Source organism: Sphingosinicella soli (assembly GCF_014199685.1).
Lineage (GTDB): Bacteria > Pseudomonadota > Alphaproteobacteria > Sphingomonadales > Sphingomonadaceae > Sphingosinicella > Sphingosinicella soli.
The window spans coordinates 1-56324 of record NZ_JACHNZ010000010.1 but is presented as its reverse complement, the minus strand read 5'-3'; the positions used below and the strand labels follow the sequence as shown (position 1 = coordinate 56324).

Annotated in this window: 57 protein-coding genes (1 of these 57 running past the window's edge); 30 read left to right on the top strand and 27 right to left on the bottom strand. The window is 65.3% G+C overall.

The genetic code is table 11. The features are described 5' to 3' along the window. From GGQ98_RS18790 to GGQ98_RS05715, 5 genes are all read left to right on the top strand, one after another. Nucleotides 1-817 carry the end of a heparinase II/III domain-containing protein gene (locus GGQ98_RS18790; protein WP_184066431.1) on the top strand. 920 nt of this gene lie to the left of the window's left edge, so the window shows 817 of its 1737 coding nt (coding positions 921-1737); the start codon falls outside the window, past its left edge; its stop codon occupies nt 815-817. 26 nt (nt 818-843) lie between these two features. Next, nucleotides 844-2427 (top strand): bifunctional phosphoribosylaminoimidazolecarboxamide formyltransferase/IMP cyclohydrolase, encoded by a 1584-nt coding sequence (gene purH / locus GGQ98_RS05730; RefSeq protein ID WP_424141350.1) that lies wholly within the window; start codon nt 844-846, stop codon nt 2425-2427. A 226-nt stretch (nt 2428-2653) separates the two neighbouring features. Beyond that, complete coding sequence (locus GGQ98_RS05725) at nt 2654-3136, top strand: hypothetical protein (protein ID WP_184066420.1); 483 nt, start codon at nt 2654-2656, stop codon at nt 3134-3136. Nucleotides 3137-3298: 162 nt separating this feature from the next. Then, nucleotides 3299-3979, top strand: coding sequence for a tRNA (guanosine(46)-N7)-methyltransferase TrmB (gene trmB / locus GGQ98_RS05720; protein WP_184066553.1), 681 nt, complete (start codon nt 3299-3301; stop codon nt 3977-3979). A gap of 11 nt (nt 3980-3990) precedes the next feature. After that, nucleotides 3991-4788 carry an enoyl-CoA hydratase gene (locus GGQ98_RS05715; protein ID WP_184066417.1) on the top strand — a complete coding sequence of 266 codons (798 nt, stop codon included), beginning with the start codon at nt 3991-3993 and terminating at the stop codon, nt 4786-4788. Nucleotides 4789-4890: 102 nt separating this feature from the next. Here the strand turns inward: GGQ98_RS05715 and GGQ98_RS05710 are convergent, their stop codons facing one another. After that, a complete protein-coding gene (locus GGQ98_RS05710; protein ID WP_184066414.1) occupies nt 4891-6057 on the bottom strand; it encodes a PQQ-dependent sugar dehydrogenase in 1167 nt (388 codons plus the stop codon). 214 nt (nt 6058-6271) lie between these two features. Between GGQ98_RS05710 and rimP the strand changes: the two genes are divergently transcribed. From rimP to GGQ98_RS05660, 10 genes are all read left to right on the top strand, one after another. Next, complete coding sequence (rimP, locus tag GGQ98_RS05705; RefSeq protein ID WP_184066408.1) at nt 6272-6805, top strand: ribosome maturation protein RimP; 534 nt, start codon at nt 6272-6274, stop codon at nt 6803-6805. Next, entirely contained in the window at nt 6805-8361 is a 1557-nt protein-coding gene (gene nusA / locus GGQ98_RS05700; protein WP_184066405.1) for a transcription termination factor NusA, read from the top strand. The genes rimP and nusA overlap by 1 nt, the downstream gene beginning before the upstream one ends. Further along, nucleotides 8348-9001, top strand: a complete 654-nt coding sequence (locus GGQ98_RS05695) for a DUF448 domain-containing protein (protein ID WP_184066402.1) — start codon at nt 8348-8350, stop codon at nt 8999-9001. The genes nusA and GGQ98_RS05695 overlap by 14 nt, the downstream gene beginning before the upstream one ends. Before the next feature lie 9 nt (nt 9002-9010). After that, nucleotides 9011-11560: a translation initiation factor IF-2 gene (infB, locus tag GGQ98_RS05690; RefSeq protein WP_184066399.1), complete on the top strand. Its 2550-nt coding sequence runs from the start codon at nt 9011-9013 to the stop codon at nt 11558-11560. Nucleotides 11561-11580: 20 nt separating this feature from the next. Continuing rightward, entirely contained in the window at nt 11581-11970 is a 390-nt protein-coding gene (gene rbfA / locus GGQ98_RS05685; protein ID WP_184066396.1) for a 30S ribosome-binding factor RbfA, read from the top strand. Nucleotides 11971-12119: 149 nt separating this feature from the next. After that, nucleotides 12120-12515, top strand: a complete 396-nt coding sequence (locus GGQ98_RS05680) for a DUF6491 family protein (RefSeq protein WP_184066393.1) — start codon at nt 12120-12122, stop codon at nt 12513-12515. Between the two features lie 32 nt (nt 12516-12547). After that, a complete protein-coding gene (truB, locus tag GGQ98_RS05675) occupies nt 12548-13429 on the top strand; it encodes a tRNA pseudouridine(55) synthase TruB (protein WP_184066391.1) in 882 nt (293 codons plus the stop codon). Between the two features lie 15 nt (nt 13430-13444). Beyond that, nucleotides 13445-13714 carry a 30S ribosomal protein S15 gene (gene rpsO / locus GGQ98_RS05670; RefSeq protein ID WP_184066389.1) on the top strand — a complete coding sequence of 90 codons (270 nt, stop codon included), beginning with the start codon at nt 13445-13447 and terminating at the stop codon, nt 13712-13714. A gap of 177 nt (nt 13715-13891) precedes the next feature. Further along, nucleotides 13892-16228 carry a polyribonucleotide nucleotidyltransferase gene (pnp, locus tag GGQ98_RS05665; protein ID WP_184066388.1) on the top strand — a complete coding sequence of 779 codons (2337 nt, stop codon included), beginning with the start codon at nt 13892-13894 and terminating at the stop codon, nt 16226-16228. A 156-nt stretch (nt 16229-16384) separates the two neighbouring features. Beyond that, nucleotides 16385-17794 carry an NAD(P)H-dependent flavin oxidoreductase gene (locus tag GGQ98_RS05660; protein WP_424141349.1) on the top strand — a complete coding sequence of 470 codons (1410 nt, stop codon included), beginning with the start codon at nt 16385-16387 and terminating at the stop codon, nt 17792-17794. 16 nt (nt 17795-17810) lie between these two features. Here the strand turns inward: GGQ98_RS05660 and GGQ98_RS05655 are convergent, their stop codons facing one another. Both GGQ98_RS05655 and GGQ98_RS05650 read right to left on the bottom strand, forming a co-directional pair. After that, entirely contained in the window at nt 17811-18098 is a 288-nt protein-coding gene (locus GGQ98_RS05655) for a hypothetical protein (RefSeq protein ID WP_184066374.1), read from the bottom strand. A gap of 67 nt (nt 18099-18165) precedes the next feature. After that, nucleotides 18166-19158: a 2-hydroxyacid dehydrogenase gene (locus GGQ98_RS05650; protein ID WP_184066372.1), complete on the bottom strand. Its 993-nt coding sequence runs from the start codon at nt 19156-19158 to the stop codon at nt 18166-18168. A gap of 62 nt (nt 19159-19220) precedes the next feature. Here GGQ98_RS05650 and GGQ98_RS05645 point away from each other — a divergent pair, with 62 nt between their 5' ends. Beyond that, nucleotides 19221-19751, top strand: a complete 531-nt coding sequence (locus tag GGQ98_RS05645) for an SH3 domain-containing protein (RefSeq protein ID WP_184066371.1) — start codon at nt 19221-19223, stop codon at nt 19749-19751. 5 nt (nt 19752-19756) lie between these two features. Here the strand turns inward: GGQ98_RS05645 and GGQ98_RS05640 are convergent, their stop codons facing one another. The 6 genes from GGQ98_RS05640 to GGQ98_RS05615 are packed head-to-tail and all read right to left on the bottom strand — an operon-like array spanning nt 19757 to nt 24797. Then, on the bottom strand, nt 19757-20125 hold the full coding sequence (locus GGQ98_RS05640; RefSeq protein WP_184066370.1) for a DsrE family protein: 369 nt from the start codon (nt 20123-20125) through the stop codon (nt 19757-19759). Next, on the bottom strand, nt 20122-20877 hold the full coding sequence (locus tag GGQ98_RS05635; protein ID WP_184066369.1) for a molybdopterin-synthase adenylyltransferase MoeB: 756 nt from the start codon (nt 20875-20877) through the stop codon (nt 20122-20124). Before GGQ98_RS05635 ends, GGQ98_RS05640 begins: the two co-directional genes overlap by 4 nt. Beyond that, a complete protein-coding gene (dut, locus tag GGQ98_RS05630) occupies nt 20874-21320 on the bottom strand; it encodes a dUTP diphosphatase (RefSeq protein ID WP_184066368.1) in 447 nt (148 codons plus the stop codon). Before dut ends, GGQ98_RS05635 begins: the two co-directional genes overlap by 4 nt. Continuing rightward, nucleotides 21304-22530, bottom strand: coding sequence for a bifunctional phosphopantothenoylcysteine decarboxylase/phosphopantothenate--cysteine ligase CoaBC (gene coaBC, locus GGQ98_RS05625; RefSeq protein WP_184066367.1), 1227 nt, complete (start codon nt 22528-22530; stop codon nt 21304-21306). Before coaBC ends, dut begins: the two co-directional genes overlap by 17 nt. A 9-nt stretch (nt 22531-22539) precedes the next feature. Continuing rightward, nucleotides 22540-24069 (bottom strand): 2-polyprenylphenol 6-hydroxylase, encoded by a 1530-nt coding sequence (gene ubiB, locus GGQ98_RS05620; RefSeq protein WP_184066366.1) that lies wholly within the window; start codon nt 24067-24069, stop codon nt 22540-22542. Continuing rightward, complete coding sequence (locus tag GGQ98_RS05615) at nt 24066-24797, bottom strand: class I SAM-dependent methyltransferase (protein ID WP_184066365.1); 732 nt, start codon at nt 24795-24797, stop codon at nt 24066-24068. Before GGQ98_RS05615 ends, ubiB begins: the two co-directional genes overlap by 4 nt. A gap of 58 nt (nt 24798-24855) precedes the next feature. Between GGQ98_RS05615 and mutM the strand changes: the two genes are divergently transcribed. Both mutM and GGQ98_RS05605 read left to right on the top strand, forming a co-directional pair. Continuing rightward, nucleotides 24856-25659, top strand: coding sequence for a bifunctional DNA-formamidopyrimidine glycosylase/DNA-(apurinic or apyrimidinic site) lyase (gene mutM / locus GGQ98_RS05610; protein ID WP_184066362.1), 804 nt, complete (start codon nt 24856-24858; stop codon nt 25657-25659). 13 nt (nt 25660-25672) lie between these two features. Continuing rightward, nucleotides 25673-26452 carry an enoyl-CoA hydratase gene (locus tag GGQ98_RS05605; protein WP_184066361.1) on the top strand — a complete coding sequence of 260 codons (780 nt, stop codon included), beginning with the start codon at nt 25673-25675 and terminating at the stop codon, nt 26450-26452. A gap of 4 nt (nt 26453-26456) precedes the next feature. Here the strand turns inward: GGQ98_RS05605 and GGQ98_RS05600 are convergent, their stop codons facing one another. After that, the gene (locus GGQ98_RS05600) at nt 26457-27236 is read right to left on the bottom strand and encodes an acyl-CoA thioesterase domain-containing protein (RefSeq protein ID WP_184066360.1); all 780 of its coding nucleotides are present in this window, start codon (nt 27234-27236) and stop codon (nt 26457-26459) included. Nucleotides 27237-27438: 202 nt separating this feature from the next. Between GGQ98_RS05600 and rpsT the strand changes: the two genes are divergently transcribed. After that, nucleotides 27439-27702 (top strand): 30S ribosomal protein S20, encoded by a 264-nt coding sequence (gene rpsT / locus GGQ98_RS05595; RefSeq protein ID WP_184066359.1) that lies wholly within the window; start codon nt 27439-27441, stop codon nt 27700-27702. 450 nt (nt 27703-28152) lie between these two features. Continuing rightward, nucleotides 28153-29508, top strand: coding sequence for a chromosomal replication initiator protein DnaA (gene dnaA / locus GGQ98_RS05590; protein ID WP_184066550.1), 1356 nt, complete (start codon nt 28153-28155; stop codon nt 29506-29508). Nucleotides 29509-29615: 107 nt separating this feature from the next. On the opposite strand, the gene GGQ98_RS05585 is transcribed toward dnaA, so the two are convergent. Further along, nucleotides 29616-30335 (bottom strand): SIMPL domain-containing protein, encoded by a 720-nt coding sequence (locus GGQ98_RS05585; protein WP_184066358.1) that lies wholly within the window; start codon nt 30333-30335, stop codon nt 29616-29618. 80 nt (nt 30336-30415) lie between these two features. On the opposite strand from GGQ98_RS05585, the gene GGQ98_RS05580 reads away from it, so the two are divergent. The 5 genes from GGQ98_RS05580 to GGQ98_RS05560 all read left to right on the top strand — a co-directional run bounded on the left by GGQ98_RS05580 (nt 30416) and on the right by GGQ98_RS05560 (nt 34321). Beyond that, nucleotides 30416-30868, top strand: coding sequence for an acyl-CoA thioesterase (locus GGQ98_RS05580; protein ID WP_184066357.1), 453 nt, complete (start codon nt 30416-30418; stop codon nt 30866-30868). Next, the gene (locus tag GGQ98_RS05575; RefSeq protein WP_184066356.1) at nt 30865-31281 is read left to right on the top strand and encodes a VOC family protein; all 417 of its coding nucleotides are present in this window, start codon (nt 30865-30867) and stop codon (nt 31279-31281) included. Before GGQ98_RS05580 ends, GGQ98_RS05575 begins: the two co-directional genes overlap by 4 nt. Before the next feature lie 4 nt (nt 31282-31285). Continuing rightward, nucleotides 31286-32011, top strand: coding sequence for a hydroxyacylglutathione hydrolase (gloB, locus tag GGQ98_RS05570; RefSeq protein ID WP_184066355.1), 726 nt, complete (start codon nt 31286-31288; stop codon nt 32009-32011). 12 nt (nt 32012-32023) lie between these two features. Beyond that, entirely contained in the window at nt 32024-33835 is a 1812-nt protein-coding gene (locus GGQ98_RS05565) for a gamma-glutamyltransferase family protein (protein WP_184066353.1), read from the top strand. 99 nt (nt 33836-33934) lie between these two features. Beyond that, nucleotides 33935-34321, top strand: coding sequence for a DUF6491 family protein (locus GGQ98_RS05560; RefSeq protein WP_184066351.1), 387 nt, complete (start codon nt 33935-33937; stop codon nt 34319-34321). Here GGQ98_RS05560 and GGQ98_RS05555 read toward each other — a convergent pair whose 3' ends face one another. Both GGQ98_RS05555 and GGQ98_RS05550 read right to left on the bottom strand, forming a co-directional pair. Continuing rightward, nucleotides 34322-35080 (bottom strand): tetratricopeptide repeat protein, encoded by a 759-nt coding sequence (locus GGQ98_RS05555; protein WP_184066348.1) that lies wholly within the window; start codon nt 35078-35080, stop codon nt 34322-34324. Between the two features lies 1 nt (nt 35081). Next, on the bottom strand, nt 35082-35810 hold the full coding sequence (locus GGQ98_RS05550) for an alpha/beta hydrolase (RefSeq protein ID WP_184066345.1): 729 nt from the start codon (nt 35808-35810) through the stop codon (nt 35082-35084). Nucleotides 35811-35890: 80 nt separating this feature from the next. Between GGQ98_RS05550 and thrS the strand changes: the two genes are divergently transcribed. Together thrS and infC are read left to right on the top strand one after the other, a co-directional pair. After that, the gene (thrS, locus tag GGQ98_RS05545; RefSeq protein WP_184066343.1) at nt 35891-37882 is read left to right on the top strand and encodes a threonine--tRNA ligase; all 1992 of its coding nucleotides are present in this window, start codon (nt 35891-35893) and stop codon (nt 37880-37882) included. 140 nt (nt 37883-38022) lie between these two features. Continuing rightward, nucleotides 38023-38541 carry a translation initiation factor IF-3 gene (gene infC / locus GGQ98_RS05540; protein WP_184066340.1) on the top strand — a complete coding sequence of 173 codons (519 nt, stop codon included), beginning with the start codon at nt 38023-38025 and terminating at the stop codon, nt 38539-38541. 195 nt (nt 38542-38736) lie between these two features. On the opposite strand, the gene GGQ98_RS05535 is transcribed toward infC, so the two are convergent. Then, a complete protein-coding gene (locus GGQ98_RS05535) occupies nt 38737-39828 on the bottom strand; it encodes an alkene reductase (protein WP_184066338.1) in 1092 nt (363 codons plus the stop codon). An 87-nt stretch (nt 39829-39915) separates the two neighbouring features. On the opposite strand from GGQ98_RS05535, the gene GGQ98_RS05530 reads away from it, so the two are divergent. Beyond that, on the top strand, nt 39916-40809 hold the full coding sequence (locus GGQ98_RS05530) for a DMT family transporter (protein ID WP_184066335.1): 894 nt from the start codon (nt 39916-39918) through the stop codon (nt 40807-40809). Between the two features lie 6 nt (nt 40810-40815). On the opposite strand, the gene GGQ98_RS05525 is transcribed toward GGQ98_RS05530, so the two are convergent. Continuing rightward, a complete protein-coding gene (locus GGQ98_RS05525; RefSeq protein ID WP_184066331.1) occupies nt 40816-41289 on the bottom strand; it encodes a VOC family protein in 474 nt (157 codons plus the stop codon). A 132-nt stretch (nt 41290-41421) separates the two neighbouring features. Then, nucleotides 41422-42714, bottom strand: coding sequence for an isocitrate lyase (gene aceA / locus GGQ98_RS05520; RefSeq protein WP_184066330.1), 1293 nt, complete (start codon nt 42712-42714; stop codon nt 41422-41424). Nucleotides 42715-42932: 218 nt separating this feature from the next. On the opposite strand from aceA, the gene GGQ98_RS05515 reads away from it, so the two are divergent. Both GGQ98_RS05515 and GGQ98_RS05510 read left to right on the top strand, forming a co-directional pair. Continuing rightward, on the top strand, nt 42933-44357 hold the full coding sequence (locus tag GGQ98_RS05515; RefSeq protein ID WP_184066328.1) for a helix-turn-helix domain-containing protein: 1425 nt from the start codon (nt 42933-42935) through the stop codon (nt 44355-44357). A gap of 85 nt (nt 44358-44442) precedes the next feature. Next, nucleotides 44443-45756: a UDP-glucose dehydrogenase family protein gene (locus GGQ98_RS05510; protein ID WP_184066326.1), complete on the top strand. Its 1314-nt coding sequence runs from the start codon at nt 44443-44445 to the stop codon at nt 45754-45756. Here the strand turns inward: GGQ98_RS05510 and GGQ98_RS05505 are convergent. The 11 genes from GGQ98_RS05505 to GGQ98_RS05455 form a co-directional block, all read right to left on the bottom strand. Next, nucleotides 45753-46043, bottom strand: a complete 291-nt coding sequence (locus GGQ98_RS05505; RefSeq protein ID WP_184066547.1) for a transposase — start codon at nt 46041-46043, stop codon at nt 45753-45755. The genes GGQ98_RS05510 and GGQ98_RS05505 overlap by 4 nt on opposite strands. A 110-nt stretch (nt 46044-46153) precedes the next feature. Next, the gene (locus GGQ98_RS05500) at nt 46154-47194 is read right to left on the bottom strand and encodes a glycosyltransferase family 10 domain-containing protein (protein WP_184066324.1); all 1041 of its coding nucleotides are present in this window, start codon (nt 47192-47194) and stop codon (nt 46154-46156) included. Next, nucleotides 47191-48195, bottom strand: coding sequence for a glycosyltransferase family protein (locus tag GGQ98_RS18785; RefSeq protein ID WP_184066322.1), 1005 nt, complete (start codon nt 48193-48195; stop codon nt 47191-47193). The genes GGQ98_RS05500 and GGQ98_RS18785 overlap by 4 nt, the downstream gene beginning before the upstream one ends. A 28-nt stretch (nt 48196-48223) precedes the next feature. Beyond that, nucleotides 48224-49174, bottom strand: coding sequence for a glycosyltransferase family 2 protein (locus GGQ98_RS05490; protein ID WP_184066320.1), 951 nt, complete (start codon nt 49172-49174; stop codon nt 48224-48226). An 8-nt stretch (nt 49175-49182) separates the two neighbouring features. Continuing rightward, nucleotides 49183-50103 (bottom strand): transketolase family protein, encoded by a 921-nt coding sequence (locus GGQ98_RS05485; protein ID WP_184066317.1) that lies wholly within the window; start codon nt 50101-50103, stop codon nt 49183-49185. After that, nucleotides 50100-50927 carry a transketolase gene (locus tag GGQ98_RS05480; RefSeq protein ID WP_207791274.1) on the bottom strand — a complete coding sequence of 276 codons (828 nt, stop codon included), beginning with the start codon at nt 50925-50927 and terminating at the stop codon, nt 50100-50102. The genes GGQ98_RS05485 and GGQ98_RS05480 overlap by 4 nt, the downstream gene beginning before the upstream one ends. After that, complete coding sequence (locus GGQ98_RS05475; RefSeq protein ID WP_184066314.1) at nt 50900-51955, bottom strand: NAD-dependent epimerase/dehydratase family protein; 1056 nt, start codon at nt 51953-51955, stop codon at nt 50900-50902. The genes GGQ98_RS05480 and GGQ98_RS05475 overlap by 28 nt, the downstream gene beginning before the upstream one ends. An 8-nt stretch (nt 51956-51963) precedes the next feature. After that, entirely contained in the window at nt 51964-53280 is a 1317-nt protein-coding gene (rfbH, locus tag GGQ98_RS05470; protein ID WP_184066312.1) for a lipopolysaccharide biosynthesis protein RfbH, read from the bottom strand. 8 nt (nt 53281-53288) lie between these two features. Beyond that, on the bottom strand, nt 53289-54344 hold the full coding sequence (gene rfbG, locus GGQ98_RS05465) for a CDP-glucose 4,6-dehydratase (protein WP_184066310.1): 1056 nt from the start codon (nt 54342-54344) through the stop codon (nt 53289-53291). Beyond that, nucleotides 54344-55117, bottom strand: coding sequence for a glucose-1-phosphate cytidylyltransferase (gene rfbF, locus GGQ98_RS05460; protein ID WP_184066308.1), 774 nt, complete (start codon nt 55115-55117; stop codon nt 54344-54346). Before rfbF ends, rfbG begins: the two co-directional genes overlap by 1 nt. 25 nt (nt 55118-55142) lie before the next feature. Further along, the gene (locus GGQ98_RS05455; RefSeq protein ID WP_184066306.1) at nt 55143-56126 is read right to left on the bottom strand and encodes an FAD-binding oxidoreductase; all 984 of its coding nucleotides are present in this window, start codon (nt 56124-56126) and stop codon (nt 55143-55145) included. Nucleotides 56127-56324 lie beyond the last annotated feature (198 nt).

Genomic DNA, 56324 nt, shown 5'->3' with positions numbered 1-56324 from the left:
CATCTGCGCGCCCGAACGGCTCGCCAAGGCGCTTGCGCTTGTCGGCGGCAACGTGCGCCCGACGCGGAACGGCGCGTCTTCCGGGTTCCAGCGCATGGACGCGGGCAAGAGCGTGATCGTCGTCGATGCCGGTCCGCCGCCCGCGAAGGACGCCGGAAGCGGCGCGCACGCGGGCACGCTCGCGTTCGAAATGTCCGACGGGGACGCGCGCCTGATCGTCAACTGCGGCGGCGCTGAAGGGGCGGCGGCGGTGTTGCCCGAAGCGCTCGCGGGGCTGCTCCGCACGACGGCGGCGCATGCGACGCTGATCGTGAACGACACCAATTCGACGCGTCTGCTCGGCGGTGGCGGGCTCGGCAAGGGCGTCGGCGAAGTCGTCGTCACGCGCCACGAAAGCGAAGAGGGCTGCTGGCTCGACGCGACGCACGACGGCTATGCGAAACGCTTCGGCATGCTCCATCGCCGCCGCATCTTCCTCTCCGCCGACGGACGCGACATCCGCGGCGAGGACGCGCTCGAACCCGTGCGCGCCACGCGGCTGCTCGGCCGCCGCAAGGCGCTGCCGTTCGACGTGCGCTTCCACCTCGCGCCGGGTGTCGAGGCGACGCCGACGGCGGACGGCAAGGGCGCGCTGCTGAAACTGGCGGCGGGGCGCGTGTGGCAGATGAAGGTGCGCGGCGGGCGCCTGACGGTTGACGAGAGCATCTTCGTGGACGAAAGCGGCAAACACCGCAGCGTGGCGCAGATCGTCGTCAGCGGCGAAACGGAAAGCGGCGGCGCAACGGTCAACTGGTCGTTCAAGCGCGCAAGCAAATAACAGGCAGGACAGTGACGATGAGCGAGATGCCGGTGAAGATCACCCGGGCACTGATTTCGGTTTCGGACAAGACGGGCGTGGTGGACCTCGCCAGGGCGCTCGCGGCGCGCGGGGTGGAGCTGCTGTCGACCGGCGGCACCGCGAAGGCGCTGCGCGATGCGGGGCTCAATGTGAAGGACGTTTCCGAGCACACGGGCTTCCCCGAGATGATGGACGGGCGCGTGAAGACGCTGCACCCGAAGGTGCACGGCGGATTGCTGGCGCTGCGCGACCATCCCGAACACGCCGCCGCGATGCGCGACCACGATATCGCGCCGATCGACGTGGTGGTGGTGAACCTCTACCCGTTCGAGGCGACCGTGGCGAAGGGCGCAGGCCGCGACGAAATCATCGAGAACATCGACATCGGCGGGCCTTCGATGGTGCGATCGGCGGCGAAGAATCACGGCTTTGTCGCGATCCTGACCGACCCGGCCGACTACGGCGAATTCATCGCGGCGCTCGACGCCAGCGACGGCGCGACCGATCTGGCGCTTCGCAAGCGGCTTGCGGCGAAGGCATTCGCGGCGACGGCGGCGTATGACAGCGCGATTTCCTCGTGGTTCGCGTTCGCCGATCAGGGCGCGACCTTCCCCGATACGCTGACGCTTGCGATGACGCGCGGCGACGAACTGCGCTACGGCGAGAACCCGCACCAGAAGGCGGCGTTCTACGCGCCGCGCGGGCCGCATGCCAGCGGCATCGGGCAGGCCCGGCAGGTGCAGGGCAAGGAACTCAGCTACAACAATCTGAACGACGCCGACGGCGCGCTCGAACTCATCGCGGAGTTCGGGGACGCGGGGCCTTCGGTCGCGATCATCAAGCACGCGAACCCGTGCGGCGTGGCGACGGGCGCGAGCCTGGCCGAGGCCTACGGCGCGGCGCTCGCGTGTGATCCGGTCTCGGCGTTCGGCGGGATCATTGCGGTCAACCGGCCGCTCGATGCGGCGGCAGCGGAAGCGATCACCGGGATTTTCACCGAGGTCGTCGTAGCGCCCGGTGCCGATGACGCCGCGCTCGCGATCTTCGCGAAGAAGAAGAACCTGCGGCTGCTGCTGACGGCGCTGCCGGACCCGGCGCGCGGCGGCCTGGCGCTGAGGACCATCGCGGGCGGATACCTGCTGCAATCGCGCGACAACGGCAGCATTGCCGAAAGCGATCTGAAGATCGTCACCGCGCGGCAGCCGAGCCCGCAGGAACTCGCCGACATGCTGTTCGCGTGGCGCGTGGCGAAGCACGTGAAATCGAACGCGATCGTTTACGCGAAGGACGGCGCGACGGCCGGCATCGGCGCGGGGCAGATGAGCCGCCTCGATTCGGCGCGCATCGCGGCGTGGAAAGCGCGCGACGCCGCGGAAACGGCGGGCTGGGCGCAGCCGAAGACGGTGGGTTCGGCGGTGGCTTCCGACGCGTTCTTCCCGTTTGCCGACGGGCTGCTCGCCGCGGCGGACGCGGGCGCGACGGCGGTGATCCAGCCGGGCGGCTCGATCCGCGACGACGAGGTGATCGCGGCGGCGAACGAAAAGGGTCTTGCGATGGCGTTTACCGGGATGCGCCACTTCCGGCATTAGGACGGGGCTTCGTTGCGGCAGACCGGGCTTCGTTGCGGCGGTTGAAGCGGTGTTCCCCTCTCCCCGACCCTCTCCCCGGAGGGGCGAGGGGGAAGGGTTTTGCGATGGCGTTCAGGACGCTCCAAAGCCCCTCCGCTGAAGAGGAGGGGGATACGCAGGGAATCGTTCCGCTTTCGCTTTGAAGGGCGTAGGCTCCGCGCTTCGCAACAGGGCGAGGGAGGAAGCCATGCGTGTTCTCTGTCTTGGCGTACTGGTGGCGTTTTCGGCATCCACGGCACTGGCGGCGGACATCAAGCTATCGCCCGCCGACACGGCGGCCGCGTTCAAGGCGGCGGGGTTCGCGAAGAAAGGAAACCGCTGGGAAGGCTGCGGCGATCCCGGGACGGCGGCCTACACGCCCGGCGCGATCGACCTGGTGCGCGATCTGAACGGGGACGGGCAGCCGGAAGCCGTCATCTCCGAAGGCAGCAGCTATTGTTTCGGCAACACGGGCATGGGCTACGCCATCGTCAGCAAGCAGGCGGCGGGCTGGAAGCTGATGAACGGCGGACCCGGCATTCCGACCCTGCTGACCACGAAGGGTGCGGGCGGCTGGCCGGACATCGAGATCGGCGGGCCGGGTTTCTGCTTCCCGGTCGAGCGCTGGAACGGCAAGGAATACCGGTTGCATCGGTATCAGTATGAAGGCAAGGCCTGCCGCCCCAGATAGGCGTTCATTCGGGTGATGCCGGCCTGCAAGACGCGGTCTTCTGCGCTTCCGGTGCTCACGGACCTTGAAGTCCGCTCCGCTCCGGTTCTCGAAGACCACGCCTTTCGGCTCGGCCTGACCCGGATTTCGACCTATCCCACTATAATCAACTGGCGAGTTTCGATGTCCGATCCGACCACCATCCGCCGTCTTTATGGGCGGCGACAGGCGTTTGCGCTGCGCAACCGGGCGCAGCGGCTTGTCGAGGACTTGCTGCCGGAGGTGGCGGTGCCGAAAGAGGGCGCGCTGGACGCTGCGCGGCTGTTCGGCAAGGCGTGCCTGCTGGAGCTGGAGATCGGGTTCGGCAAGGGCGAGCATCTTGTTGCTCATGCCGCCGCGCGCCCGGAAACGGGGTTCATCGGCTGCGAGCCGTTCCTGAACGGCGTCACCGGGCTGCTCGGGCATATCGAGGATGACGGGCTTTCGAACGTGCGCGTGCATGACGGCGATGCGCTGAACGTGCTGGAGCGGCTGCCCGATGCCTCGCTGGAGCGGGTTTACCTGCTGCATCCCGACCCCTGGCCGAAGGCGCGGCACGCCAAGCGGCGTTTCGTCAATCCGGGGCCGCTCGACCTGATCGCCGCGAAGCTGAAACCCGGCGGCGAATTCCGCATCGCGACCGACCACCCTGTCTACATGCGCTGGTCGGTGATGCAGATGGCACGGCGTTCGGACTTTGAATGGCTTGCGGAACACGCCGAGGACTGGGAAAATCGCCCCGACGACTGGCCGCCGACGCGCTACGGCGAATGGGCGGCGGGCGAGGGGCGGCCGATCTGGTATTTCCGGTATCGGCGGCGGTAGGGACGCACGACATGACCGATGAAACCCCTGTCATTTCCGCGCTGGAGGGCGGCGTTCTTCGCCTTACGCTGAACGCGGCGTCTTCGCGCAACAGTCTGTCGTTCGCCATGATCGAGGCGCTGCGGGCGGCGCTCCGCGATGCGGATGCCGACCGCAATGTGCGTGTGATCGTGATCGCGGCGGCGGGGCATGTGTTTTCCGCCGGGCACGATCTGAAGGAGCTGGACGGCGCGCGCACGGCGGATGATGGCGGGCGCGGGGGGTTCGTTGCGCTGTTCGAGGCGTGCGGCCAGTTGATGCAGGAGGTCGTGAACCACCGCTGCCCGGTGATCGCCGAGGTGGCGGGTGTGGCGACGGCGGCGGGGTGCCAGCTTGTCGCGAGTTGCGATCTTGCGGTTGCGGGCAAGGCGGCGCGGTTCGCAACGCCGGGCGTGCGGATCGGGCTGTTCTGCTCGACGCCGATGGTGGCGCTGACGCGCAACCTTTCCGCCAAGCACGCGATGGAGATGCTGCTGACCGGCGATCTGATCGACGCGGCGCGCGCGGCGGAGATCGGCCTTGTCAACCGCGTGGTGGAGGATGCCGCGCTCACCGCGCAGACGATGGCGCTTGCCGCGCAGATCGCGGCGCGCTCGCAGCTGACGGTCGGCATCGGCAAGCGCGCGTTCTACGCGCAGCGCGAGATGCCGCTTGCCGAGGCCTATGCCTATGCGTCCACCGTGATGGCGGACAACATGATGGCGGCCGACGCCTGCGAGGGCATCGGCGCCTTCATTGCCAAGCGCGATCCGGTGTGGACCGACCGCTGAGGGTTCTGACGCGGCGGTTGACGCCCTTCCCTAACAAAGAGGCATTTGCTGGGACCGCCCCACCCCAACCCCTCCCCTGAAGGGGAGGGGCTTTTTAGGTTATCAGTTGGCGGGGGTCAGTTTGAGCAGGCGGGCGGTTTCGCCGTCTTCGAGCAGCCAGATCGCGCCGTCGGGGCCCTGCTCGACGGAGCGGATGCGGGCGCTCATCGGCCATTCGTCGGCCTTGGTCGCGGTTTCGCCGTTGAGGTCGACGCGGACCAGGGCCTCGCCCGAAAGTGCGCCGATGAAGGCGTCGCCCTTCCACGCGGGGAACAGGTCGCCCTTGTAGATGAGCAGGCTGGAAGGCGAGATCGCCGGGTTCCAGAAAACCTTCGGCGGTTCGAAACCGTCGCCGGGCTTGTGATCGGGGATCGGCCTTCCGTCGTAATGGTCGCCGTTCGAGACCGTCGGATAGCCGTAGTTCACGCCCTTGCGGATGAGGTTGAGCTCGTCGCCGCCCGCCGGGCCCATCTCCATTTCCCAGAGACGGCCTTCATCGTCGAAATCGATGCCGAGCGGGTTGCGGAGGCCGTAGGCCCAGACCTGCGCCTTCACCCGGCCCTGATCGTAGAACGGATTGTCGGACGGGATCATGCCCGTATCGGAAAGGCGGACGATCTTGCCGAGGTTGGCGTTCAGATCCTGCGCGGGATCGAACTTCTGACGATCGCCGCTCGACACGTACATCATGCCGTCGGGGCCGAACGCGATGCGGTGGCCGTAGTGGCCCCGGCCGGTGACCTTGGGCTCCTGCCGCCAGATCACCTGCAGCCCCTCGATGCGGGGCGTGCCGTCGAGCAGCAGCTTGCCGCGCGCGAGCGCCGCGCCGCGCGTGTCGCCGTCGCCGGCTTCGGCGTAGCTGAGGTAGATGTAGGCGTTGTTCGCGAAATCGGGGTGGAGCGCGACATCGCCGAGCCCGCCCTGCCCGCCGTAATCGACCTTGGGCACGCCCGCGACGTCCAGCGTTTCGCCGCCCAGACGGACGAGCTTGAGCACGCCCTTCTTCTCGGTGACGAGAATGCGGCCGTCGGGGAGAAACGCCATCGCCCACGGTTCATCGAATTTGCCCATTTCGGCTGACGTGAAGGGCTTGGCGTCGGCGTCGGCCGCGGCCGTCGGCGTCTCTGCCGTTTCGGTGTTGCCGGTGTTGCCGGTGTCGGTGCCGTTTGCGCCGCAAGCGGCGAGGCTGAGGGCGGAAACCATGGCGAGCGCGGTAAAGGTGCGGATCATCGTCTCTGATATCTCCATTCGGGGGTTGCGCGCAGGCTAGCGGGATGTCGGGCGCCTGACAAATGACGATGACGAACAGCGCGCCGGGCGCTCTTGCGGGCGGTCGGCTTTTTGCCTATATGAGCGGCGTTCTCCACATGGGTAGTCCAAGAGGAGGTCGGTTCCAGGGATCGGGGCCGGCGCCGACGGGGTTTATCCGCAAGGGAAGCCGAATTTGACGGACACGAAGGCGCTCGAGGCACTGGTGGAACCGATCGCAACCGCGATGGGCTTCAATCTCGTGCGCGTCGTGATGATGAACGGCGCAGGCGGGCTGACGCTGCAGGTGATGGCGGAAGACCCAGCCACGCGGCAGCTGACCATCGAGCAGTGCACGTCGCTCAGCCGCCGCGTGTCGGACATGCTCGACGAGAAGGATCCGATCCCCGACGAGTATAGTCTGGAAGTCAGCTCGCCGGGCATCGACCGCCCGCTGACGCGCCTTCAGGACTTCACGGACTGGTCCGGGCATGTCGCGAAGATTCAGCTTGCCGAACCCCTTGAAGGCCGGAAGCGGTTTCAGGGGCACCTTCTGGGCGTAGATGATGCTATGGTGCGCATCGCGGTCGAAGGATTCGGTGAGACTGCGCTCCCGTTTGCAGGCATCGTCAGTGCGAAGCTGGTGCTGACGGACGAACTCATCAAGGCAACGAAGCCGCTCTCCGACGAGGGCGCGGACGAGATAGACGAAGAAGAGGAAGACGATTGATGGCCACCGCGATTTCCGCCAACAAGGCCGAGCTTCTGGCGATTGCCGATGCTGTTGCGCGCGAGAAGTCGATCGATCGCGCGATCGTGATCGAGGCGATGGAAGAGGCCGTCCAGCGCGCGGCGCGCGCCCGCTACGGCGCCGAGAACGACATTCGCGCGAAGATCGATTCGCAGTCCGGCGAAATGCGCCTGTGGCGCGTGCTCGAAGTGGTCGAGGCGCCGGAGGATCACTTCAAGCAGATCAGCATCGTGGATGCGCAGAAGCGCGACAAGAAGAACGACATCGGCGACTTCGTCGTCGATCCGCTGCCGCCGATCGAGTTCGGGCGCATCGCCGCGCAGGCCGCCAAGCAGGTGATCGTGCAGAAGGTGCGCGATGCCGAGCGTGAGCGCCAGTACGAGGAATTCAAGGATCGCGTGAACGAGGTGACGACGGGCGTCGTGAAGCGCGTCGAGTTCGGCCACGTCGTCGTCGATCTCGGCCGCGCCGAGGGCGTCATCCGCCGCGACCAGCAGATCCCGCGCGAAATTCTGCGCGTCAACGACCGCGTGCGGTGCCTCATCAAGGACGTGCGCCGCGAAAACCGCGGGCCGCAGATTTTCCTGTCGCGCGCGGCGGGCGAATACATGAAGAAGCTGTTCGCGCAGGAAGTGCCCGAAATCTACGACGGCATCATCGAGATCAAGGCCGTCGCCCGCGATCCGGGCAGCCGCGCCAAGATCGGCGTCATCAGCCGCGATTCGTCGATCGATCCGGTCGGCGCGTGCGTCGGCATGAAGGGCAGCCGCGTGCAGGCGGTGGTGCAGGAACTGCAGGGCGAGAAGATCGACATCATCCCGTGGTCGCCCGACATCGCGACCTTCGTGGTGAACGCGCTGCAGCCCGCTGAAGTCTCCAAGGTGGTGATCGACGAGGAAGAGCAGCGCATCGAAGTGGTCGTTCCCGACGACCAGCTTTCGCTCGCCATCGGTCGACGCGGCCAGAACGTGCGCCTCGCCAGCCAGCTGACCGGCCACCAGATCGACATCATGACCGAGGCCGACGAGAGCGAACGCCGCCAGAAGGAATTCGTCGAACGCTCCGAGCTGTTCATGAACGAACTCGACGTGGACGAGACGCTGGCGCAGCTGCTCGTCGCCGAAGGCTTCACGGAACTCGAAGAGGTCGCTTACGTCGAGACCAGCGAGCTGGCGGCGATCGAAGGCTTCGACGAGGATCTCGCGGGCGAACTCCAGAACCGCGCGACCGAGGGGCTGGAGCGCCGCGAGGCCGCAGCCCGCGAAGAGCGCCGTGCGCTCGGCGTCGAGGATGCGCTTGCCGCGATCGAGGGGCTTTCGGAGAAGATGCTCGTCACGCTCGGCAAGGCGGGCATCAAGACGCTCGATGATCTCGGCGATCTCGCGACGGACGAACTCGTCTCGAAGCGCGAGGGCGTGCTCAAGGAATTCGGTCTCAGCGAGGCCGACGGCAACCGCATCATCATGGCGGCCCGCGCCCATTGGTTCGAGGGCGACGACTCCGGGGAGGACGCCCCTGCGGATGCCCAAGCATGAGCCCGAACGTCGCTGCATAATAAGCGGTGAGCGGGAGGGACGGGACGCACTGCTGCGTCTGGCCCTTTCCCCCGACGGCGAGGTTCTGCCGGACATCGGCGCGCGCGCGCCGGGTCGCGGCGCATGGGTGAAGCCCGACCACGCGCTCGTCGCGGAGGCGGAAGCCAAGGGCAAGCTGAGGGGCGCGCTGCAACGCGCCTTCAAGGGCGATGTGAAGCACGTGCCCGAAGGCATGGCGGCGCGTATCGAAGCGGGGTTGAAGCGCGCCGCGCTCGATCGGCTGGGGCTGGAGCTGCGTTCGGGGAACCTGCTTCTGGGCAGCGACCGGATCGCGGCGGCGGTGGACAGCGGCGAGGCGCGGCTTGTGCTGCACGCCGCCGACGCGGCGCCCGACGGCGTGCGCAAGCTGGCGCAGCGGTTGCATTCGGCGGGCGGAAAGGCCAAAGCAATCGCGTTGCCGGCGGGCCGGGATGAATTGTCCTTGGCACTGGGGCAGGCCAATGTGGTACACGCCGCGCTTCGCGACCGGCAGGCCGCGCTGCGCGTGGAGTCTGCGGTCGGCCGTTGGCGCGCGTATCTTGGTCTGCATGACGGAATCGAAAACGCGGACGGTGCGCCGTCTGCTGGACTTGGGTTGTAAAGGGTACGAATGAGCGACGAGAACAAACCGACGCTGGGCGCGCGTGCGCCGCTTGGAATCAAGCGGACAGTCGATGTCGGCAAGGTCAAGCAGAGCTTCAGCCACGGCCGGACGAAGTCCGTCGTCGTCGAGGTGAAGCGTCGGCGCGTGCTCGGACGGCCCGACGGCGCGCCCGAGGAAACGCCGGTGGCGGACGCTGCGCCCGAGGCCCCCGCGCCCGCGCCAGCCGCGCCCGTTGCCGCGCCGCCGAGGCCCGCGGCCGAAGCGCCGAGGCCGCGCCCCGCCGCCGTGCCGAACGATTTGATGTCGCGCCAGGAACGGCAGGCGCAGCTGCTGCGCGAGGCCGACGAAGCGCGCCAGAAAATGCTGGAAGACCAGCGCCGCCGCGAGGAAGCGGAGCGCGCAGAGGCCATCGAGGCCGAGCGCCGCCGCACTGAAGACAAGCGCCGCGACGAAGAGGCGCAGGACGCCGCGCCGCCGGTTGCCGAACCCGAAGCCGCCGCTGAATCCGCAGCACCCGCGACATCCACATCGACGCCCGCGCCCGCGCCTGCGGCAAAGCGCGATGCCGCGCTTGCCGACGACGACAACGGCCGCGCACGGCGTGGCCCCGGGGTGCCGGTTCGCAAGGAAGCGGCGAAGCCCGCGCGCGGACGCGGCGAGGACCATCGCCGCTCCGGCAAGCTCACCGTCACGCGCGCGCTCGAAGGCGACGAAAACGGCCGTGCGCGCAGCCTCGCCGCGCTTCGCCGTGCACGCGAGAAGGAACGCCGTGCCCACATCGGCGGCGCCAACCAGGCGAAGCAGGTGCGCGACGTGGTCGTTCCCGAAGCGATCACCGTGCAGGAACTTGCGAACCGCATGGCCGAGAAGGGCGCCGACCTCGTGAAGTCGCTGTTCAAGATGGGCTCGATGGCGACGATCAACACGACGATCGACCAGGATACCGCCGAGCTGCTCGTCACCGAGTTCGGCCACAACATCAAGCGCGTGAGCGATTCGGACGTTGAAATCGGCCTCGAAGGCGAGGCGGACACGACGGGCGATCTGCTGCCGCGCCCGCCGGTCGTCACCATCATGGGCCACGTCGACCACGGCAAGACGTCGCTGCTCGACGCGCTGCGCGGCACCGACGTGGTTGCAGGCGAAGCAGGCGGCATCACGCAGCACATCGGCGCGTACCAGGTGAAGGTCGCGACCGGGGACATCGTGACGTTCCTCGATACGCCCGGCCACGAGGCGTTCACCGAGATGCGCGGACGCGGTGCGAACGTCACCGATATCGTCGTGCTGGTCGTCGCGGGCGATGACGGGCTGAAACCGCAGTCGATCGAGGCGATCAGCCACACGAAGGCGGCGGGCGTGCCGCTGATCGTTGCGATCAACAAGTCCGACAAGCCCGGCTCCAAGCCCCAGAAGGTGCGCGAGGAACTGCTCCAGCACGAAGTCGTCGTGGAGGACATGGGCGGCGACGTGCAGGATGTGGAGGTCTCCGCGCTCAAGAAGACGAACCTCGACAAGCTGCTCGACGCGATCCTGCTGCAGGCCGAGCTTCTGGAACTGAAGGCCAACCCGGACCGTCCGGGCGAAGGCGCCGTGATCGAGGCGAAGCTGGACAAGGGCCGCGGCCCGGTCGCCACCGTTCTCGTCAGCCGCGGCACGGTGCGTGTCGGCGACATCTTCGTCGTCGGCGCCGAGTGGGGCAAGGTGCGCGCGCTCGTCGACGATCGCGGCGTGCAGGTGAAGGAAGCCGGTCCGTCGAAGCCCGTCGAGGTGCTCGGCCTTTCCGGCACGCCGATGGCGGGCGACGTGTTCGCGGTGGTGGAAAACGAGGCGCGCGCCCGCGAGATCGCGGCGTACCGCGCCTCCGTTCTGCAGCGCAAGCGCACGACGCAGGCCCCGGCGAACCTGGAGACGATGTTCTCGGCGCTCAAGGAAAAGCAGGCGCTCGAATACCCGCTCATCATCAAGGGTGACGTGCAGGGTTCGGTCGAGGCGATCGTGGCGGCGGTGAACAAGATCTCCACCGACGACATCAAGGCCCGCGTGCTGCATTCGGGCGTCGGCGGCATCACCGAATCCGATGTGACGCTGGCGGGCGCCTCGGGCGCGCCGATCATCGGTTTCGGCGTGCGCGCCAACGCCAAGGCGCGCGAGATCGCCGAGCAGCGCGGCGTTGCGCTGAAATACTACGACGTGATCTATGATCTGGTGGACGATGTGAAGGCGGCGATGGCCGGCCAGCTCGGCCCCGAGAAGATCGAGCACGTCGTCGGCCGCGCCGAAATCCGCGAAGTGTTCCAGGCGGGCAAGCACGGCAAGGCCGCCGGTCTCCTGGTGCTCGAAGGCTTCATCCGCAAGGCGCTCAAGGCGCGTGTCATGCGCGACGATGTCATCATCTACAACGGGTCCGTCTCCTCGCTGCGCCGCTTCAAGGACGACGTCGCCGAAGTGCGCGCCGGGCTGGAATGCGGTGTCACGCTGGAAAGCACGACGGACATCAAGGCGGGTGATTACCTCGAGACGTTCGAGGTCGAGGAGCGCGAGCGGACGCTCTAGGGCGTTCGCGCGGGAACCCTATGCGGCAGATGCAAACCCCCGAAGGCAAATCGGTTCGTTTGCTGCGGATCGGTGAGCAGGTGCGCCATGTGCTCGCGAGCGTGCTCGGGCGCGGCGAGGTGCGTGATCCCGTGCTCGAAAAACACATCGTTTCGGTGAGCGAAGTGCGCGTCTCGCCGGACCTGCGCATCGCCACCGCCTTCGTGAAGGCGCTCGGCGGCGATGACGAAGAGGTGCTCGCGGCGCTTCGCCGGAACGCGAAGTTCCTGCGCGGCGAGGTGGCGCGGTCGATGTCCACCAAATACACGCCCAATCTGAAGTTCCGGCTCGACGAGAGCTATGAAGAAGCCAGCCGCATCGATGCGCTGCTGCGCGACCCCAAGGTGGCGCGCGACCTCGGCGACGATTGACGCCTGCCGAAGCCGCCGCCGGTTCCGATCGAAACGCCGGGCTGACGGCGAAGCCGTATTTCCACGCGTCGGCCTGAACGGGAACTGACCGCGCCGCTCAGTGGGCGTTCAGCCTCCGGGAGTGAAAAGCGGGGCGAAGGAGACAGAGCATGAAGACCCTTTTCCAGGCTGCCGGAGCGGGCGCTGTCGCCGCGCTCCTTTCCGTCGTTCCGGCGGGCGCGGCCGAACCGCAGGCGACGTTCGGCGAGGACGCGCGCATTCCCTTCGCCGACACGACCGGCATTCGGAACTTCCGCGCCGAAAGCGACCGCGCGCTCTATATCGAGGGCCAGACCGGCCGCTGGTATTATGCCGAGACGATGGGCCCCTGCACGGGCCTGAACTTCGCGAACGCGATCGGCTTCGTCACCAAGGGCGCGGGCACACTCGACAAGTTCGGGCAGATCCTCGTCGACGGGCGCACCTGCCAGCTGAAAAGCCTGGTGACGGCGGAAGACCCCGGCAAAAAGGCCAAAGCCGAAAAGGCCGCCAGCAAAGAAGACTGACACGCGCGGCGTGCAGCGTTAAAGCCGCACGCGTGAACGGCTGGATCATTCTCGACAAGCCGCTGGGGCTGACCTCGGCGCAGGGCGTTGCCGCGATAAAACGGCTGTGGCGTCAGGCGGGGTTGCCGAAACCGAAGATCGGCCACGGCGGTACGCTCGATCCGCTGGCGACCGGCGTGCTGCCGATCGCGCTCGGCGAGGCGACCAAGCTGACCGGGCGGATGCTGAACGGCGACAAGGCCTATGCCTTCACCGTGCGCTTCGGCGCGGCGACCGAAACCGAGGATGCCGAAGGCGCGGTGGTGGCGACATCGGACGTGCGCCCGTCGCGCGCGGCGATCGAGGCGATCCTGCCGCGCTTCACCGGCCCCATTTCGCAGCGCCCGCCCGCCTATTCGGCGCTGAAGGTCGATGGACAGCGGGCCTATGCGCGGGCGCGGGCAGGGGAGACGGTGGTGCTGCCGCCGCGCGCGGTGACGATCCACGCGCTGCGGCTTGTAGAGACGGACGGCGAGACGGCGACGTTCTCGGTTTCCTCCTCCAAGGGCACCTATGTGCGGAGCCTGGCGCGCGACATCGCGGAGGCGCTCGGCACGGTCGGCCACGTCGTCATGCTGCGGCGTACGCAGGCGGGGCCGTTCGGCCTGGAAGGCGCGATATCGCTGGACAAACTCGGCGAACTCGCTATGGAGCAGCGCCTTATAGCGGCACTGTTGCCGCTGACCGCGGGGCTGGACGACATCCCGGCTCTGGCGGTCAACCCCGGCGAAGCGGCCCGGCTCAAATCGGGCCAGACGCTCGCCGGACGTCCCGAACCGGACGGACTCGTGGTCGCGATGCTGGACGCAGTGCCTGTCGCGCTCGCCCGCGTTGAAGCGGGAACGGTCCGTGTGGAGCGGGGCTTCAACCTCTAGAACGAAGGAGTCACGATGTCGATTACAGCCGAGCGCAAGGAAGCGCTTATCAAGGAACATGCCCGCGCCGAAGGCGACACCGGCAGCCCCGAAGTCCAGGTCTCGATCCTCACCGAGCGCATCTCGAACCTCACCGAGCACTTCAAGAGCCACGCCAAGGACAACCATTCACGGCGCGGACTGCTGATGCTGGTGAACAAGCGGCGCACGCTGCTCGATTATCTGAAGCGCAAGGACGAGGGGCGGTACACCGACCTCATCGGGAAGCTCGGGCTTCGCAAGTAAAACAAGGTTCGTCTCGGGCGCCGCGCACGGCGCCCGTTTCGTATTCAAGGTACGGCATGCGAATTGGCTTGCCGCCGTGCGCAAACCGTTCACCGCGATAGGCGCGGGAACGGACGATGGAGGCCGGGCGGGCATAGGGCCCGTTTTTGACCGGCCGTGAAGGAAACGGAAAAACAGATGTTCAATATCCATAAAGTTGAAACGCAGTGGGGCGGCCAGACGCTGACCCTCGAAACGGGCCGTGTTGCCCGTCAGGCCGACGGCGCGGTGTTCGCGACGCTCGGTGAAACCGTGGTGCTCTGCGCCGTGACGGCTGCGAAGTCGGTGAAGGAAGGCCAGGATTTCTTCCCGCTGACCGTGCACTATCAGGAAAAGTTTTCGGCCGCAGGCCGTATCCCCGGCGGCTTCTTCAAGCGCGAAGGTCGCCCGACCGAGCATGAGACGCTGACCAGCCGTCTTATCGACCGGCCGATCCGTCCGCTGTTCCCGGAAGGCTTCTACAACGAGATCAACGTGATCTGCCAGGTGCTGAGCTACGACGGCGAGAACGAGCCGGACGTGCTGGCGCTCATCGCCGCGTCGGCCGCGCTGACGCTTTCGGGCGTGCCGTTCATGGGCCCGATCGCGGGTGGCCGCGTCGGCTATGTCGACGGCGAGTATGTGCTGAACCCCAGCCGTGGCCTCGAAGGCTCGAAGCTCGACCTCGTCGCCGCCGGCACGATGGACGCGGTGCTGATGGTGGAATCGGAAGCGCATGAGCTTTCCGAGGAAGTGATGCTCGGCGCCGTGATGTTCGTTCACGAGAACGGCAAGAAGGTCATCGATGCGATCATCCGCCTCGCCGAGAAGGCTGCCAAGGATCCGTGGGAGCTGAAGCTCGACGACGGTTCCGCCGCGAAGAAGGCCTCGCTCAAGAAGCTCGTCGGCAAGGATATCGAAGCCGCCTACAAGCTGACCGTGAAGCAGGAGCGCGTCGCCGCGCTCGACGCCGCGCGCGCCAAGGCGAAGGACTCCTATGCGGATGCGGAGCCCGCCGAGAAGATGAAGCTCGGCAAGCTCGTCAAGAAGCTGGAAGCCGACATCGTTCGCGGCGCCATCCTGAAGGACGGCCGCCGTATCGACGGTCGCGGCAAGGAAGACGTTCGCGCGATCATGGCCGAAGTGCAGGTTCTGCCGCGCACGCACGGCTCCGCGCTGTTCACGCGCGGCGAAACGCAGGCGATCGTCACCACGACGCTCGGCACCGCCGACGACGAGCAGATGATCGACGCGATCTACGGCATCAGCCACGAAAACTTCCTGCTGCACTACAACTTCCCGCCGTATTCGGTCGGTGAAGTCGGCCGCTTCGGCGCGCCGGGCCGCCGCGAAGTCGGCCACGGCAAGCTCGCATGGCGCGCGCTGCGCCCCGTGCTGCCGACCAAGGCGGAGTTCCCGTACACGATGCGCGTCATCGCCGACATCACCGAGTCGAACGGCTCGTCCTCGATGGCGACGGTGTGCGGCGGATCGCTGGCGCTGATGGATGCCGGCGTGCCGCTGAAGCGCCCGGTTTCGGGCATCGCGATGGGTCTGATCCTGGAAGGCAAGGATTTCGCGGTCATCTCCGACATCCTCGGTGACGAGGATCATCTCGGCGACATGGACTTCAAGGTGGCGGGCACCGAGCTCGGCATCACGTCGCTGCAGATGGACATCAAGATCGCGGGCATCACCGAAGAGATCATGAAGGTGGCGCTCAGCCAGGCGAAGGCCGGACGCGCGCACATCCTGAACGAGATGAACAAGGCGCTCGACGGCACCCGCAACGAGATGTCGGCGCACGCGCCGCGCATCGAGACGATGACGATCCCGAAGGACAAGATCCGTGAAGTGATCGGCACCGGCGGCAAGGTGATCCGCGAGATCGTCGCGGAGACCGGCGCCAAGGTGGACATCGAGGACGACGGCACGATCAAGATCGCGTCGTCGGACGTCGCCAAGATCGAAGCCGCGCGCAACTGGATCATCGGCATCGTCGCCGAGCCGGAAGTGGGCAAGGTCTACAACGGCAAGGTCGTGTCGATGGTCGATTTCGGCGCGTTCGTGAACTTCATGGGCGCCAAGGACGGCCTCGTCCACATCTCCGAGATCAAGGAAGAGCGCGTCGCGAAGGTTTCCGAAGTGCTCACCGAAGGCCAGGACGTGAAGGTCAAGGTGCTCGGCGTCGACGATCGCGGCAAGGTTCGCCTGTCGATGCGCCTCGTCAATCAGGAAACGGGCGAGGAACTGCCCGACACGCGCCCGCCCCGCGAGGAGCGTCCGCGCGGTGAGCGCAGCGACCGCGGCGGCGGCGATCGCGGCCGCGGCGGTGATCGTGGCCGTGGTGGTGGCGGCGGCGGTGGTGGCGGTCGTGACCGCGACCGTGGCCCGCGCCGGGATCGCGGAGAGGGCGGCGAGCGTCCGCGCCGCGAAGAGTCGAGCGAAGGTGAAGGCGGCGGTCTGCCGGACTTCATCGCCGGCGACCGCGACTGACAAACGGCATTTTCGGGGGATCCTCTTCGGAGGATTCCCCTTTGCCTATTTGGCGACCGGGTAATTTTTCTGCCCCAACAGCGCTCCGGTTGGTTTATAGCTCGGCGGGGGAGATGCGCCGGAGGGGCGCGAGCGGGCTGAGAAACGACAACAGGTATCATGAAGCTTTTGAATTCCATCCGCATGGGCGGGCGCGAACTTCTTCCGCTCGTTGAAGGCGGCAAGGGTGTTTCGGCGACTAACCATGCCTCGTCGGGTGCGTGGGCCGCCGCGGGCGGGCTGGGAACCGTGTCGGGGGTGAACGCCGACAGCTACGATGCCGCCGGCAACATCATTCCGCAGATCTATCACGGCCGCACGCGCGGCGACCGCCACGAAGAGCTGGTCGCCTACGGCATCGCCGGCGGTGTCGAGCAGGTCCGCCGCGCGCACGAGATTTCCGGCGGGCAGGGCGGCATCAACATCAACGTGCTGTGGGAAATGGGCGGCGCGCAGCGCATCCTCGAAGGCATTCTCGAAGAGGCAGGCGAACTCGTCGACGGCGTGACCTGCGGCGCGGGCATGCCTTACAAGCTGAGCGAGATCGCGGCGCGATACAGCACATATTATTACCCGATCATCTCGTCGGCGCGGGCGTTCCGCGCGCTGTGGAAGCGCGCGTACGGCAAGGCGCCCGAATGGCTCGGCGCGGTGGTTTATGAAGATCCGTGGCTCGCGGGCGGCCACAACGGCCTCTCCAACGCCGAAGACCCGCTCCACCCGCAAGACCCCTATCCGCGCGTGAAGGATCTGCGCGACACGATGCGCGAGGTCGGCATTTCCGACGACGTGCCGATCGTGATGGCTGGCGGGGTCTGGTATCTGCGCGAATGGGATCACTGGATCGACAATCCCGAACTCGGCGCGATCGCCTTTCAGTTCGGCTCGCGGCCGCTGCTGACGCAGGAAAGCCCGATCCCCGAGGTGTGGAAGCGCAAGCTGACGACGCTTGTGGAAGGCGACATCCTGCTGCAGGCGTTCTCGCCGACGGGGTTTTATTCTTCGGCGGTGAGAACCCCGTTTCTGGAAAGCCTTATCCACCGTTCCGAACGGCAGATCGGCATTTCCACCGAACCGCACGACCATCGCACGCACCTGCTGGATGTCGGCGTTCCGGGCAACAAGCACTATTATGTCACGCGCGACGACCTGCTGCACGCACGCGGCTGGCACGCGCAGGGCTATACCGAAGCGCTGAAAACGCCCGACGACACGCTGGTGTTCGAAACGCCCGGAATGGCGAAGACCGTCCGCAAGGATCAGGCCGACTGCATGGGCTGCCTGTCGCAGTGCCGCTTCAGCGCGTGGGCCGAGCACCTCGACAAGAACAGCACCGGGCGGCTCGCCGATCCGCGATCCTTCTGCATCCAGAAGACGCTTCAGGATATCGCGCACGGCTCACCGCCCGAAGACAATCTCATGTTCGCCGGTCACAGCGCCCACCACTTCTCGACAGACCCGTTCTATTCGAACGGTTTCGTGCCGACGGTGAAGCAGCTTGTCGACAGGATCATGACCGGCGACTGAGGTTTAAGGATCGAGGTTATCGATCGCGGCGACACAGATCATAGTCGCGCGAATTGCGCGGATAACGGTCGCGGCAATATTCCTTGCTGCCGCGCTTCGCCTTGCCGTCGGTCACGGCGCCGTAGATCGCGCCTGCGGCACCGCCGGCAATCGCACCTTCGGTGGTGCTGACGCCCGGCACGACCGACCCGGCGGCTGCGCCGACGCCGGCCCCGATAAGGCCGCTATCCACCGTGCGGCTGCCGGTGCAGGCGCCGAGCGCAAGCAACGCGCCTGATGCCAGAACAATCATAGACTTACGCATGGAATATCTCCCACAATTAACGCCCCATCGCAGGGTAAACGCCGTGTGGGGGCAAGCGGTTCCCTGCTTAGAGCCAACCTTCAAGAACCTGATCGGGCGGGCGATGCCCATCGGCCCAGGCGCGGATGTTGGTGACGACCTTGTCGCCCATCGCCTGCCGCCCCTCGAACGTCGCCGAGCCCATGTGCGGCAGCAGCGTTACGTTGCCCAGCGGAAGCAGGCGCGGATTGATGCGGGGTTCATCCTCGAACACGTCGAGCCCGGCGCCCGCGATGACGCCCTTTTCCAGCGCGTCCGCCAAAGCCTCTTCGTCGATGATCTCGCCGCGCGCCGTATTGACGAGATACCCGTCGCAGCCGAGCAGCGCGATTCGCCGTGCGTCGAACAGGTGGCGGGTTTCGTCGGTGAGGGGGCAGTTGATGGAAACGATGTCCACCGCCTCGATCATCGCATCGAGATCGTCCCAATAGGTCGCGCCCAGCATGCCTTCGACGGTATCCGCCAGAGGGCGGCGGTTGTGGTAGTGGATGCGGAGCCCGAACGCGCGGGCGCGCGCGGCGATCGCCTGGCCGATGCGGCCCATGCCGATGATGCCGAGCTTCTTGCCGGTGATGCGGTGGCCGTGCACGTCGCAGGGTTTCCAGCCGTCCCAATGGCCCGAATACAGCTGGCGGCTGCCTTCGGTGAGGCGGCGCGGCACCGAGAGGATCAGCGACATGGCGAGATCCGCCGTATCCTCGGTAAGCACGCCGGGGGTGTTCGTGACCATGATGCCCTTCGCGCGCGCGGCGACGAGATCGATGTGGTTCACGCCGGTGCCGTAATTGGCGATCAGCTTCAGGCGCGGCGGCGCGGCGGCGATGAGCGCCGCGTCGATCGTATCGGTGACGGTGGGCAGAAAGACGTCGCAATCCGCCATCGCGGCGGCAAGCGCATCCTGCGACATCGCCTTGTCTTCAGGGTTCAGAACCGAATCGAACAGTTCGCTCATGCGCGCTTCGACGGGTTGCGGCAGGCGGCGCGTGACGACGACGCGCGGGCGGCGGGGGCGATCTTCCATGTCCTGTCGCTAGGATTGACGTGCACCGACGTCAAGGCCGAGAGAGAAACGGAGGTGCTTGCATGGCGCGGCAGTTTCGATTCAATAGCGGTATGAAACGCATCATCGCCTTGCTGCTCACTGCGGCTTTCGCGGGAACCCCCGCGGCGGCGCAGGACACCGACGCCACCAAGGGGCTTTCCGGCCTACCGACCCCGCGCTGGGTTTCCATTTCCTCGGGCGAGGCGAACATGCGCGCCGGGCCCGGCGAGACCTATCCGGTGACGTGGACCTACATGCGCAAGGGGCTTCCCCTGGAGGTGATCCGCGAATGGGGCATCTGGCGGCAGGTGCGCGACCCCGACGGCGAGACCGGCTGGATGAACAAGAACCTGCTGTCGGGCAAGCGCACGGCGATGGTGCGCGGCAAGATCGCCAATCTCTATGCGCGCGCCGAATTTTCCAGCCCGCCCGTGTGGCGCGCGGAGCCGGGCGTGGTCGCCGACATTCAGGTCTGCGACGAAGGCTGGTGCCGCCTCTCGCTCGGCGGGCGCAACGGCTATGTGCTCGCGGTGGATCTGTGGGGCGTCTACAAGGGCGAGACGATCAACTGAGAGTCCTATATGAAGAGGAGTTCGTCGTTCCGTGCGTCGGCGAGGAAGGCGACCATGCCGCCTGTTTCGACGCCGGGGATGAGGTTCGGCGCGCTGAGGCCGCAGAGGTGAATGCCCGATTCGCACGCCATCATCGGCAGGCCGAGGCCGATGGCGTGATCGAGAAGATCGGAGAGCAGCGGTAAGCCGCCTGCCTTGTAGGACTTGTCCCCCGCCCAGTGCCGCCCGATCTGCAGCGCGCAGACGGCTTCACCCTGAAAGAACAGACGCACGGGCCGCCCGAGCGCGGCGGCTGCGAGGGCGAGACTGAGCCCGCCGTGCAGGCGCGCGTGATTCACCTCGGCAAACACGAGCGCAAGGCCTTGCTGTTTCACGCTTTTCCGCATGACGGGCATCGGGGATCCTTCGGCAGCCGCACGGTACGCATGCGGGCTGCGAGCGCATCATACAGCAAAACGCGCCCCGCGAGCGACTCCCCGAAGGGGGCGATCTCGCGGATCACCTCAAGCGCCTGCATCGCGCCCATCACGCCCGCGAGCGCGCCGAGCACGCCCGCTTCGGCGCAGGTCTCGCCTTCGCGGTCCGCGGCATCGCCGACGAAACAGCGCCAGCAGGGCTTGTCCGCCTCCCAGCCGCGATAGGTGGCGATCTGCCCTTCGAACGGCCCGATGGCGGCGGCGACGAGCGGGATGCGGAGCGTGAGCGCAGCACCCGCGACGGCGCGGCGGGTTTCGAAACTGTCGGAGCCGTCGGCGATGACCGTGTGGCCCGCAAGAAGCGTCGCCGCGTTCGTCGTGTCGAGGCGGACGCGGTGCTGCGCCACGGTCACGTCGGGGTTGAGGCGCGCGACGGCGTCTGCCGCGCTTTCCGTCTTGGCGCGGCCGACGTCGTTCGTGCCGTGCAGCACCTGCCGCTGGAGGTTGGAGAGGTCGACGGCATCGTCGTCGATGATCGTGAGATGCCCGACGCCCGCTGCCGCGAGATACTGGATGCAGGGGCTGCCGAGCCCGCCCGCGCCCACCACGGCGACGCGCGCGGCGAGCAGCCTGGCCTGACCCGCGCCGCCGATCTCTTTCAGGATGATGTGGCGGGCGTAGCGTTCGAGTTGCGGGTCGGTAAGGCTCACCGGCCCGTTGAGCCGAAGCCCCCGGCGCCGCGCGCGGTTTCGTCGAGGTCATCGACCTCGGCGAAGCGCGCCTGCTGCACGGGCGCGGCGACGAGCTGCGCGATGCGCTCGCCGCGCTTCACGGCGAAGGGCTCGGCGCCGAGATTGGCGAGGATCACCTTCACCTCGCCGCGATAGTCCGCATCGATCGTGCCGGGCGTGTTGAGGCAGGTGATGCCGTTCTTGAGCGCAAGGCCGGAACGCGGGCGCACCTGCACCTCATAACCTTCGGGGATCGCGAAGGCGAAGCCGGTGGCGACGGCGTGGCGGCCGCCCGGCGGGATGATGACGTCTTCTGCAGCCACAACATCCATGCCCGCCGCGCCGCTGGTCGCGAGCGCGGGGATCGGCAGCCCCTCGCCGTGGGGGAGGCGCTTGAGGCGGATTTCAATGGCTGAGTTCATCTGCGATCCTTTGTGCAAGGCGCCGCGCGACGGCGCCTTTTTCCATTTTCGGCCAATCCTCGACGCCGCCGTGGGTGACGAGGTGGATGCGATTGTCGGCGCCGCCCATCACGTCGCCGGACACGTCGTTGGCGACGATCCAGTCGCAGCCCTTGCGCGCGCGCTTCGCTGTCGCATGTTCGACGACCTTCTCGGTCTCGGCGGCGAAGCCGATGACGAGGCGGGGGCGACGCGGGGATTTCGAAAGGCCCGCGAGAATGTCCGGGTTTTCGACGAGCGGCAGCGCGTCGATGCCGCCTTTGTCCTTCTTGATCTTCTGGGCGGTAGCTTCGGCGCGCCAATCGGCGACGGCGGCCACCATTACGGCGACGTCGGCGGGAAGCGCGGCTTCGACCGCCGCAGCCATTTCGCGCGCGGTTTCGACGTTCACGCGGCGCACGCCCGGCGGCGTTGCCAGCGACACCGGCCCGGCGACGAGCGTAACGTCCGCGCCGAGCGCGGCGAGCGCGCCCGCGATCGCGAAACCCTGTTTGCCCGACGAGCGATTGGCGATGTAGCGCACGGGGTCGATCGGCTCGTGCGTGGGGCCCGCCGTGACGAGCGCGCGCTTGCCTGCAAGCGGGGGCGGGTTCTCTCCGAAGCGCGCGGTGGCGGCCTGCGCCTCGCCGAGCGGCGCGGCGAGCATCGCGCGGATCGATGCGAGGATCGCCTCGGGCGCGGGCAGGCGGCCCGGGCCGTACTCGCCGCAGGCCATGTCGCCTTCGTCGGGCTCCATGATGGTGACGCCGTCGGCGCGCAGCTGCGCGATGCTCCGCTGCGTTGCGGGGTGAGACCACATGCGCACGTTCATCGCGGGCGCGGCGAGCACGGGCTTGTCGGTCGCGAGCAGAAGCGTCGTGGCGAGGTCGTCGGCGATGCCGCCCGCCATCTTCGCGAGGATGTTGGCGGTCGCGGGCGCGACGACGATGAGGTCGGCCTGGCGCGAAAGCTGGATGTGGCCGATCTCGCGCTCGTCCTTCAGATCGAAGAGATCGGTGTAGACATTGTCTTCGGTGACGGTGCCGAGGCTGAGCGGCGTCACGAACTGGCGCGCGGCCTGCGTCATCACCGCGCGCACGGCGATGCCGTCTTTCCGCAGCAGCCGGACGAGTTCCGGCGCCTTGTAGGCGGCAATGCCGCCCGAGACGATGAGGAGGATGCGTTTGCTCACAGCAGAGACTTAAAGCGTCATCGCCAGCCAGCCAAGACCCGCGCCGAGACCGGCACCGAGCAGCAGCCATGCGGTACGCGAAATCCCGCGCCGCGCGGGCAAAGGGGCGAGCGGCGGCAACGGCGGAGCGGCACCGGGATTGGGCACCATCGCTTCCAGACGCCGGAGGAGATCGGGCAGGCCTGCGAGCGCCCGCGCGCCTTCCACCAGCCGGTCGGCGATGACGGCCTCGGGGCCAAGCTCGTCGCGCATCCAGTCCCCCACGAAGGGCCCGGAAATTTCCCACATGTTGACGTCGGGATCGAGCGCGAGCGCCACGCCCTCCACCATCACCATGGTTTTCTGGAGAAGCAGCAGGTGCGGCTGCGTCACCATGTCGAACTGGCGGGTGATCGAAAACAGGCCGTCGAGCATGTTGCCGATCGAGATGTCCTTCACCGGCAGGCCGCGAATCGGCTCGCCGACCGAGCGCAGCGCGGTTTCGAAATCCGCCATGTTGTGGTGCGCGGGAACGTACTGCGCCTCGAAATGAATTTCGGCGACGCGGGCGTAGTTGCCCGTGAGCAGGCCGTGCAGGATCTCCGCGAGCCACAGCCGGGCGCGCCGGTCGATGCGGCCCATGATGCCGAAATCGACGACGGCGAGGCGCCCGTCCGCCAGCGCGAACATGTTGCCCTGATGCAGGTCGGCATGAAAGAAGCCGTGCCCGATCGCCTGCCGCAGGAAGCTGCGGACAAGCGTTTGCGAGAGCTGCCTGCGGTCGATGCCCGCCGCGTCGACGGCGGCGAGGTCGGTGAGCTTGACGCCGTCGATCCATGCGATGGTGAGCACGCGGCGGCTGGTGCGCGCCCAGTCCACCTCGGGCACCACGAAGCCGGTTTCGGGGGTGAGCGCGGCGGCGAGTTCGGAGGCGGACGCCGCCTCCATGCGCAGGTTCAGCTCGCGCTCCACCCAGCGGCGGAAATAGGCGATGGTCGCGCGCGGGCGCAGCCGCGCGAACTCGCCGCCGATGGTCTCGATCTGGACGGCGGCCCATTCATAGGTCTCGATGGCGCGCGCGAAATCCGCCTCGATGCCGGGCTTCAAAACCTTTACCGCGACGGTGCGCCCGTCTGTGGTGACGGCGCGGTGCACCTGTGCCACGGAGGCCGAGCCGATCGGCACTTCGTCGAAACGCGCGTAGAGCGATTCGAGCGGAACGCCGAAGGCTTCCTCGATCGAGGCTTTCACGGCGTCAAACGGCGCGGGCGGCAGATTGTCCTGAAGCCGCGTCAGATCCTTCGCGGCCTCCGGCCCGACGAGATCGGGGCGCGTGGCGAGCGCCTGCCCGAGCTTGATCGCGGCCGGGCCGAGCACCTGGAAGGCGTCGGCATAATGCGGCGTCTTCGGCGCGCCGGTGCCCAGGCGCGCGAAACGCGCCAGGCGGCGCAGCAGCGGCGGCGCGGGCGGCGCGGTTTCAATCTCGCGCAGTGCGCCGTGCCGCGCGAGCGTTCGGCCCCAGCGCAGCAGCCGAAAGGCGTGGACGATGCCGGTGGTCAAATCTTCCAGCCGCTGTGCATGGCGACGACGCCGCCGAGAATGGGCCGCGCCGTGGTCTGCGCGAAACCGGCCTCGGCGATCATTGACCTGAACGCGGACATATCCGGGAAGCGGCGGATCGATTCGACGAGATACTGGTAGGCTTCCTCGTCGCGCGCGACGACCTTGCCGACCTTGGGCACGACGTTCATCGAATAGGCATCGTAGACGTCGGCGAAGACCGGCCATTCGCAGCGCGAGAATTCAAGGCAGAAGAAACGCCCGCCGAACTTCAGCACGCGGTACGCCTCGCGCAGCGCAGCGGGGATGTCGGTGACGTTGCGGATGCCGAACGCGATCGTGTAGCCGTCGAAGCCGGCACTTTCGAAGCTCAGCACTTCGGCGTTCTGCTCGGACCAGTCGAGGCCTTCGATACCGCGCTTCGCCGCGCGCTCCTTGCCCACGTCCAGCATCGCCGGGTTGATGTCGGCGACCGTCACCTGCGCGCCGCGCTTCGCCATGCGGAAGGCGATGTCGCCGGTGCCGCCCGCCATGTCGAGAATGCGCTCGCCGCCGCGCGGGTTCACGGCGCGGACGAAATCGTCTTTCCACAGCCGGTGCAGCCCGCCCGACATCAGGTCGTTCATCAGGTCGTAGCGCGCCGCGACGCGCGCGAACACGGAGCCGACGCGGCGCGTCTTTTCCTCGGGCGCGACCTCCTGGAAGCCATATGAGACTGTTTCGGACATGGTGTAGCCCTTAGCCCACGCTTGCCCCCTTCGTAAACGCGGCATAGAGCCTCTTGCGATGCCGGAGCTTCCCGAAGTCGAAACCGTGATGCGCGGCTTGCAGCCGGTGCTCGAAGGCCGCCGCCTGACGCGCGTCGAGGCGCGGCGGCCGGACCTGCGCTGGCCGATCCCCGCGGACCTGCGCCAGCGGCTGACGGGCGCGGTCGTCACCGGCGTTCGCAGACGCGCCAAATACGGGCTGATCGACACCGATCGCGGCGACACGATGATCCTGCATCTGGGCATGTCCGGCCGGATGCGCGTCGATCCCGATACCGACGAGAAGCACGACCATATCGTGATCGAGACCGACGAGGGCCGCCGCGCGGTGCTGAACGACGCGCGCCGCTTCGGATCGGTGCATCTGGTGCCGACGGATGCGCTCGATAGTCATTTCCTGATAAAGGGCCTCGGGCCGGAGCCGCTCGGCGCGCCGGTCGATCTTTCCGGCTTCAAGGGGCGTTTCGCGCCGGTGAAGGCGCTGCTGCTCGACCAGCGCCTGATCGCGGGGCTCGGCAACATCTATGTGTGCGAGGCGCTGTTCGACGCGGGGGTTCGGCCGACGCGCGAGGGCGGCAAGGTGAAGCGCGCGGAGCTGGCGAAGCTCGCCGCCGCGATCCCGCAGGTGCTGGAACGCGCCATCGCGGCGGGCGGCTCCACCCTGCGCGACTACCGGCAGGTGGCCGGTGAACTCGGCTATTTCCAGCACGAATTCCGCGTTTACGGCCGCGAGGGGGAGGCGTGCATGCGCTGCGCCGCGGCGGTTGTCCGCATCGTCCAGTCGGGACGATCCAGCTTTTATTGTCCATCCTGTCAGAAATAAGGGAGACCAGCCAATGTCCGAATACAAATGCCTGAAGGTGGAAACGCGCGGCCGTGTCGGCATCATCACCATGTACCGGCCCGAGGCGCTGAACGCGCTCAACCACCAGCTGACGAGCGAGATCACCGCCGCGCTGCGCGCTTTCGAGGCGGACCCGGATATCGGCGCGATGATCCTGACCGGCGACGGCAAGGCGTTCGCTGCGGGCGCGGACATCAAGGAGATGCAGCCCAAGACCTTCGCCGACGTCTATTCGGAAGAGTTCATCACCGCGACGTGGGAAGAGCTGACGCGCACGCGCAAGCCCGTGATCGCGGCGGTGAACGGCTTCGCGCTCGGCGGCGGCTGCGAGTTCGCGATGATGTGCGACACCATCTTCGCCAGCGAGAAGGCGAAGTTCGGCCAGCCCGAGATCAAGCTCGGCGTCATTCCGGGATCGGGCGGCACGCAGCGGCTGACGCGTTTCGTCGGCAAGGCGACCGCGATGGACATGATCCTCACCGGCCGCATGATCGATGCCGAGGAGGCGCTGCGCATCGGCCTCGTCGCGCGCGTCTATCCGCCCGAGCAGCTGATGGAGGAAACCATCAAGGCGGCTGAGCAGATCGCCGGCTACGGCGCGCTTTCGGTGATGGCCGCGAAGGAAACCGTGAACCGCGCCTACGAGACGACGATGTCCGAAGGCGTGCGCTTCGAACGGCGCCTGTTCCACGGCCTGTTCGGCACCGCCGACCAGCAGGAAGGCATGGCCGCGTTCATGGAGAAGCGCGAGGCGAAGTTCACGGGGCGCTGAGCCCTTACCCGAACAGCGCCACCATCTGCCGCCCGGCCAGAACGGGGCGGCCGCCCTCGTCCCACATGCCCATCCTTTGGGAGGTGTAGCCGTCTGCGCCGGTTTCCGCCGTGGAGCGGATGAGGTGCCAGCCTTCGCCGCTCGCCTGCGTGTCCAGCACCTCGATCTGCCAGGTCGCGGTGCTGATCGGCGCGAAGGCGGTGAACATCGGCATCACGGCGGGCGGCGGCGTGTCGGCGAGCGCGAGCAGGCGCACGGCGGGCGGAATGCCGGAGGGGTCGCGCAGACGGAACCAGTAGGCGATGTCGCCGTCTCCGGTGCCGTCGGCGGAGCGGCCGCCGTAGGCCATGCGTGCATCGAACTGCTGGAGGAAGTTGAGCGGTGCGCGCTTGCGCCACAGCAGCTCGCACGCATCGGGCGCGGGAACGACAGGCATCGGAAACCGGTCGAGGCGGATCACCGATTCGCGGGGGCTGCCGAACGCGAAGAGGCAGCGCGTCGCGAGCGCGTCGCCCTGGCTGAGGTCGGCCTCGATATAGGTCATCGACCTGCCTTGCCGCAGCACGCGGGACTGCACCGTCACATCGCCCCCCGCCGGGCCGATGAACGCGATCTGCGCCGAGCGGAGCGGCTGCAGGTCCGCGTGGGCCTGCAGCGTCCCGGCGAGGCACAGCGCCGCCGACAGGCCGCCGTAGGTGGTGCGGCCCTGCATCCATTCTTCCGTGATCGTGTAGCCTGCGCTTTCACGCGTTGCGGCGATCATGGCGCCGAGACTTGTTCCCACGGTTTCGTCCTTGCGGTTCATGGCGCCGGGAGACTATCGGCGGGGGCGCGGCTGTATATCCCGAAACTTGTGAGGAAGGCGGCGGCAAAGCGTGCTTGACGAGGGCGGCGCCGCCTAGTAGGAGGCCCGCTTTCCCGGTCGCGGGTTTCCCCGCGTCCAGCCGGCCGTGCGCCGGTGCGGATCAGGATCATTTGAGGACTCGATGGCGAATACACCGCAAGCGCGCAAGCGCATCCGTCGCAACACCCGCCGCCAGGCGATCAACAAGTCGCGCGTCAGCCGCATCCGCACCTTCGTGAAGGGCGTTGAAACCGCGCTCGCGGGCGGCAAGAAGGATGAAGCCGCCGCTGCGCTGCAGGCTGCGCAGCCCGAAATGATGCGGGGCGTCACCAAGGGCATTCTGCACAAGAACACTGTGGCGCGGACGATTTCGCGACTCAGCAAGCGCGTGAAGGCGCTCGCCTGAAAATCATTTGAATTCAAGGTTTAAACGCCGCCGGATTCCGGCGGCGTTTTACTTTGGGACACATTCGTGATTCGTTCCGCGCGCGTGACGGACCATGCCTTTCGAAGGGCCCGAAAGGGCGAATCGGCAGGCGTCCTTGTCAAATCTTTTATTTCAATTTCATTGCACGCGGAGCCCCTTGAAAGCCCGTCCACGGCCTGCCTAAGGTGCGCTTCGGCCTCGCGCCAATGGGGAGTTCGCTCCTTCCTGAAAGTGACGCAAGAGTAAGCCGCGTCCCGCCAGCTTCCCGGCGGGGCGATGCTTTTTTCGTACGTTTGGCGTTCGGCGAGTCGCTGTGCGTGCCTTATCTGAGGATGCTGGGTTTTGGGGGATATGACGCACGGCAAGCAGGCGGGGGATCGGGTCGTGCCGTCGGCGCAGACCGGTCGCGGCCCGGCGCAGGGCGTTTCCATGTTTCTGTCGGGCACCGATTCCGCCGAATCGATCTGGCAGACGATTCGCGCGCATCTGCGCGCCGAGTATGGCGCGCGCACCTACGACAGCTGGCTGAAGCCGCTTGCGCTCGTCAGCGTCGATGCCGACACGGTGACGCTGGGATCGCCGACGCACTTCACCGCGGACTGGATCCGCAATCATTTCGCCGAGCGGCTGCGGCTGCTCTGGTCGGCGCAGTCGGCTTCGATCCAGGCGGTCCGCATCATCGTGGAGAATGGCCTCAAGACGACGGCGGCCGCCGAGCCGGTGCATCCCGCGCCCGCGACCGTGCGCGAGGAGACGGCGTTCGGCGTCGCGCTGGAGCCGCGCTACACGTTCGACAGCTTCGTCGTCGGCAAGGCGAACGAACTTGCCTACAATGCGGCGCGTACGGTGGCCGAGGGCGGCCCGATCGATTTCAACCCGCTCTTCCTTTACGGCACCACGGGCCTGGGCAAGACGCATCTGATGCACGCCATCGGCTGGCATCTGCGGAACGCCGTGCCGGGCGCCAAGGTCGTCTACATGTCGGCCGAGAAGTTCATGGTCGAGTTCGTCTCGGCGATCCGCGACAAGGATACGCTGTCGTTCAAGCAGAAGCTGCGGACGGCCGATCTGCTGATGATCGACGACGTGCAGTTCATCGCGGGCAAGGATTCGACGCAGGAAGAATTCTTCCACACGATGAACGAGATCATCTCGGCGGGAAAACGGCTCATCATCACCGCCGACCGCTCGCCGCAGAATCTGGAGGGGATCGAGAACCGCATCCTCTCGCGCCTCGCGTGGGGGCTGGTCGCGGACATCAACCCCGCCGACTACGAGCTGCGGCTGAGCATCCTTCTCGAGAAGATCAAGCGCATGCCCGGCGCGAACGTGGGCGAGGACGTCATCGATTTCCTCGCGCGCAAGATCACCTCGAACGTGCGCGAGCTTGAAGGCGCGCTCAACCGGATCGTCGCGTATTCGACGCTGGTGGGCAAACCCATCGACCTCGATTTCGCGCGGCAGGTGCTTGCCGATGTGCTGAAAGCGCACGACCGCAAGGTCACGATCGACGAGATCCAGCGCAAGGTCGCGGACTATTATGCGATCAAGCTCAGCGATCTTCTGTCGGCGCGCCGCGCGCGCGAAGTGGCGCGGCCCCGCCAGGTGGCGATGTTCCTCGCCAAGCGCCTGACGCCCCGCTCGCTGCCCGACATCGGCCGCCGCTTCGGCGGGCGCGATCACACGACCGTGATGCACGCCGTGAAGCGCATCGAGGAACTGCGCGCCGACGACAGCGAACTCGACGCCGACATCACGCGGCTGACACGCATCATCGACGCCTGAGGGGTGTGTTGGCCCTCCCTGGAAGGGAGGGGTTGGGGAGGGTCATCAAGCGCCGGCGCCCGTCGACCCCCACCCAGCCTCCCCCTGGCCAGGGGGAGGGGATATGCTCAATCCGCCAGGTAGAATTCTACCGTCGTCACCACGCGTACCTTCTGTTCGGGTGAGGCCTCGGCGGGGCCGCCCGAGTCGCCGTCGCGGGACTGGATCGAGAAATAGCCCTGGCTTGCCGAGCGGATGCCGCCGACGCTGGCGCCGGAATCCTTGGCGAACTGTTCGGCGCCGTTGCGCGCGTCTTTCGTCGCTTCGGCGATCATCGCGGGTTTCACGTCGTTGAGCTTGGTGAAGCTGTAGGCGATCGACGGCCCGCCGTCTTCGAGCGCGACGCCGCGCGCGAGCAGCGCCGCCTGCCCGGCGTGCGCGGCCTTGGCGTCGGCGATCTTCGCGGTGCGCAGGCGAAACTGCTGGCGCACCTGGATCTGATCGATGCCGTTGTTGTTCCACTGGTTTACGCTGATGCCCGCGGGCTGGATGTCCGCGCCGCTGAAGCCGTGCTCGCCGAGATAGGCGCGGATCACGTCCGCGTCGCGCGCGGCGTCGGCCTGCACCGCCTCGAAATTGCTGCCGGTGGAAAGCGTGCGGAGGGTCCACGTCGCAAGGTCGGCGGTCACGTCGCGCTCGGCGAGCCCGCGCATCATCACGGCGCGATCGGCCAGTTTCGCGCGCTTCAGCCCATCGCCCATCAGATAGCCGCCGACGGCGAGGCCGAGGGCCAGCAGCAGCGCGGCTATGATGAGTGATGAGTTGCGGTTCGTCGTGTCAGCGGCCATGTTGCACCTTGATGTGTGACGGTCCGGCGCAGTCTATGACTGCGGGGCGCTGCACGATAGCTGAATGATGAAGAGGTCTCATGGCGCGCAGCGATTTCCGGTTCTTTTTCCCAAAACGCGTGCGCTATGCCGAATGCGATCCGCAGGGCATCGTCTTCAATTCGCGCTATCTGGAATATCTGGATATCGGCATCACCGAATACTGGCGCGCGACCGGCATCTACGCGCAGTCGCCGACACCGATGGGCCCCGATTTCCACGTGGCGCGCAATCTGGTGGAATACCGCAAGCCGGTGCTGCTCGACGAGATGATCGATATCTGCCTGCGCTGCAGCCGTATCGGCAGCAGCTCGATGACCGTGGATTTCGAAATCCACGGCGCGGGGGCGGACGATCTGCGCGCGGTCGGGCAGCAGGTTACGGTGAACGTCAGCGAGGCGCGCGGCGCGGCCGCGCCGGTGCCGGACTGGGTCGCGCGCTGTTTCGAAGACTATGAAGGGCGTTCCCTGCGGGCGGAAAAGGCAGCGGCATGAAATATCTCCACACGATGGTGCGGGTCAGCGATCTGGAGGCGAACCTCGCCTTCTATACGCTGCTCGGGCTCAAGGAAGTTCGCCGCTACGATCACGAGGCGGGGCGGTTCACGCTGGTTTTTCTCGCCGCGCCCGGCGACGAGTCGGCGCAGGTCGAGCTCACCTGCAACTGGGATCCCGAAGTCTACACGGGCGGGCGCAACTTCGGGCATCTCGCCTATCAGGTCGATGATATCTATGCCGCCTGCCAGCGGCTGATGGATGGCGGCGTCACCATCAACCGCCCGCCGCGCGACGGATACATGGCGTTCGTGCGCTCGCCCGACGGCATCTCCGTCGAGCTGCTGCAAAAGGGCGACCGGCTCGCCCCGGCCGAGCCCTGGGCCTCCATGCCCAATGTCGGGGCCTGGTAGCGCCGTGCTCGACGTCGTCCGCATCCCGGTGCTCTCCGACAATTATGTCTGGCTCGCCCACGATGCCGCGAGCGGCGAGACGGCGGTGATCGATCCCGCCGTGGCGGCGCCGGTGCTTGCGGAGGCGGACGCGCGCGGCTGGCGGATCACGCAGATCCTCAACACGCACTGGCACCCCGATCATGTCGGCGGAAACGCCGAGATCAAGGCGGCGACCGGCTGCCGCATCACCGGGCCCGTCGGCGAGCAGGCGAAGATCACCGCTATCGACCGCGCGGTGCGTGAAGGCGACACGGTTCGCATCGGGGCGTCTGAAGGGCGCGTCATCGATGTGCCGGGCCACACGGCGGGGCACATCGCCTTCAGCTTCCCCGAAGACGGCGTGCTGTTCTGCGGCGACACATTGTTTGCGATGGGCTGCGGGCGGCTGTTCGAGGGCACGGCGGACGAGATGTTCGACAGCCTCGGGAAGCTGATGGCGCTGCCCGATGACACGCGCGTTTACTGCGCGCACGAGTACACCGAATCAAACGGACGCTTCGCGCTGACGGCGGAACCCGGAAACGCGGCACTTGCCGCGCGGCAGGCCGACGTTGTCGCCATGCGGAAACGCGGCGAGGCGACCGTGCCCTCCACGATCGGCCTTGAGCGCGCGACGAACCCGTTCGCGCGCGCCGCCGATGCCGCCGAACTCGCGGCGCGGCGCTTGGCGAAGGACAATTTCCGATAGGGAGACAGGGCCATGAAGCGACTTGCCGCATTTGCGCTGGGGGCAGCCTTTCTGTCCTCGGCCGGTTTCGCTGCTGAGCCGATGCTGAAGGATCAGGGCGACCGCTATGCAGGCGCGCCCCACGCCACGCGCTCGGCGGTTCTGGGCCTGAACGGCATGGCCGCGACCAGCCAGCCGCTCGCAACGCAGGTCGCGCTCGACATCCTGAAGCAGGGCGGCAGCGCGGTCGATGCGGCGATCGCCGCGAATGCCGCGCTCGGCCTGATGGAGCCGACCGGAAACGGCATCGGCGGCGACCTGTTCGCCATCATCTGGGATCCGAAGACGGGAAAGCTCCACGGCCTCAACGCATCGGGCCGGGCGCCTTCCGGGCAAAGCCTCGCGCAGCTCAAGGCGCGGATTTCGAAAATGCCGCGCAATGCGCAGGATAGGGATGGGACGGTGCCGGACTGGGGGGCGCTTTCCGTCACCGTTCCGGGCGCGGTCGACGGCTGGTTCGAAATGCACGCCAAGTTCGGCGCGCTGCCCATGCAGCGCGTGCTCGCGCCCGCGATCCGCTATGCGCAGCAGGGGTTCCCGGTCTCCGAAATCATCGCCGCCGCATGGGCATCGGGCACCGCGAATTTCGAGGTGCTGGCGAAGGCGGGCGCGATCGAGGAAATCGAGAACATGCGCCGGGTCTACATGCCCGGCGGCGCGGCGCCGAAGGAAGGCGCGGTCTTCAGGAATCCGGACCTCGCGCTCACATTGATCGAGATTGCCGAGGGCGGGCGCGATGCGTTCTACAAGGGCAGCCTCGCGCAGGCGATGGACGGGTATTTCCGCCGCATCGGCGCGCCGATGCGGCTGAGCGATTTCGCCGCGCATAGATCCGAATGGGTCGATCCGGTTTCGGTGAACTATCGCGGCTACGACGTGTGGGAATTGCCGCCGAGCGGGCAGGGCATCGCGGCGCTGCAGATGCTCAACATCCTGGAAGGTTACGACCTGAAGGCGATGGGCCGCGCTTCGCCCGACTTCTGGCATGTGTTCGTGGAAGCCAAGAAGCGCGCCTTCGCGGATCGCGCGCGCTTCTATGCGGACCCGGCCTTTGCGAAGATTCCGCTGGCGCAGCTTCTGTCGAAGGATCGCGCCGCGCAGCAGCGCGCGACGATCGACATGGGCGCTGCGGCGAAGACCGACATGCCCGGCCTCGCGATCGAAGGCGCGGGCAAGGACACGATCTACCTGACCGTCGCCGACAAGGACGGTATGATGGTGAGCCTCATCCAATCGAACTATCGCGGTCTGGGCTCGGGGCTGGTGCCCGACGACGGACATGGCGACGGGCAGGGCCGCACGCTCGGCTTCATGTTCCAGGATCGCGGCGCGCAGTTCAATCTCGATGCGAAGCACGCCAACGCCTATGCGCCCGGCAAGCGGCCTTTCCACACGATCATTCCCGCGTTCCTCACCAAAGACGGCAAGCCGCTGATGAGCTTCGGCCTGATGGGCGGCGCGATGCAGCCGCAGGGCCATGCGCAGATCGTCGTGAACATGGTCGATTTCGGCATGGGCGTGCAGGCGGCGGGTGATGCCGCGCGCTTTCACCACGACGGCTCCACCGATCCCGAAGGCGGCGCGCCCATGACGGACGGCGGCGTTCTGGAAATCGAATCCGGCGTGCCTGCAGCCGTGGCCGAGGCGCTCGGCACGCGGGGCCACACCGTACGCTACACGACCGGGCCCTTCGGCGGCTATCAGGCGATCTGGCGCGATCCGGCTACGGGCGTCTACCGGGGCGCCTCTGAAATGCGGAAAGACGGGCAGGCGGGGGGTTACTGACGCATCGTGCCGAACACCCTAAACTGATCCTGTTGAACCGCCGCGCCTTCTGCTAGTTTCCCGCATGCCGGGGGGCAGAGACCACTGGAGGATCACCTCATGCGTAGCCTGATTCTGCTTACCGCCGCCGCGCTGGCGGGATGCGCCGCAAACGACGGCCCCGCCCGCCAGGAGGCGCTTGCCGCTGTGCCCGGCAAGGCCGTCGGCGAGCCGCTGACCTGCATTCAGCAGCGCGACGTCGATCGCGTCGAAGCCGTGAACGATTATGTCGCGTTCTTCCACATGCGCGGAAGCCGCGTTTACCGGATGGATTTCCCGCAAAGCTGCAGGGGCCTGAAGAACGACGCCTTCAGCCACAAATCGTCGATGGCGCAGTACTGCCGCGGCGACATCATCACGACGTTCGACACGACGACGCGGATGACGACGGGAAGCTGCGGCCTCTCCTCGTTCACGCCGTGGGAATTGCCGCCCAAGGGCGAATAGCTACTGCGGGTTCCTCAGCAGGGCGAGATCGGCCGCCTTGCCTGCGGGCGTGTCGGGCGCGGCCTTTGCGGCGGCGCTCCACAGCGCGCGGGCCTTGGCATAATCGCCGTCCATTGCGGCCATGTTGCCCGCCTCGACCTGAACGTCGGGATCGCCTGGCGCGAGTCTCAGCGCCGTGGCCAGCGCCGTGCGCGCCGGCTCCAGCCGTTCCTCCCGCCGGGCGAGCGCGCCGAGCAGCAGCCAGCCGGTCGCATTGTTCGACGCGACCTCCACCGCCTGTTCAAGATCGGAGCGGGCGCCCAGCGCATTGTTCTGCGCCTCCCGCGCCCGCGCGCGATCGATGAGCAGATCGCCCTTCAATGCGGGCCGCCGCGCCGCGAGCACGAGGGCATTGCCCAGCACCGTTTCGGCGCGGGGGTATTGCCCCGCAAGCAGCAGCGCGTTTCCGGCCTGGCCGTAAAGCTCCACGGCGGCCGGGTTGCCCTGCGCCTCCGCGACGCGCGCGGCATCCTCGAACGCGCGGGCGGCGTCTGCGGGGCGGTTCGCGCCCATGTAGGCTAGGCCCAGGCAATGCCGCGCCGGAACGCCGCCGGTGCCGTTTTTCCACTGCGTCGCCGCATCGATGGCGCCCGGAACGCCTTCGTTCGCGGCGCGCACGCAGTCTGCGTAAAGCGCCGTGTCGCTCGGCATGGCGGTCGTGCCCGGCATCGGCAGCGGCGCAACCGCCTGCATCAGCATAAGGGCTGCAAACGTCAGCATCTCAAAGATCCTCGATCACGCGCAGCAGCAGGGCGATATCCTGCGGCCGCGACAGGCGGTGGTCGCCGTCCTTCACCAGCAGCGTCTGTACGTCCGCTGAACCAAGCGCCTCGGCGAGCCGCAGCGAGACGGACCACGGCACATCCGGGTCGGCCTGCCCGTGCAGCAGCCGCACCGGGCAGGCGATGGGGATCGGCGCGTCGAGCAGCCGGTTGGCCTCGCCGGAGCGCCAGAACGCGGCGGTCGTGACATAGGGATCGTCCGAGTAGGCGGAGGGCTCCACAAGATCTTCGCCGCGCGCAAAGCCGGCCTTCTGCGCATCGCTGAAACCCCAGTGGGTGAAATCGGGCGCCGCCGCGATGCCCACCAGCGCTGAGACGCGATCGGGAATCGCCAGGGCCACGAGGAGCATCAGCCACCCGCCCATCGACGATCCGATCAGCACCAGCGGGCCTTCGGGCGCCGCAGCGGCGATGACATCGAGAACGTCGTCGCGCCAGCGCTCCAGCGTGCCCTCGCGGAAAGCCCCTCCGCTTGCGCCGCACCCCGAATAGTCGAGCCGCAGGCACGCGCGGCCAAGCTCTGCGCACCGCGCATCCACCGCGAGCGCCTTGCTGCCCTCCATGTCCGACATGTAGCCGGGCAGGAACACGAGCGCCGGGCCGCTTCCCGCGCGGTGCGCACAGGCAAGCGAAGGGCCGTGACGCGATGTGATCGATGAAACACGCATGGCTGCTTGACTCGGGCCTTTCCGTCCATAGGTTGCGCGCAGCATTAGCCCACCTGCCGCCTGAAAGCGAAGTTTTGACCATGTCCGAGATGATCCGCCTTACCCTGCCCGATGGTTCCGTGCGCGAGATGCCGCGCGGTACCACGGGCGGCGACGTGGCGCGCGCGATCGGGCCGGGGCTGGCGAAGGCGGCGCTCGCCGCCAAGGTGGACGGCGAGGTCATCGACCTTGAACGCCCCATCGAACGCGACGTGTCGCTGGCGCTCGTGACTGCGAAGGACGAGGCGGACGCGCTCGAACTCGTGCGTCACGATTTCGCGCACATCCTTGCCGAGGCGGTGCAGCGCCTGTTTCCGGGCACGCAGATCACCTTCGGCCCGGCGACCGACGATGGGTTCTACTACGACCTCGCGCCGGTGCGTCCGTTCACCGAGGAAGACCTCCCGGTGATCGAGGAAGAGATGCGCCGCATCATCCGCGCCGACCAGCCGCTGCGCCGCGAGGTGTGGGCGCGCGATGCGCTCATCGCGCGCTGGCAGGCGCAGGGAGAGACCTTCAAGGCGCAGTGGGCCGCGGAGCTTCCGGCGGGCGACGAGATCAGCGTCTACTGGTCGGGCGACGACTGGTTCGACATGTGCCGGGGGCCGCACCTCGCCTCCACCGGCAAGCTCGACCCGCAGGCGTTCAAGCTGACCCGCGTGTCGGGCGCTTACTGGCGCGGCGACCAGAAGAACGCGATGCTCTCGCGCATCTACGGCACCGCGTGGCTTTCGAAGAAGCAGCTCGACGCGCACCTCCACATGCTGGAGGAGGCGGGCAAGCGCGATCACCGCAAGCTGGGGCAGGAGATGGACCTGTTCCATCTGCAGCAGGAGGCGCACGGCAGCGTCTTCTGGCACCCGAAGGGCTATCTCATCTGGCGCCAGCTTGAGGCCTACATGCGCCGCCGGCTCGATGCGGGCGGCTATGAAGAGGTGAAGACCCCGCAGATCATGGACGCGCGCCAGTGGGAGCAATCCGGCCACTGGGGCAAGTACCGCGAGAACATGTTTGTCATCCCCGACGAGGTGCCGAACACCGAAGACGAAGGCCCGGTCGTTTCGAACGATGCGGACTGGATGGCGCTGAAGCCGATGAACTGCCCGGCGCACGTGCTGATCTTCCGGCAAGGCATCAAGAGCTACCGCGACCTGCCCATCCGCATGGCCGAGTTCGGCTGCTGCCACCGGAACGAGCCGCACGGCGCGCTGCACGGCATCATGCGCGTGCGCCAGTTCACGCAGGACGATGCGCACATCTTCGTGCGCGCCGACCAGCTCGTCGGCGAGGTGGCGAAGTTCGTCGACCTGCTCGACACGGTCTACAAGGATCTGGGCTTCGACACATACGCGATCAAGCTCGCGCTCCGCCCCGAAAAGCGCTTCGGCAGCGAGGAGATGTGGGACTGGTCCGAGCAGTCCATGCGCGACGCCGTCGCCGCCACGGGGCGCAACACCGCCGAGTTCGGCTGGGAAGAACTGCCCGGCGAAGGCGCCTTCTATGCGCCGAAACTGGAGTTCCACCTGACCGACGCGATCGGCCGCACCTGGCAGGTCGGCACGATCCAGACCGATACCGTGCTCCCCGAGCGGCTCGATGCGAGCTATGTGGGGGAAGACGGCGAGCGGCACCGCCCGATCATGCTGCACCGCGCGATCCTGGGTTCGTTCGAGCGCTTCATCGGCATCCTCATCGAGAACTATGCGGGCAAGTTCCCGCTGTGGCTCGCGCCCGTGCAGGCGGTGGTCGCGACGATCGTGTCGGATGCGGACGGCTACGCACACGACGTGGTCGAAAAGCTCCGCGCTGCGGGCCTGCGCGCCGAAGCGGACGCGCGCAACGAGAAGATCAACTACAAGGTGCGCGAGCACAGCCTCGCCAAGGTTCCGCATCTGCTCGTCGTCGGCAAGCGCGAGGCGGAGGAGGGCAGCGTCGCGATCCGCACGCTCGGCGAGGAACGCCAGAAGGTGATGCCGCTCGCCGAAGCTATCGCCTGGCTGCAGGCGGAGGCGACACCGCCCGACCTGCGCTGAGCCCTGCGAAATTTTTCCTTCGACCTGTTGCAGCGGCACCCTTTTCGAAAGCGCGGCCAGCGACTACATAGGCGCCTTCGATTCCCGCCAATGATTATGGAGAGACTGCTATTCGACCGCCTCTGACCCGGCGCCCTCCGGTGCCGCAAAACTTCTCGGGCCCTCGCTACAACGAGTTCATCCAGTCCCCGAAAGTCCGTGTGATCGACCACGAAGGTGAAAACCTCGGGGTGATGCTCACAGCAGAAGCGATTGAATCGGCTGCCGAAGTCGGCCTCGACCTCGTCGAGGTCTCCCCCAATGCCGATCCGCCCGTCGCCAAGTTCCTCGACGTGGGCAAGTACAAGTACGAGGCGCAGAAAAAGGCGAACGCCGCCCGCAAGAACCAGAAGACGCAGGAGATCAAGGAGATCAAGATGCGTCCGAACATCGATGACCACGACTACGACACCAAGATGAAGGCGGTTCAGCGCTTCATCGAGGAAGGCGACAAGGTCAAGATGACGCTGCGTTTCCGCGGCCGCGAGATGTCGCATCTCCAGCTCGGCATGAAGCTGCTGGAGCGCGTTCAGCTCGACACGGCGGAATATGCCAAGGTCGAACAGCATCCCAAGCTCGAAGGCCGCCAGATGCTGATGGTGATCGCGCCCAAGCTGTAGGCGCTTCGCCCCTCCTTTTCCTCTCCTGTCATGCTGAACTCGTTCAGCATCCATACCGCCGTGCCGCTGAACTGCCGTATGGACCCTGAAATGAGTTCAGGGTGACGATGGGGCAAAAGTAACCGCCGCCGGACGGCGAACAGCCTCTGAAACATGTTCAGGGTACGGAAAAGGGGAAGGGCCGGGGCTGCCCCGTCACGCCGCAGCCTGCGCCTGTTCCCACGTCGGATAGTCGGTGTAGCCTTCGGTGCCGTTCGTGTACCAGAGCTTGAAGTCTTCGGTCGCGAGCGAGTGGCCGTCCTTTATGCGCAGCGGCAGGTCCGGGTTCGCGATGAACGGGCGGCCGAAGGCGATGGCGTCGGCTTTGCCGCTCTCCACGAACGCCGCGCCCATGGCGGGCGTGATGTCGTTGTTCAGCACCAGCGGGCCGTCGTAGAGCGCGCGGAACGACGGCGATACGAGCGGCACGTCAGATTTGCCGAACGTGCCGTCGGGGCGCTGCTCGCGCAGTTCCACGAAGGCGAGGCCGCGCCCGGCGAGTTGCCGCGCGACGAGGTCGAACAGCGTGACGGGGTCACTGTCGTCGGTGCCCTGCGTGTCGCCGTTCGGCGAGAAACGGATCGCGGTGCGGTCGGCGCCGACCTCCGCGATCACCGCGTCCAGCACCTCGTTCAGGAAGCGCGTGCGGTTTTCCGGGCTGCCGCCGTATTCGTCGTCGCGCGTGTTCGAATTGTCGCGCAGGAACTGGTCGATCAGATAGCCGTTCGCGCCGTGGAGCTGGACGCCGTCGAACCCGGCGCGGATCGCGTTGCGGGCGGCGGCGGCATAATCGGAAACGATGCCGGCGATCTCGTCCTTCGTCAGCACGCGCGGGACGACATAGTCCTTCTTGCCTTCGTAGGTGTGGGCGTAGTGCGGCGCCTGGATCGCGCTCGATGATACCGACTCCATGCCGCTCACCGACGGATGGACGAGGCGCCCCATGTGCCAGAGCTGTGAAATGATCTTGCCGCCCGCGTCGTGCACGGCGGCGGTGATCCGCTTCCAGGCCTCCACCTGCGCATCCGACCAGATCCCCGGCGCGTTCGGCCAGCCGAGACCCTGCCGGGAAATGCCCGTCGCTTCGGCGATGATGAGCCCGGCACCCGCACGCTGGCTGTAATAGTCCGCCACGAACGCCTGCGGCACGCCTTCGCGGTCGGCGCGTGCCCGTGTCAGCGGCGACATGAGGATGCGGTTTGCGGCCGAAATGGCGCCGAGTTGAACGGGATCGAAAAGCGTCGGCATGAAAGACCTTCCATTCGTTTTGCTTCGTGCCGCCAAGGTGGGGATGCGGGATGGCGGCGACAAACAAGATTAGGTATTGCCGCGTCAATGAAAACTCCCCGCTTCGCCTTCCCGCTGTTTCTGACAGGCAGCGCCATGCTCTCGGCGGGGCCGCTGCTCGTGCGGCTGGCCGATGTGGGGGTGGTCCAGTCCGCTTTCTGGCGGCTGGCGCTCGCCGTGCCGCTGCTCTATGCGCTCGCCCGCCTTTCGGACCGGCAGGCGCCGTTGCTGCCGCCCCGGCGGAGCCTGCCGTGGCTCGTCCTCGCGGGCTTCTTCTTCGCGGCGGACCTCGTCGCATGGCATCTCGGCATCGGTTTCACGGTGCTTGCGAACGCCACCATCATCGCGAACAGCGCGGCCTTCCTGTTCCCGATCTGGGGCTATTTCGTGATGCGCCGCTGGCCGACGCCCACGGCGGCGCTGGCGCTGGTGATGGCGGCAATCGGCATCGCGCTGCTGATGGGCCAGTCGGCGAGCCTGTCCGCCGATCATCTGCTCGGCGATTTGCTCTGCTTCGTCGCGGCGGTGTTCTACACGGCCTATCTCGTCGTCATCGACCGGGCGCGGGGCGGCCTTTCGGCGATGGCGACGCTCGCCCCGGTAACGCTTGCGGGCGCGCTGTTCCTGCTGCCGCTGGCGCTGCTGGCGCCGGGCGTCTTCTGGCCGCAGGACTGGATGCCCGTCATCCTGCTCGCGGTCGGCAGCCAGGTGATCGGGCAGGGGCTCATCGTCTATGCGCTGCCGCACCTGCCGCCGCTGGCGAGCGGTATCGGGCTCCTGATCCAGCCCGTGTTCGCGGCGGTGTTCGGCTACGTGTGGTTCGCGGAGGTGCTGACGCCGGTTGCCGCAACGGGCGTCGCGATCCTGTTCGCGGCCATCATGCTCGTCCGGCGGCCGAGCGCCGCGCACCCGCCGGTGGAAAAGCGCGTGCCGCCGACCTGAACGGCGTTATTCGGTCGCGGCGGGGGCGGCGGCGCGGATCTCGTCTTCGCTCATCGCCTCGATGTTCGACATGAACATCCACGTGTAGCCCGACGGATCGGTGAACGTGACGCGGCGCTCGCCGTAGAACTGATCGGCGGGCTCGTGCGTCATGACCCCGCCTGCTTCGAGCGCATGGTTGGTGAAGGCGTCGACGTCGTCGACATACACGCAGAAGCTGACCGGCGAATGGTCGAGCGCTTCGGAACGCGGGCTGCGGATCGGGCTGCCGCCTGCGCCTTCGGGCGCACACATGAAGAGCAGTTGCCCTTTGTAGCGGAATTCGGCGTGGATCGGCATGTGGCCGGGGCCGTCGAGGACGAGACCGAGTTCGAAGCCGAACACCTTTTCATAATAGCGGCGGTTATCCGCCCAGTCGGTAAGCACCAGATAGGGGGTCAGCCACGGTGCATCCTGCGGCTTGGGGTTGAAACGGGTCATCGCTGGCTCCGGCGTTTGATCTGACCTTCAATCCTTGCACTGCCTTTGTGACGGATACGCGACACACAAAGAGAAGCGCCCGCCGGTTGTCCCGGCGGGCGCCTCCTCACCCTCCCCGGTGATGAGTTGGACTTACGCCGCGTCTTTCTTGAACTGGTCGGCTTCGGTCGATTCGGCGAGCGCGGTGGTCGAGCTTTCGCCGCCCGCGAGCGTCGTCGCGACCATGTCGAAATAGCCCGTGCCGACCTCGCGCTGGTGGCGCGTCGCGGTGTAGCCGTCCGCTTCGGCCGCGAACTCGGCCTGCTGCAGCTCCGAATACGCCGCCATGCCGCGATCCTTGTAGCCGCGCGCCAGCTCGTACATGCCGAAGTTCAGCTGGTGGAAGCCCGCCAGCGTCACGAACTGGTACTTGTAGCCCATGGCGCCCAGCTCGCGCTGGTACTTGGCGATGGTGTCCTTATCGAGGTTCTTTTCCCAGTTGAAGCTCGGCGAGCAGTTGTACGCCAGCATCTTGTTCGGGAAGACTTTCTTGATCGCTTCGGCGAAGCGGCGGGCATCATCGAGGTTGGGAACCGAGGTTTCCCACCACAAGAGATCGGCGTGCTCGGCGAAGGCGAGGCCGCGCTTGATGCAATGATCGACGCCGGTGCCGTCCTTCAGGCGGAAGAAGCCCTCGGGGGTGCGTTCGCCGGTGAGGAACTCGCGGTCGCGCTCGTCGATGTCCGAGGTGATGAGCTTGGCGCTCTCCGCATCGGTGCGGGCGCAGATCACCGTCGGCACGCCGCAGACGTCGGCGGCGAGGCGCGCGGCATCGAGGTTGCGGATGTGTGCCTGTGTCGGGATCAGCACCTTGCCGCCGAGGTGGCCGCACTTCTTTTCAGACGCGAGCTGGTCTTCGTAGTGAACGCCCGCAGCGCCCGCCGCGATGTAGGCCTTCATGATCTCGAAGCAGTTCAGCGGGCCGCCGAAGCCGGCCTCGGCATCGGCAACGATCGGCGCGAACCAGTCGCGCTTGGCGCCGCCTTCGGAATGCTCGATCTGGTCGGCGCGCATCAGTGCGTTGTTGATCTTGCGGGCAAGCTCGGGGCCGGCGTTCGCGGGGTAGAGCGACTGGTCGGGGTACATCGCGCCCGCCGTGTTGGCGTCGGCGGCGACCTGCCAGCCCGAAAGGTAGATCGCCTTCAGGCCCGCGCGCACCATCTGCATCGCCTGGTTGCCCGAAAGCGCGCCCAGCGAATTGATGTAAGGCTCGGTCTTCAGCAGATCCCACAGTGTGTTCGCGCCGCGCTCGGCGAGCGTGTAGGCGATCGGGAACGAACCGCGCAGGCGCTCGACATCGGCGGGCGTGTACGGGCGCTTGATGCCGTCGAAGCGGCCGGCGGGGGCTGAAGGGATCAGCGATTCGAAGGTCGGCTGGGCGCTCATCGTGTATGACTCCGTCGTTAACTATTCACAGCGTTTTTACATTGCAGCGCGGAAGCGGGGCTTCCAATCGGACCATTTCCGAATCGCAGGGTCTGTAAATCTGCTATTGATGCCATGTCGTCTTTCCCCTACTCGCAGCAAGGAAATCGTGTAAAAAACGTGTGTAACTGTCTGTAAATTTCGTGTCATTGTTGTAAAAAAGTAAAAAAGACGTACAAATGGCCAGCATCGCACTCGACCTCGCCGAACCGCGCGGGAAGCTCTTCGCAGGCCCGCGCGTGCGCCGCCTGCGTAGCCAGCTCGGCCTCACCCAGACCCGCATGGCCGAGGAACTGGGCGTCTCGATCTCCTATCTGAACCTCATCGAACGCAACCAGCGGCCCTTGACCGCGCCGTTTCTGCTCAAGCTGTCGCACCAGTATAATCTCGACCTCCGCCAGCTTACCGGCGCCGACGACGACCGCCTCGCGCTCGACGTTTCCGAGGCGCTCGCCGATCCGCTGCTCAAGGGGCTCGATGTCGGCCGCGCCGAAGTGCAGGAGTTCGTTGCAACGTCGCCGGGCATCGCCCAGGCGATCGTCCGGCTGCGCAGCGCGCTGCGCGATGCACGCAGCAGCGGCACCGAAGCCCCGCAAGGCGACGGCCCGCTCGAACTCGTTCGGGCGTTCATTCAGGATCGCCGCAATCACTTCCCGGAACTCGAAACCCGCGCCGAGGCCCTCGCCGACGAACTGCGCCTTGCCGCACCCGATTTCTATGCGGCGGTGAGCGACCGCCTGCGCGCGCGCCACGGCCTCACCGTTCGGATCCTGCCGGCCGACGTGATGCCCGAACTTCTCCGCCGACTCGACCTGCACGGCCGCCAGCTTCAGCTTTCCGAGCTGCTTGACCCTGCCTCGCGCAGTTTTCAGGCGGCATACCAGCTCGCGCTTTCCGAAGGCCGCGCCGAAATCGATGCGATCGTGGCGCGCGCCGGCATGCCCGATACAGCGTCCGAGCGTCTGCTCGTCCAGAACCTCGCCAACTATTTCGCCGCCGCGCTGATGATGCCCTACGGCCGGTTCCACACCGCCTGCGAGGCGACGGGCTACGATCTCGATCTGCTGCAGGCGCGGTTCAGCGCCGGGCTGGAGCAGGTCGCACACAGGCTCACCACGCTGCAGCGGCCCGGCGCGCGCGGGATTCCGTTCTTCCTCGTCCGCGTCGATCGCGCCGGCAACATCTCCAAGCGCTTCTCGGCGGGCGGCTTTCCGTTCTCGCGCCACGGCGGCAACTGCCCGCTGTGGACGCTGCACAAGGCGTTCGAGCGGCCGGGCCAGATTTTGCGCCAGCTCGTGGAAATGGAAGACGGCGCGAAATACGTATCCATCGCCCGCACCGTGCGCGCCTATGCGCAGCCCTACGGCGGCGTCCGCCCCGAATATGCGATCGCGATAGGCTGCGAGGCACGGCACGCGCACGGCCTCGTTTACGCGCGCGGACTCGACCTCGGCATCGGCGAGGCGACGCCGATCGGCCTCGGCTGCGAACTCTGCGAGCGCCCCCATTGCCGCCAGCGCGCCCGCCCGCCCGCCAACAGCAGCCTCATCATCGACGAAAAGCAGCGCGGCCCGAACCCCGTCCAGTTCGGCCACACGGGCTGAACACGGGCCGAGCCGTAACGGCGGCTTTGCATTTCACGGCAGCGCGGGTTAACCGCAGAAGTGTCTGCTGCTCAGGGGTCACTGAATGCGTATTGCGATGATCGGGACGGGCTACGTCGGCCTTGTTTCCGGTGCCTGTTTTTCAGAGTTCGGCCACAGCGTAACGTGCGTCGATCTGAACGCTGCGGTCATCGAGAGGCTGAAGGCGGGCGACATTCCCATTTTCGAGCCCGGCCTCGATGATCTGGTCGCGCGCAACGCCAAAGCGGGCCGCCTGACCTTCACGACCGACCTGACGGCGGGCGTACGGGATGCCGACGCCGTGTTCATCGCGGTCGGCACGCCGAGCCGCCGCGGCGATGGTCATGCCGATCTCTCCTACGTCTATGCCGCCGCGCGCCAGATCGCGGAGGCGGCGCCCGACACCTGCGTTATCGTGAACAAGTCCACCGTGCCCGTGGGCACCGCCAACGAAGTGGAACGCATCGCGCGCGAAGTGGCGCCCGGAAAGGCGATCAGCGTCGCCTCCAACCCCGAATTCCTGCGCGAAGGCTCGGCGATCGAGGACTTCATGCGCCCCGACCGCGTCGTCTGCGGCGTGGCGGACGACCAGGCGCGCGACGTGCTGAAGGCCATTTACCGTCCGCTCAGCTTGCGCGAAGTGCCGATCCTGTTCACCGAGCGGGCGACTGCCGAGGTCATCAAGTACGCGGCGAACGCCTTTCTTGCCGTCAAGATCAGCTTCATCAACGAGATCGCGGACCTGTGCGAAAAGGTGGGCGCGGACGTTCAGGGCGTGGCGAAGGGTATCGGCCTCGACAAGCGGATCGGCGCGAAGTTCCTGCACCCCGGGCCGGGATATGGCGGCTCATGCTTCCCGAAGGACACGCTCGCGCTGCTGAAAACCGCCGAGGATAATGCCGTGCAGCTGCAGATCGTGGCGGCAACCGTGAAGGTGAACGACGAACGCAAGCGCGCCATGGCCGACCGCATCATCGCCGCCTGCGGCGGATCGGTGGAAGGCAAGACGATCGGCATCCTCGGCCTCACCTTCAAGCCCAACACCGACGACATGCGCGATGCACCGAGCCTCGTCATCATCCCGGCGCTGCAGGATGCGGGCGCGACGGTGAAAGCATTCGATCCCGAGGGGATGAAAGCGGCCGCGCCGCTATTGCCCGGCGTGGAGATGTGCGAAGATGCCTATGCGGCGATCAAGGGTGCGGATGCCGCCGTGCTGCTGACGGAATGGAACGAGTTTCGGGCGCTGGATCTGGGGCGAGTGCGAAAACAGGCAAGGAGTCTAGTATTTTTTGATTTACGTAATGTCTATCCAGTGGACGAGATGTCAGCATACGAAATAAACTATATGTCTGTTGGTCGCTTGAGTTTGAACTAGACCGCGTTGACAAAAGACTCCAGCCATAGGTGTGCTGCGGCGAGGGTCAGGAAGCTCTCGAATGAGAGAACTGTCTTCTCGTAGCGGGTGGAGATGTAGCGTTGTTGTTTGAGCTTGCCGAACGTGCGCTCGACGCGGTTGCGATCTTTATAGTGCCGATAGTCGGGATGGACCGGCACCTTCCGGATTGAGCGTGGAGGGATGATCGGCAGAATGCCGCGCATGAGCAGGTTTTCAAGGAACCTGTCGCCGTCATAGCTCCTATCGGCCCGCTGTGCCTTGGTAATGGTAGGTACATCAGATCATCGGCGGCAGTTAGTCTGTGAATCGGCCTGCAATATTGACCCTCTGAACATGGACGGTTCACGCTTCCGGTTCGGCTGATGAGGCCGCGTTGTCATCGCTCGAGTTCAAGGTCTACCTGCACCATACGCTCAAGAGAATGGTAATAGGCCATGAACCCCGGCCCCTCGATAAAATCCCGTCCCGCGGCGCGATAAGCGTTCCAGCGATCCTCCGGCATTTTCTGGATTGCCAGCCACAATGCATCCCACGAGGGATAAGCGGAAACGTCGATGTAAGCTCCGCTTCCGACAAGCTGCGCAATATCATGAGCGCCCAGATAGAGAGGAACCACACCTGCATATAAGCAGTCGAAGATTTTTTCGGTAACATAGCCGGTCATAGGCATGTTCTCGAGACACAGCGAAAAGCGGTAACGGCTGAGTACTTCTGTCTTTGATTCGCAACTGCCCTGATAAGCCCGAGTGATCGCCCGGTAGTGACGCCAATAAGGTAGCCACATCGACTGCCGGCCCCATTTGCAATCCCAACCACGACCATAAAGGTCGACTGCATTGTAGCGATTCAGAGCGGAAACTGCCTCAATGCGCTTGCTGTAATATTCCGGGCGACGCCACAATGGATTATGGTTGCCGCTGATAACGACTGCCCTGTTCAGTCGATCATCGCGCTCCCATGAAGAAGCGACCGTATTATAAGGCTGTGGCCAGTAAAGCTTGCGCAGACGCCCGCAGTCAACACCTGCGAGCGAATAGCCATCGCCCAAAACATTATGGACGTGCACCTCTTCAAAGCGACGGGTCAATTCGGGCAACTTTTCATACATCTGCGGCAAGACCAGAGGCGGCTCCAACAGGATGAACCCACGCAGGCGCACGTCCGGGCGGGCACTCAGTGCTTGATAGGCGGAGAGCCGACCGAATGACCAATAATGATTCACCTCGCCCATGTAGCGAGCCTGCCCCAATCGGTCAGCGGTATGAACTGGGATGCCCTGTTCGTTCAGCCGCTCGCGCAAACGGATAAAAGGCAGCAGCGTGCCATCGCGGTTCAACCGGGAGTTCGTGGCGTCGAACAACCGGTCCTCAAGGAAATCGTCGCTCGATGGATCGATGAAGACAGCATGACGCGTCATACCTCGCGCCCCTCCAGTCCCATCTCGCAGAAGACGCGTGCGAAGCGACTGGCATAGCTGTGTTCGGCGAGCGTTCTAGCATAACCCGCTTCAGCGATTGCATGCCGTAGCCCTTCATCCTCAAGATAATAATAGAGTTTCCGAACCAGATCGTCGGGATCGAGATAGATGGCAATCTCTTCGCCGATTCGGTAACAGCGCTCCAGCCCATCAACATAATAGGATAGCTGGAAGGCCCGGCAGGCATTGATTTCGAATGCGCGCGCTTTTAACTGCTCGCCCATCTTGGGCGAGCGTAGACTGTTCAGCAGAGCACGTGGCGAAGAGAGCAGATAGCGCGCGTCCCAAGAACTAGAGTTAGATAGATTAAGGTTGATCCGGCTGCGGTTGAACCAGTCGACCATGTGCGTCTGCGAGAGAACGCCTGCCGGCCAGCCATAGCCGGCCGCCTCCACTTTCAGGCCGCTGCGGCGTAACCGGTCGACCAGCCACTGGCGATAGGGGTGCCAACCGCCGACGAAGGAGACATCAAAGTCCTTCCCCACCGCTGCAGGCAGGTGGAGCGCTTCATTGACCCCGAAGGGAAAGTAAATGACATTATGAAGTCCGATACGACGGTATTTATTCTTCGCTTCAGCGTCAGGCGAGGAAAACCAGTCGAAACGCGCAGCCCAGAAACGCGAGAAATCGATGCGCCAGGTGTCGTCATGAAAGAAGCAGAAGGTCTTGGTGGCGGCCCTTAGTTTCTCGACCGTTTCGGGCAATATTTGATCAGTATAGAGCGAAAAAATTGCAAGGTCGGGGCAAAAATCTTGCGCTGCCGTCAACAGCTTAGCATTCATTGCGTCTCGGTTCGACTGGCGCATCTCACCCATATAGTCGAACAAGCGCACTTCATGACCAAGGCTCTCGAGCGGCGGTAGGAAATTCCGATATTCATAAGAGTCGCCGCGCTCAGGATCGCCATAGTCATGGCGCATGATAACCAAAAGAATCTTCACTTGATCACCATCCGTGAGCGGTCCAATTCTACCACGCCGGTTGACGCTTCCTGAGCGCTGGCGCAATCCGCGCCAGCGCACGACGCCACGCCTCGCCGCTGGTCAGCAGCAGTTTAGGTCCTTTAAGGAGCAAATATTTCAGAATGATACGGTGTGTGCGACGTCGTGGCCCCTGGCCACGCCGACGCGACCGCCACCAGCTCAGATAAGCGAGGAAACGGAATTCCTCCATCGCGCGGTCGTGTCGGGCAATGCATGTGTTGTTACAGATGTAGCGAGCAAGCCTCATCTGCTGCACCGGGTCGACTGCGCCACTGTCGTTGCTAGCGTGGATTCGATAGGACATCAATATGTTGGGGAGCCAGAGGATCGGCAGGCGCTGTTGCACTTTCATCAAAAAAGCCACATCGGCATATTTCCCGCCGCTCGCTGCGTCCAGAAACAGGCCGGAAACAGCCTCCCGCCGGTACATATAGCTCGGAAAGGGTGCCGGTCGGGCACCCCTTATACCGATATAGGGACGTGCCAACGCCTCACCGCTGGTGATCAGCACCGGCGCCGAGATCCGACCCATGACCGTTTGGCGCGTCGGCTGATCATCGCGCAACACCCAAGCGTTGCAACCGACGGCTCCTACCCGGGCATTCATGTCCAGGGCAGCGCGCATGCGCTGGACATAATCTGGCTCCATGATGTCGTCGTCATGGAAAAGCGTGACATAGTCCGAACTGCATGCCTGCAGGATCGCCTTGAAATGAGTCAGAGCTTCGAGGGGCGGCGCACGCCGCACATAATGGATTGCCGGATAGTCGGCGCACATCATCCGCTCTACCGCGTCGCCCAACGAATTGTCCGAAACAATTAGCTCGAAATGGGGGTCAATTTGGGCGAGAATGGAGTCGAGCGCTGCCCGCAACATGTCCGGGCGATCGCGCGAAAGCACATAGATGGTCAGGCTAGCACCCATTTTGTCATCCATACTCAAGCCTAGGCCGGCGCGCCGGCCAGCAGGCCGCGCAGCCGCGCGGCGACCGCGTCGGCCGCCAGCCCATGTTCGGACAACAGATAAGCATGCGATCCACAGCGTTCGGAGAAGCGCTCGCCCATGCCGATACGCAGGAAATCGCCCGTATAGGTGCCGACCAGTGTCTCGGCGACCAGGCTCCCCAGCCCACCGACGACCGAATGCTCCTCGATCACCGCGACCAACTGCCGCCCCAGCGCCGCTGCCTTCAACGGCGCTGGATCGAACGGCTTGATGCAAGGGACCGACAGAATATCACCCTGCCCCAGCATTGCTACAACGTGTTGCGCGATACGCGTACCGGATCCCGTCGCCACGAGCAGGAGTGGCCCGCCGGCCTCGCCGAGCAGCAGTGGCGCGGTGATGTTCTGACCATCCAGCGGAGCGGCATGAACATCGCCCATGTCCGCCTTGCCCATGCGTAGATAGGCTGGCGCCTGGCCCTGTAACATATGCCGCATGCAGGCCGTCAGCTCATGCCGGTCGGCGGGCGAGTAAATCGAGATACCCGGCAGCGGCCTAAGCGCAGCAATGTCCTCGGTGCTCTGATGGCTGGCCCCGAGATGCGAATAGACTACACCCGCGCCGTCGCCGATGAAGCCCACGGGCAGCCCCTCATAGCAAACGTCAATCTTGATCTGCTCCAGAACGCGGATCGGAACGAAAGCGGCCAGTCCATAAACCAGCGGCCGAAAGCCGGCCTTGGCAAGGCCGGCCGCCACGCCCACCATGTTTTGCTCTGCAATGCCGCAGTTGATATATTGCTCGGGACATTCGCGGCGGAAGGCATCGAACAGCGCATAACCATGGTCGCCTGTAAGCAGCAGCACTCGCTTATCGGCCTCGGCAGCGGCTACCAGCGCGTCGGAGAACGCGGCCCTCATACCGCAATCACTTCACCAACGGCGCGCTCATAGATTTCTGGCGAGAGTCGCGTGTAATGCCAAAGGTTATTATGCTCCATGAAGGATACGCCCTTGCCCTTGACCGTGCGCGCCACCATTGCCTTCGGGCGGCCATCGGTGCGAGCACCCAACACTCGAAAACCATGGTCGATTGCCGCTTCGTCATGTCCGTCGACTTCGATTACATCAAAGCCGAAGGCGGCGAACTTGGCAGCTATATCGCCTAGAGCAATCACTTCGTCAGTGCTGCCCATCGCCTGAAAGCCGTTCTTGTCGATGATTACGATGAGATTATCGAGGCAAAACTGAGCGGCAAACAGCGCTGCTTCCCACACAGCGCCCTCGTTCAGTTCTCCGTCACCGACCAGCGCGTAGCATTTCTGTTCGGTGCTGCGGCGCTGGGCGGCCAGCGCAAGGCCGACCCCAACCGACAAACCGTGCCCCAGTGAACCGGAGGTAACCTCAACTCCTGGAACATGAGCATCGGCTAATCCCTTGAGGCGCGTGCCATCCTTGAAATAGTCACGCAGATCAGCGTCAGGCAGCCAACCCAGATGATGGAGGCAAGCATACTGCGCCATCACCCCATGACCTTTGCTGAGCACCATGTAGTCGCGCTCCGGGTGATCAGGGTTGTCGGCGGCCACGCGCAGATGCTTACGGTAGAGGACCGCTAGCAACTCGACGATCGAGAAAGCACAGGCAATGTGCACGGTGCCACCCGAATAAGCCATGTCGAGAATTGCCTTGCGAATGTCCGTCGCGCTGAAAGGCCTCAGAAGGGGGTTGATTTTCGGGTCCATGCAATCGTCTTGCCTATGGCAGTGTCAAGGTCGGTATATTCCGCAACGCCCAACGCGGCGCGGGCTTTTCCCGTATTCGGAACATAACGTGGTGGAGGTAACACAGATAGCCCTTGCGTCATTACTTCAACGGATTGGCCACTCCCCAGCACCACGCGCTGCGCCAGTTCAGCAATGGAAATAGCCTTTTCGGACCCCAGATTGTAGCACTGCCTAGCCCCAGACGGTGCTGCAGTAGCGATCATCCGCAATAACCAAATGCACGCGTCGGCCATGTAGAGATAAGAACGTAGCGATCGCCCGTCGCCCTTGATCCGGACAGGCATCCCGGCCAGAGCATCGCGAATGAAGTTTCCTGCCGCGAAATTGCCGTGCAACGGAAGGTTGGGCCCAATCAGTGCATAGATGCGGGCGATGGCGACCGAGAAGTTGGCCCGTGCCGCATAAGCCGAGGCAAGCCATTCGGCGGCACGCTTGCCTTCACCATAGCCGGAAGCCGGGTCGGATGTATCAGGGGCCCACAGCATTAACTCGGGCATGTTGTCGATGTTGGTAGGCTGCGTGCCGTAGACCGCACCACTCGACAATAGAAGAAAATGCCGTGCCCCGCCAGCGATGCAAGCATCAAGTATCCGCCGCGTGCCTGTCACGCAGCTGTCGAAAACCGCCAGGTGGTCAGCCGCTCGAACGGGCTCACCGACGTCGGTAGCGGCATGGATGCAGGCATCTATGCTACCCAGCTTCGGCTCGATCGTCGTGACGTCGCCGGCGATAAGTTCGACCGCTTCGTTTACGAAGGCATGAGGCGCAGTACGACACGCATGCTCTGGCGCGCGCGTCAATACCGCCAAGCGGATGTCGGCGCCGCGCTCTGCGTTAGCGCGCAGCACCGTCTCGACCAACCAAGAACCGATAAAGCCGGTTCCTCCCGTGACCAGAAGGCGCGCTCCCCGAAAGGCCTGCCAGAATGTCTCTGTCTCAGACAGGATGAGGTCCAAGTCTTCGACAGGAAGCGGCGGCCGCGTCATCGTGCGGCCTAGAAGTTCGCGCCGACGAAAGTCTCGACACAGCCGGCCATGTAATCCAGCATTTCCTCGGTCAATCCTGGAAAAACACCCAGCCAGAAGGTTTGGTGCATAATGGTCTCGGTGTTTGCGAGATCACCTACCACCCGATAGTTGCGCCCTTGCATGTAGGGCTGACGGATCAGATTGCCCGCAAACAGAAGGCGCGTCGCCACTTTCTGCTCTTCGAGATAGTTGAGAAGGTCAACGCGCCGCACGCCCGACTCAGGGCGCAGCGTGATCGGGAAGCCGAACCATGACGGGTCTGATCCCGGCGTCGCCTCGGGCAGCAGAAGATAGTCCTCGCAGCTGCGCAGCCGCTCCTTCAGGAAGTGGAAATTGTCCCTGCGCGCCTGAACGAAGCCCTCCAAGCGGTCTAGCTGTGCAAGAGCACAAGCGGCCTGCATGTCGGTAATCTTCAAATTATAGCCGAGATGCGAATAGATATACTTATGGTCATAGCCCTCGGGAAGCTGACCCAACTTCCAGCAGAAGCGTTTGCCGCAGCTATTGTCCTTGCCGGGTGCGCAATAGCAGTCGCGGCCCCAGTCACGGAACGACTCGGCGATCAGTTTCAGCTCTGAATTGTTGGTAAAAACCGCCCCTCCTTCGCCCATGGTAATATGATGTGCAGGGTAGAAACTCAGCGTTCCAATGTCGCCGAAGGTGCCCACTTTTCGGTCATTATAAGTGGAACCGAGCGCGTCGCAGCAGTCCTCCACCAGCCAAAGGCCATACTTGCGGCACAGGGCCGTGACCACTTCTAGGTTGAAAGGATTGCCCAACGTGTGCGCCAGCATGATCGCTTTGGTCTTAGACGTGATCGCTGCCTCGATTTGCGAGGCATCTATATTGTACGTCGTCCGTTCGACGTCCACGAAGACAGGCACTGCGCCAAACTGAAGGATTGGGTTGACCGTCGTGGGGAAGCCAGCAGCCACGCCGATAACCTCGTCACCGGGCAAAATGGCGCGACCACCCAAACGGGGCGAGGTAAGCGTCGAGAAAGCGACAAGATTGGCCGACGAGCCCGAGTTGACCGTAATCAAATAGTCGACCCCCAGATAGGCAGCCAAGCGCTTCTCGAACATCTCGTTGAAGCGGCCCGTCGTCAGCCAACCATCTAATGACGCTTCAACCATCATTTGCAGTTCGGTCGGGCCAATCACCTTGCCCGAGACGGGCACAGGCGTGTGGCCCGGCACGAAGGCTTTTGGCGCCAGTGTGAGGTTTGCGAACTCGGCGACCAACTGTGAGATTTGTGCGCGAAGCACGTCCGGGGTTTTCATGCAGCTTCCTATTCTTCCATGTAGCGGGCGATCTGTCCAACCGAGACTGCCCTCATGTCAGCGCCCGCAAGCCAGGATCGCTGCCATTCAACGATGTGCTCAAGAGTCTGACCCAACGACCAGCGGGGGCTCCAGCCCAGCCTGTGCCGCGCCTTGGAGATGTCCAGCTTTAAATAATTAGCTTCATGCGGGTGAGATGCTGTGTCGGGCAGCCATGCAGCCGCGTCGCCCCACAAGTCAACGATCTGCTCGACAATCCAGCGCACAGGGCGCGCGTCTTCGTCGACCGGACCAAAGTTCCACCCTTCGGCGACGGTCGTTCCATCGGTAGACAGTCGTTCGGCGAGAGCCAGATAGCCGCCCAGTGGTTCCAGAACATGCTGCCATGGCCGGATGGCTTGAGGATTGCGGACCACGATCGGTTGGCCCGCGGCCAAGGCGCGCAGTATATCCGGAACCAAGCGGTCTTCGGCCCAGTCGCCGCCGCCGATGACGTTGCCTGCACGCACTGAGGCCACAGCCGTGCCGCTCTGGAAGAAAGAGCGGCGATAGGCTGCCGTCACCAGCTCGGCGCACCCCTTACTGCTGCTATAGGGGTCATGGCCGCCCATCGCCTCATCCTCACGATAGCCCCAGACCCATTCGCGATTCTCGTAGCACTTGTCGGTCGTCACATTGATGATGGCTTGCACACTTTCGACGCGCCGCGCCGCCTCGAGCAGATTAACCGTGCCCATGACGTTGGTGGCGTAGGTCTCGACCGGCTTCTGGTAGGAAAGGCGGACCAGCGCCTGCGCTGCCAGGTGAATGACAATATCTGGCTGGAACACTTGCATCGAAGCCGACAGCGTCTCGAAATCGCGTATATCGCCGATGGTCGAGGTCATACCGTCGGCCACCCGCGCGATCTTAAACAGATTGGGGGTGGTGGGCGGGTCAAGGGCAAAGCCCTGCACCTCGGCTCCCATCGACTGCAGCCAAAGTGACAACCAGCTTCCCTTAAAGCCTGTGTGCCCCGTCAAGAAGACCCGCTTGCGACGCCAGAATTGCGAGTGCACGAGCATCAGCTCCAATTCCTCCAAGGGGCCTGACCCTCGTTCCACAGCTTCTCCAGCAGATGCTTATCGCGCAGCGTGTCCATCGGATGCCAGAATCCATGATGCTCATAGGCCATGAGCTGCCCCTCGTCTGCAAGCATCCGCAACGGTTCCTGCTCCCACACCGTTGTATCATCCGTCAGATAGTCCAGCACCGCGGGCGAAAGGACGAAAAAGCCGCCATTAATCATAGCTCCATCACCCTTCGGCTTTTCTGTGAAGCTGGTGACCCGCCCCTCATGCATGTTTAGCGCACCGAAACGACCGGGTGGATAGGTCGCGGTCAGCGTTGCCTTGCGGCCATGCTCCAGATGACGGCGCAACGTCGCAGTGATGTCAATGTCGCCCACTCCGTCACCATAAGTAAAGAAGAAGACATCCTCCTTCTCGACATAGCGTCCCACGCGTAACAGGCGGCCACCCGTCATCGTCGCGTCCCCGGTGTCGACTAGCGTCACCTTCCAAGGCTCGGCACGCTCCTGGTGCACGTCCATGCAATTGCCCCGCATGTCAAAGGTGACGTCAGACATGTGTAGGAAGTAATTGGCAAAGTATTCTTTGATGATATACCCTCTGTAGCCGCAGCAGATGATGAATTCGTTTACGCCGTGCGACGAATACATCTTCATGATGTGCCACAAGATGGGCTTTCCGCCGATCTCCACCATTGGTTTCGGTCGCGTCGCTGTTTCCTCGCTGAGACGCGTGCCGAGGCCTCCTGCCAGAATCACTGCTTTCATGCGTTTCTTCTTGCCTCGCTATTTTTCAGTCGGAGCTGACGAACGCGTCGGCAAAAAAACATCCCGGCGCAAGGCCCTCCGCTTCCAGCCGTGCACGCGCATCATCGATCATCAGGGGCGAGCCGCAGGCGTAGACAACCGTTTCGGCTAGGTCAGGGCGGATGTCGAGGAAGCGATCCTGCACGTGGCCTACCATGCCGGTCCAGCCAACATCCGGGCGTGACAGCACGGGCACGAACCGGATGTCGTACTCGGCGATGGCCATCCAATAGAGGTCGGGCAAGTACCGCCCACCCCAAAACAGCGTCACAGAGTTGGGCCGCTCCTCCGGCTTCATGGTCGCCAGTTGTTCCACCATAGCCTTGATCGGCGCCAACCCCGTGCCAGTTGCAAGAAATACCAGATGCCGATCAGCGATATCTCGTAGAAAGAAGGTCCCCTGTGGGCCATGGAGGTGCAGCAGATCGTTTCCCTGCGCCTCATCGAACCAGTAGCGGCTCATCTGCCCATCCGTGACATGCCGAATATGGAACTCCAGCATGCCGTCGTCACGCGGAGCATTGGCAATGGAATAGCTGCGCCGCACGCCAGCACGGGTCAGGTCGAGATACTGTCCGGGTAAATATTTTAACCGCGCGTTGGGTGGCAGACGCAACCTAACACCCACCACCGCGGGCGCCAGCCGCTTGATGCTGGCGATGCGGCAGGGCAGCGTTCGCGCCACGATGTCCGCTGGAAAACCGAGGTCAGAGACATTTAGGGCCACATCATCCTCGGCCTCCCGCGCACAAGTCAGTACATATCCTTGAGCGCGTTCCGCCTCGGTCAAGGCAATCTCGGGATACAGCGCGCGCGTTCTCCCTTCCAATACCTGCGCCTTGCAGGCGCCACAACGCCCTGTGCGGCAGCTATGTTCGAGAAGCAGTCCAGCCTCGGCGGCGGCGTCGAGGATTGACCTGCCACTTCCGGCCGCAAAGATCGTGGCGTTGGCCAGGCGAATGGTCGGCACCTCTGCTCCCGATATGCGCTCAACGCTCGCCGATCGTCCATGGCTAAAAGCAATTCTCTGACAGCGAGGCGGCGTAGCTAGCACGAACTAGCTCATTCCACAATGTGGACCGGCGTGCAAAAGGGACCCCGTTAGCGGGGTGATCGGCGTCCAATAGGGACCCCTCATTTCGATGGTTTAGGCAGCGGCCTGGTTTTC

Bases quoted from the DNA above. Each gene is read 5' to 3' on its own strand.
- purH (WP_424141350.1), top strand. From the start codon at position 844: ATGCCGGTGAAGATCACCCGGGCACTGATTTCGGTTTCGGACAAGACG.
- GGQ98_RS05725 (WP_184066420.1), top strand. From the start codon at position 2,654: ATGCGTGTTCTCTGTCTTGGCGTACTGGTGGCGTTTTCGGCATCCACG.
- trmB (WP_184066553.1), top strand. From the start codon at position 3,299: ATGTCCGATCCGACCACCATCCGCCGTCTTTATGGGCGGCGACAGGCG.
- GGQ98_RS05715 (WP_184066417.1), top strand. From the start codon at position 3,991: ATGACCGATGAAACCCCTGTCATTTCCGCGCTGGAGGGCGGCGTTCTT.
- GGQ98_RS05710 (WP_184066414.1), bottom strand. From the start codon at position 6,057: ATGATCCGCACCTTTACCGCGCTCGCCATGGTTTCCGCCCTCAGCCTC.
- nusA (WP_184066405.1), top strand. From the start codon at position 6,805: ATGGCCACCGCGATTTCCGCCAACAAGGCCGAGCTTCTGGCGATTGCC.
- GGQ98_RS05695 (WP_184066402.1), top strand. From the start codon at position 8,348: ATGCCCAAGCATGAGCCCGAACGTCGCTGCATAATAAGCGGTGAGCGG.
- infB (WP_184066399.1), top strand. From the start codon at position 9,011: ATGAGCGACGAGAACAAACCGACGCTGGGCGCGCGTGCGCCGCTTGGA.
- rbfA (WP_184066396.1), top strand. From the start codon at position 11,581: ATGCGGCAGATGCAAACCCCCGAAGGCAAATCGGTTCGTTTGCTGCGG.
- GGQ98_RS05680 (WP_184066393.1), top strand. From the start codon at position 12,120: ATGAAGACCCTTTTCCAGGCTGCCGGAGCGGGCGCTGTCGCCGCGCTC.
- rpsO (WP_184066389.1), top strand. From the start codon at position 13,445: ATGTCGATTACAGCCGAGCGCAAGGAAGCGCTTATCAAGGAACATGCC.
- pnp (WP_184066388.1), top strand. From the start codon at position 13,892: ATGTTCAATATCCATAAAGTTGAAACGCAGTGGGGCGGCCAGACGCTG.
- GGQ98_RS05655 (WP_184066374.1), bottom strand. From the start codon at position 18,098: ATGCGTAAGTCTATGATTGTTCTGGCATCAGGCGCGTTGCTTGCGCTC.
- GGQ98_RS05650 (WP_184066372.1), bottom strand. From the start codon at position 19,158: ATGGAAGATCGCCCCCGCCGCCCGCGCGTCGTCGTCACGCGCCGCCTG.
- GGQ98_RS05645 (WP_184066371.1), top strand. From the start codon at position 19,221: ATGGCGCGGCAGTTTCGATTCAATAGCGGTATGAAACGCATCATCGCC.
- dut (WP_184066368.1), bottom strand. From the start codon at position 21,320: ATGAACTCAGCCATTGAAATCCGCCTCAAGCGCCTCCCCCACGGCGAG.
- GGQ98_RS05615 (WP_184066365.1), bottom strand. From the start codon at position 24,797: ATGTCCGAAACAGTCTCATATGGCTTCCAGGAGGTCGCGCCCGAGGAA.
- mutM (WP_184066362.1), top strand. From the start codon at position 24,856: ATGCCGGAGCTTCCCGAAGTCGAAACCGTGATGCGCGGCTTGCAGCCG.
- GGQ98_RS05605 (WP_184066361.1), top strand. From the start codon at position 25,673: ATGTCCGAATACAAATGCCTGAAGGTGGAAACGCGCGGCCGTGTCGGC.
- rpsT (WP_184066359.1), top strand. From the start codon at position 27,439: ATGGCGAATACACCGCAAGCGCGCAAGCGCATCCGTCGCAACACCCGC.
- dnaA (WP_184066550.1), top strand. From the start codon at position 28,153: ATGTTTCTGTCGGGCACCGATTCCGCCGAATCGATCTGGCAGACGATT.
- GGQ98_RS05585 (WP_184066358.1), bottom strand. From the start codon at position 30,335: ATGGCCGCTGACACGACGAACCGCAACTCATCACTCATCATAGCCGCG.
- GGQ98_RS05580 (WP_184066357.1), top strand. From the start codon at position 30,416: ATGGCGCGCAGCGATTTCCGGTTCTTTTTCCCAAAACGCGTGCGCTAT.
- GGQ98_RS05575 (WP_184066356.1), top strand. From the start codon at position 30,865: ATGAAATATCTCCACACGATGGTGCGGGTCAGCGATCTGGAGGCGAAC.
- GGQ98_RS05565 (WP_184066353.1), top strand. From the start codon at position 32,024: ATGAAGCGACTTGCCGCATTTGCGCTGGGGGCAGCCTTTCTGTCCTCG.
- GGQ98_RS05560 (WP_184066351.1), top strand. From the start codon at position 33,935: ATGCGTAGCCTGATTCTGCTTACCGCCGCCGCGCTGGCGGGATGCGCC.
- GGQ98_RS05555 (WP_184066348.1), bottom strand. From the start codon at position 35,080: ATGCTGACGTTTGCAGCCCTTATGCTGATGCAGGCGGTTGCGCCGCTG.
- GGQ98_RS05550 (WP_184066345.1), bottom strand. From the start codon at position 35,810: ATGCGTGTTTCATCGATCACATCGCGTCACGGCCCTTCGCTTGCCTGT.
- thrS (WP_184066343.1), top strand. From the start codon at position 35,891: ATGTCCGAGATGATCCGCCTTACCCTGCCCGATGGTTCCGTGCGCGAG.
- GGQ98_RS05535 (WP_184066338.1), bottom strand. From the start codon at position 39,828: ATGCCGACGCTTTTCGATCCCGTTCAACTCGGCGCCATTTCGGCCGCA.
- GGQ98_RS05530 (WP_184066335.1), top strand. From the start codon at position 39,916: ATGAAAACTCCCCGCTTCGCCTTCCCGCTGTTTCTGACAGGCAGCGCC.
- GGQ98_RS05525 (WP_184066331.1), bottom strand. From the start codon at position 41,289: ATGACCCGTTTCAACCCCAAGCCGCAGGATGCACCGTGGCTGACCCCC.
- aceA (WP_184066330.1), bottom strand. From the start codon at position 42,714: ATGAGCGCCCAGCCGACCTTCGAATCGCTGATCCCTTCAGCCCCCGCC.
- GGQ98_RS05515 (WP_184066328.1), top strand. From the start codon at position 42,933: ATGGCCAGCATCGCACTCGACCTCGCCGAACCGCGCGGGAAGCTCTTC.
- GGQ98_RS05510 (WP_184066326.1), top strand. From the start codon at position 44,443: ATGCGTATTGCGATGATCGGGACGGGCTACGTCGGCCTTGTTTCCGGT.
- GGQ98_RS05500 (WP_184066324.1), bottom strand. From the start codon at position 47,194: ATGACGCGTCATGCTGTCTTCATCGATCCATCGAGCGACGATTTCCTT.
- GGQ98_RS05490 (WP_184066320.1), bottom strand. From the start codon at position 49,174: ATGGATGACAAAATGGGTGCTAGCCTGACCATCTATGTGCTTTCGCGC.
- GGQ98_RS05485 (WP_184066317.1), bottom strand. From the start codon at position 50,103: ATGAGGGCCGCGTTCTCCGACGCGCTGGTAGCCGCTGCCGAGGCCGAT.
- GGQ98_RS05480 (WP_207791274.1), bottom strand. From the start codon at position 50,927: ATGGACCCGAAAATCAACCCCCTTCTGAGGCCTTTCAGCGCGACGGAC.
- GGQ98_RS05475 (WP_184066314.1), bottom strand. From the start codon at position 51,955: ATGACGCGGCCGCCGCTTCCTGTCGAAGACTTGGACCTCATCCTGTCT.
- rfbH (WP_184066312.1), bottom strand. From the start codon at position 53,280: ATGAAAACCCCGGACGTGCTTCGCGCACAAATCTCACAGTTGGTCGCC.
- rfbG (WP_184066310.1), bottom strand. From the start codon at position 54,344: ATGCTCGTGCACTCGCAATTCTGGCGTCGCAAGCGGGTCTTCTTGACG.
- rfbF (WP_184066308.1), bottom strand. From the start codon at position 55,117: ATGAAAGCAGTGATTCTGGCAGGAGGCCTCGGCACGCGTCTCAGCGAG.